The organism is Oceaniglobus trochenteri (assembly GCF_020529025.1).
Lineage (GTDB): Bacteria > Pseudomonadota > Alphaproteobacteria > Rhodobacterales > Rhodobacteraceae > Oceaniglobus > Oceaniglobus trochenteri.
In genome coordinates, this window is sequence record NZ_JACNMM010000010.1 from 112,559 (window position 1) to 161,813 (window position 49,255).

Sequence of the window (49,255 nt, forward strand, 5' to 3'; positions counted from 1 at the left end):
CAGCGCGCGGATCCATGAAATGCCCGAGCTTGCCGCCGATCTCCGGCGCGCGGGTCCATTGCTCATAAAAGTTCGAGTGGTCGGCGTCCGACATGGTCAGCCAGCTCAAATCATCCAGCTTCGCCCAAAGCGCCTCCTTGATCGCGCGCCTGATCTCCTCGGGCATATTCATTGTACGGTCCCCCCGCCATGAGGCTCCGGGAAGTCGAAGCGAGGCAGTTCCAGCATCGCGTCGCCCTCGCGAGAGAAAAGATCAGCCTGATCCTTCATCCATTCCAACATGAAGCTCCCGGCGCTGGCGTCGCGGAACTCCACCACCCCGGGCAGGCGAAGGCGCTCGATGTCGCCCTTCGCGCCTCGCTCCAGTTCGATCACCTCCGAAATCCTGCGGATATCACTCACGAAGTCCAGGACCACCACTTTGTCTTTGGTCGGACTTGTACGCAGGCCTCGCCCCAACTGTTGCACGAAGATTCTGCGACTATGGGTCACTCGCATGAACGCGATGAGGTCGACGTCAGGCACGTCCACGCCCTCGTTGAAGAGATCGCGGGTCGTGACCAGGTCGAGGGCCCCACTCCTGAAACGGGCCATCACCTCGTCACGTTCGCGAGCGGACATCTCACCGGTGATGGCCTCGCAGCGTAGACCGAAGAGCCCCAGCATCGCCGCGAAGCTTTTTGCGTGCAAAACGGTGGAGCAAAACACGATACCGGACCGGCGGGCTTCGGCGTCGAACACCTCCCTGATCCTGCGGGCGGCCTCCTCGTCGCGAGTCGGCAGCAGCAAACGCTTGTTCAACTGCGTGATCGAATATGCGTTGCGGGATTGATCACGCACGAGTTGCCAATCGATGTCGTCGGCGAACATGCGGTAGTCGGCCTCGCACAGAAAGCCGCGCTTCAGCCCTTCCGCGATTCCTACTCGAATAACGGGAGGCCCTAGAAGTGTGTCGATGTCATAGCCGTCCCCTCGCCAGGGTGTCGCGGTGACGCCGCCAATCATGGAATCCACCATGCGATCGGTTACTTGGCGGAAGGTGTCGGAGCCCACATGATGCGCCTCGTCGATCAAGACGAGCCCGAAGTCCGGAAGCTCGTCGAGCCGAGCGACCGCGCTCTGAACGGTCGCGAAGGTTATCCCCTCCCAGAACGCCGGCGTCTCGCCTCCGATCAGGCGATGGGTCGGGATTGATTTCGGTAGCTGATCCCAGAACGCGCGTTGCAACTGGTCCACGAGTTCGCGTGTTCCGGCCAACACAAGGGCTCTGCCATCCGGGATACGCGCGTCCGCGAAGAGACGCGCGGTCGCCTCCGACATCACCACGGTCTTGCCGAGACCTGTGGCGAGCACGACCTGCCCCCTACCCGTCTCCCGAAGCGCGCCCACGAAAAGCTCCACGGCGCTTTCCTGATAGTCCCTCAGATCTCTGCGCGCTGGTGGGAATTCCGGGCTCTTTTGGGCCATTGCGAGGAGTGTCGCAGGTTCAAGAACCCCGATCTTCAGACCAAGTTTGCCCCAGCGTTCAATGGCGGAGCGTGTCGCGGGGCCCGCAGGGCGAGAGGTCGCCACATACATGCGCGATGCGCGGTAGAAGCGCCCCGCCTCGGCGACCTCGTCCACTGCGGCGGCCGCCGCGTAACCATTTGTGGTGAACTTACATTGGATGACCCAGAGTTCGCCATTCTTCCGACCCAAAACATCCGCGCCGCGATCGCCGGACCCACCCACAACCCGAACATCCTGGAAACCATTGCAGATCAACAGCCGAGCGACATCACGCTCGAAGGCCTGCCAAGGCCCTTTCAGTAGTCGTCTGGCATCCAGAAAGGCGTCCGTCATTCCAAATCCACATCCGGCTTCATGAGACGGAGGGAGCAGGTCGCTCGAATGATCTCGTCGCGGTTCGCCGTCTCAAGGTCGCGAGAGGACTGGTTCGCCAACCAGAGCGTATCGCCCAGATAGGCCTCATAGCGTGAGACGAGACGACGCCGAGCCTCCTCATCGATATGGTCAGCGCCAAAACTCAAGGTCTCATAGGGGTCCGACCAATACTTGCCATCGAAGAACAGTTCTGGATGCCGAGTGAAGGTCGCGACGACCGCCTGAGGATCCATATATTCCCAGAAACGGCCTTCGGAAATCACCTTGGGCACATCCACGACCCCGCGCGCCGCCATTCTTCGCGCCACATGCTCCCGATCGGGCTTCGAGAGCTCGGCGTAATATGTTTGGCCTTGACCCTCCGGGATCAGGTTCGCCACCGCCTTCGCGAACTCCTCGAGGCCCGTGTTCGCCATCGATATGACTTCGGACGGCTCCAACCGTGTCGCGCTGGCGTAGCTCGAGCGGTAATCGGCGAGAATATTCGCCAGCGTCACGTCATGCACCTGACCTTTCAGGAAATCCAGGGTCTGCACAGAGAGCTCAGTCAATAGCGCGTCCATAGCGGTCATCGTAGTCGACCGAAACACGTCATGGGTTGGGTTCATCACAAACGCGTAGGTTCGGGTCGCCACGTCGTCGAGTTCAAACGACCAGGGAAGACTACCCGTGAGCGCCTTGTCAGTTGGCTCCGAGGCGAAGGCTTCCACTTGGAACTCAACTCGGTAAGTCGGGTGCACGTATTTGCGCGATAGCTCATGGATTTGATTGCGCTCGGCTGGCGGCTCCGCCGGTTCCGGCTCCGGCAAGACGTCCGCGCCATCGGTATCACCCTGCGAGCCGCCGCTGGTCGACCCGTCCTCCCCATCGTCGAGGAAGCCGTCAGGAAGGTCGGTGTCGCCACTCTCCCCCAAAATTTCCTTGTCCTGCTCCTCGACCAGCTTCCACCACCGCTCGTCGTCAAGATAGTCGGCGTCGTTCTCATAGAACGACTGGGCCATCTGCTCGGATCGATCGTTGTCTTTGACCACGAGTACCCTCGACCAAAGGCCGTTTTTGCCTTGCGGACTGGAGCGTCGGAACGCCTGGAATAACTTGTAGAGAGGGCTGGGGTTTCCGTCGAAGCCACTTTGCTTCGCCGCTTGCGGCCGCAAGGGGCCCTCTCCCCTGACGACTCGGACCATCTCCTCCCAAGACGGGTCGTCCCTCTCGAAGCGATCTTTAGTGTAGCTGACACGGCAATGGTCAAGATGAACCTCTCCCACAAAACGACCGCGGCTCCGCGGATCGTCAATCGGATACTCGATCTCCGCATTGTCCCCGTTGTTCCAAGCGAAAAGGTCTTTCGAGCCGATCTCGATCTTGCGGCCGTTTCGAACGAAGTCGATACCGAAGTCTGATTTGTGCAGATAGCGTTGGAGCCCAACCCATCCCCTCACCCGGCGTTCCGTAGTCACGATCTCGCAATTTGGACCACCGTTGGGGCATTGCTCCTCATCGCCGCTCAAGGCCCGCATGCAATGCGTGCAATACCTCCGCGGCGCGAGCGCGACGTCGAACCGCTCGACCGCGTGGACAACCGTCCCGTCGCTCAGCTCCACCGAACGGTCGGGATCCCAGTGACAATGGCGCCTGGGTTCCAGCTTCGTTCCGTTCACCTTCAGTCTGATCCGGCCCGCCTCGGATTCGCGCAAGATCGCGGAATAGGCGCGCGCGAGATGCTTGCGGATCGTTCCGAGATTGGCCGATCGCGCGAGATAGGCGCGCTGATCGGGCTTCAGCTTCGTGATGATGATTTCGGTTCCGTGCTGGGTGTGGTTCGGCTTCACCCGTGTTTGTCGCGGTGTTTTGTAGCTCTGGCTCGCCCGAAGCCCCTCGAGGTCGATGCGCACACCGACCCATTCCGGCTCGCCTGCGCGCGTGGTCCAAACCTCGGTTACCGTGCCGAGCCGCGCCGTGGCGATGTTGAAACCCATGCCGAACAGCCCGAGATTGGTCAGAGGGTTGTTCCCCGACCAACCAGCTCGCACCGCGCGCTCCAGCACATCGATCGCCATGCCTGGACCGTTATCCCGGATGGAGAGACGCGCGTCGCTCTTGTTCGACGTCGGGATCGTGATCGTGATTTCAGGATGGTCTATCGGCGTGCCCGCTCGAGCCGCCCCGACGAAACCGTCAATGCTGTTGTCGATCAGTTCCGCGACGCAACGCCATTGATGAAGATTGATCTCACCGAGCATCTGCAAGACGCGGGCGTCGGGAGTGAGATCAAATTCTTGAGTCATTTTTTTCCACCAAGCAGTACACGTCGTTCATGAAATAATTGAATTGATAGCGTGAAAAAAGCGCGACATCACAATCGCCTTGAAAAATCACCGATCAGCCTTTCGGGGGAGGAGCGATTTTCAAGAATTTGAGTTCTTGCTAAGATCGGGCGATCAACGTGCCGCTCGGGAAACGCCGATCGTCATTTTTGTAGCAGATGACATGGCTCGGAAGCGCCGTCGCATGCCATCCCGAGGGAAGTGCGGCGATGCAACGCTCAAGTACCTCGCGTGTCGTGATGTCAGGTCGCGGAATATCAACTTCGCTAGTTTCAAAATCTGGCTCGAAGGAATTTCGGGACGTCGCGTTCGGGCGCTGGAAGCGTAGCAGGAAGGGAAGGCCATCCTTGAGCTGCTGCATGACGTCCGCGACCGACTGTTTTCCAACTTTGAACTCAACGAAACAGTGATCCAAACGGATAGGATGCTGGGTGTCGAAATGGTCTGGTTTGTATGTCGTAGTATCTCGTTGTTGCCCGGGATCGTTCGAGCCAAAGCCGGAATGGTTCCAAGGGAGCTTCCCTTCCCCGCCATAGTGCGAGATCAAGGCTGCTTCGAGATCCATGGCAGCAAAGACGAATATTCGTATTGCCTTGAAGTGAATATCGCCCGGGCTGATGTACTGCCTACCATCCAACTTGCGCATGTGGCGGGTCAGCCGGTTCAGCAGGCCTTTCGAGCTTTCTGCTTTGCCAATATAGAGTAGTTCTCCCGTCACGCTGGAGCTAAGAGCATAAACGCCCGGCGCGTCCGAGACGCGCGTCAGGTTCAGGGCGGTAAGTTCAGCAGAATTCATCCCGTCAAGGAGGGCAACAATGTCCCTCAATAGGGCTCTTGGCAGATCAAATTCGAGCTCTGCATAGCCGTCGCTCATACAGTCTCCGCCATGTCCAATTTTTTAGCGACGCTGTCTCCAACCACGCGCGCCAATTCGGCGGGCACGGCGTTCCCGAGTTGACGCATGCTTTCGCTCCACGACCCGTGGAATCGATAGTCATCGGGGAACGTCTGCAGTCGGGCGGACTCCCGAACGGTGAAGTAGCGAACGAAACCATCCGCACGACGAAGCATGTTTTCTCCACCAGGCACTCCGTGCACGCCTGCCTTCAGAGTCTTCGAGGGTTCGTCCAAATGGCTGCCAGTGTGCCCCTTGTAGCTGCGGGCGCCAGGCTGGAAGCGGTGATCATGAAAGGCGGTGGCACGCTGCGTGTGTCGCGGATCGGGCAAATCCCCGATCGCGTCGCGCGTTGTCCGCCAAGGCTTTCCTTCGGGCTTCTCGTCTCGGGACATTCTCGCCGCTATCTGCGCAGCGCGTCCCTCCAGCTCACGATGGGGTTTGGGCACCTCATGGCGATCCCAATAGTCGCCGTAAATTTGGTCCCAAATCAGCGCGCGCTGATTGAACTCACCCTCTCCAAAGCTCCAGCACGCGTCCACATCATCGCGAAATCCAACGAACAATACCCGCTCACGACGTTGCGGCACACCATAGTTGGCGGCGTTTAGTAGCTTCGTGACCACGTTGTAGTGGAGGCCGGGCCGGCGGGTTGAGGTGTGATGTTGCTGCAGACGGGCCAAGTGTCCCTGCCAAGCCTCTTCGTCGCGGGCCAATAGCTCCGGATGCTCAAGCTGTAGCTGCACATAAGAGAAATAGTCCGCGAAGGCGGCACGGGTGAGGCCTTTCACGTTTTCGAAGATGAATGCCTTCGGCCGTGCCTCTCTTACCGCGCGAACAGCTTGCGGAAACATGTCTCTCGCGTCGTCATATGCACGATGCCGCCCCCCCAAGCTGAAGGGTTGGCATGGCGGTCCACCGGAAATCAGATCAAGAGCGCCTTCGTGGGCCGTGAAGTCTACGGAGCGTACATCGCCCTCAATCACATTCCAGGCGCACATGTCCGCAGGATCGGCGCCATCCAGAACGCCATGGTTTTCGCGTAACGTGTCACAACACCACCGATCATACTCGACGACCGCTTTAGGGATGAATCCAGCCTGCGCCAGTCCGATGCCCAAACCGCCCGCTCCGGCGAAGAGTTCGATCGAAGCACGTTGCCTCGTGATATTCGCCAGTTCGATAGACATGTTGACACCTGACTCCGTTTTCTCGTGTTAGACCAGATGGCACGCTGTGGATCAAGGCTGCCAAGTCAAGATATAGAGCAGAACCCTAAGATTTCCTCAATAACTAGCACCCCACACTACGTTACCGCCACATACCTTCTGATCACCCACCAACGGGGTAGACGGAACGGACCCCAACTCCCACCTGCTCCTCGACGACGCATGTCGAAAGACTCCCTTGTCAGAACAGGTCGAACAGTCACGTGTCGGCAGTCGCCTCCGTCCGGAAACCGCCCCCTAAACATGATAGCAGAGAGCGCCAATCGAAAGCACACGAAACCGTCGAACGTTAAGAGCTCGCGCCGCCTTTTCGTCTAAGTTTCGCGAACGCCTTCCAGAGGTTTCTGAAGGAAAATCGCATTCGTTCACTGCCGCAGGCACTGTGTCGATGATCCCGCCATAGAAACGTGCGCAGGCAACACGAAACACCTTGGCTAACTAGGTGAGCACGACGCACTCCAGCGGCGCCTTCCCCCGCCAAACCAACCCACCACTCTTGACACCCCAACCTCACTCTCGCTCTTAAGCGGGAACCTAAAAGCGCGACAGCGACCCTTGAGGCCCTCTTCCGGATGCCCCCAGCCGATAGGAAATAGGAGAAGCAGAAAGCCTCCCCATCCAGTCGCGGTACACGACCTTAAGTTAGAGTCGACAATCAGACCAACATCTTGGAATTTCGAGGTTAATGGCGCACCCATCAGGATTCGAACCTGAGGCCTTCGCCTTCGGAGGGCGACGCTCTATCCAGCTGAGCTATGGGTGCGCAGTAGAACCGTCAGGCCCTGACTGCTTACGCAGTGCTTACGCGACTTCTCCAGCCTTTAAATCGAAAAACGATCTGCTCGGCAAGAGCTTGGTATCACGTATCTTTCTTAGTCCTCTTCATCACGGCATCCCCTTGACATCAGCCTTCGGAGGGCAGCGCTCTATCCAGCTGAGCTATGGGTCCACGAGGGCTCTATACCCGGCTGATCGGCCCCCCGCAACGGCGAATTGCACAATCTGCGCCCCTGTTCTTTCTTGCCGAAAATACTCCCGCCGGAGGCTACGACAGCGCAGCTTCGCGCATCGCTGCGAACCGGCTCGATACCACGGGCAAAAGGCGTGCCCAAAGAATATCGTGGCGCGCATCGCGCGCCTCCGCCGGATCAGGCAAAAAGATCGTGGCAGAGTTCCAGCGCGTCGATCAGGGCGTCGACCTCGGCGCGGGTATTGTAGAGCCCGAAGGACGCGCGGCAGGTGGCGTTGAGGCCCAGGTGCTCCATCAGGGGGCCGACGCAATGCTGGCCGGCGCGCACCGCGATGCCGCGCTTGTCCAGAACGGTCGAAATGTCGTGGGCATGGGCCTGGCCGTCCAGCGTGAAGGAGAATATCGCGCCCTTGTCCGGCGTCGTACCCTGCACCTGCATCCAGTTCAGCCCGGCAAACCGACCCACCGCGTAGTCCCGAAGGTCGGCCTCGTGGGCGGCGATGTTCTCCATCCCGAGGCCCATCATGTAATCCAGCGCGACGCCCAGGCCGATCTGCTGCACGATGCCCGGTGTGCCCGCCTCGAACTTCATCGGCGCGTCGTTATAGTCGATCCCGTCGCGGCGCACCTCGCGGATCATGTCGCCACCGCCCAGGAAGGGCCGCATCTCGGCCATCCGCTCGCGGCGCACGAAGATCGCGCCCGATCCCGAGGGACCATAGAGCTTGTGCCCCGTCACCGGGTAGAAATCGCAACCGATATCCTGCACATCGACCGGCCCGTGCACCGCCGCCTGGGAACCGTCCACAAGGACCGGGACGCCCTTTTGGCGCGCGCCTGCACAGATCGCCTTCACGTCCACGCGGGTGCCCAACACGTTCGACATATGCGTCACCGCGATCAGCCGGGTGCGCGGGGTGATGGCATCCAGCACGGCCTGCGGGTCAAGCGCGCCGTTGGCGTCCACATCCACCCATTTCAGCACCACGCCCTGGCGTTCGCGCAGGAAGTGCCAGGGCACGATATTGGCGTGGTGTTCCATGACCGAGAGGATGATCTCGTCGCCCGCCTCCATACGCGGTGCGGCCCAGCCATAGGCCACCATGTTGATGCCCTCGGTGGTGCCGGTGTTCATGATGATCTCGTCTTCCGAACCGGAGTTCAGGAAGCGCGCGATGGTGCCGCGCACGGCCTCGTACTTGTCGGTGGCCAGGTTCGACAGGTAATGCAGCCCGCGATGGACATTGGCATATTCCATCGAATAGGCCTCGCTCACCGCGTCGATCACTACCTTGGGCTTTTGCGCCGAGGCGCCATTGTCGAGATATACCAGGGGCTTGCCGTTCACCTGTCGCGACAGGATCGGAAAATCGGCGCGGACAGCATTCACGTCGTACATGGCGGATCACTCCATGCCGGGAACGGAGACACCGATCACGGCAAGTATCAGGGACAGACCGAAGGCGAAGCCGAAGCTGGTGCCGATGATCATCAGAAAGGTTTTCGCAAGCGAGGTGAAACCGTGCAGGATGGCGATGAAATGGGTCAGCAGCCACAGAAACAGGATCAGGCCGAACACCCCGACGACCCAGGCCAGCATCGGCATGATCAGAAGCGCGACCGTCTGGATCACCTGCAGGCAGGCCATGATGAACTGAAGCCAGACGACAAGGACCAGCCCATCCTGGAACCGCCCCGTTCCGCCACAGGCCCGTCCCACCCAGAAGATGGCAAAGACCATCATCACCAGAAGCGAAAGCTGGATCAGCCCCATGCGCAGCGGGCTGATGAACAGGCTGGGGGCGCCGCCCCCCGTCCATGTGCCAAGGGCCAGGTTGCTGATCTCGGCCAGCAGGATCGAGATGACCACCACCAGCGCCAGCGCCTGCCACAGCACGGCCCGCCCCAGGTTCAGCGCCATCAGCCTTTCGGCAATCGCGCGGGGGTTCTGCACCGTCTGCACCGCCATGGGCACAAGCGTCGTCAAGTTCATCATCCTGTCGGCTCCGTTCGCCATTCGATCGTCCAGAACCCGACGCCCCAGATCCCCAGAAACGCCAGCAGCGCCACAAGGCCCGTCAGGTCCAGCGCGGCACCCTCGCCGATGAATCCGGCGACAAGGCCCCAAAGCAGCCACAGCGGCGAGGCCGCCAGCAGCGCCCAGAACAGGGCCATGCGCGCGCCAAACCAGCTTCCCTGCCCGCCCAGCATCCGTGCCACGATATGGCTGAGGGCCGCAATGGCATAAAGCGCCAGTGGCATGATGAAGACCCAGCCCAGAAGCGCCCCGCCGAACAGGACATCGAACTCCTGACCGGTGATGAAGGCTTCGCGTGACAGCCGCGGCCACTGGGCCACGAAGATCAGCGCACAGGCCACCATGACTGTGACAAGGGCGCGGTCTTCGCGCACGCCCCCCCCGATGTGGCGCAAAAGCACCGCACCAGGGTTGCGATAGCTGCCCAGTATGTCCGTGGTCAGCGCCATGGCCCTAGCTGCGGCGCCGGGCCAGCCAGGCGGCAAGGCGCGTCGTCAGATCGGCGGCGATCTCCTTGTCGTCGATCTCTTCCAGGGCCTCGGCCAGGAAGGACAGAACCATGAGATCCTGCGCCTCGGCCAGCGGAACGCCGCGCGAGCGCAGATAGAACAGCGCGGTTTCGTCGATCGCGCCGGTAGTGGACCCGTGCGAACAGGCCACGTCGTCGGCATAGATCTCAAGCTCGGGCTTGGCCAGGAACTGGCTGTCGTCATCCAGCAGCAACGCCTGGGAAATCTGGTAGCCGTCGGTCTTCTGGGCGTCGGCCTTGACCAGGATCTTGCCCTGGAACACGCCCGTCGCACCGTTGCGCAGCACCTTCTTGAACACCTGGCGGCTTTCGCAGTTCAGCGCGTCGTGGGTGATGAACACGGTGTCGTCGTGGTGGAAATCACCATCGCCCACCGCCGCGCCGGCCACATGGGCCTGGGCGTCGTCGCCGGTCAGCTCGATCACGCATTCGTTGCGCGTCATCACTCCGTTCACCGTCAGCGTGAAGGATTTGAACACGCTTTCGGTGCCCAGCCGGGCAAAGGCATGGGTGGCGGCGCGGCGTTCATGGTCGCGCCCCTGAATGCGAATGTGGTGGAAGGCGGCGTTGTCGGCAACCTCAACCTCCATCACGGTGTTGAAGCGCGCGGCACCGGGGCCGTTCTCGAGCAGGGTCAGCGCGGCGCCTTCCTCGATGCGCACAACGTGGTGCAGCATCGCATCCGCCGTTTCGTCGCGGTGCTGATAGATCAGCGAAACCGGCCGGTCCGCCTTGCCGGTGGCGCGGATCAGAACGCCATCGGAGGCATAGGCGGTGTTCAGCGTGGCCAGGGGGCGGGCAACCGGGGTCTGCCCTGCGGTTTCCAGGCTGCCGTACAGCCCGCGCGCCCAGTGGATATCGCTTTGCGCGGCGGTTTCCAGACGCTCGATCTCGATGCCTGCAAGCTCCAGGTCGTCCGAGGCTTCGGCGTCGAAAACACCATCCACGAAGACAATCTTTAGCTGCGCCTGTCCGTCGAACAGCGGCGCCTCTTCGGCATCGAAGATCGCGGCCTTCTCGGCCTCGGGCGAGGTCAGGCTCTCGGGGCGGGTATAGCGCCAGTATTCATCCCGGCGATGCGGCAGGCCCGTGGCGCGCAGGCGCGCCAGCGCATCCTTGCGCGCGGGCTCCGACCACCCTGCCACCTCGGGCAGGGCCAGCGCGGCAATCCGCGCCTCGGTCAGATCGGTTTTCTGTTGCGGCAGTGCCATCAGCCTACCTCCGCCATGATGTCGGCATAGCCGTTGTTCTCGACCTCAAGCGCCAGCTCGGGGCCGCCCGTCTTCACGATGCGGCCATCGGCCATGATGTGCACCACGTCGGGTTTGATATGGTCCAGAAGACGCTGGTAGTGGGTGATCACAAGGAACGACCGCCCCTCGCTGCGCAGGGCGTTCACCCCGTCGGCCACCAGTTTCATCGCGTCCACGTCAAGACCTGAATCGGTTTCGTCGAGGATGCACATCTTGGGTTCCAGCATCGCCATCTGCAGGATCTCGTTGCGCTTCTTCTCGCCGCCCGAAAAACCCACGTTGACGGGGCGTTTCAGCATCTCGGCGTCGATCTTCAGGTCTTTCGCCCGGGCGCGGATCACCTTCAGGAACTCGGTCGAGCTCATCTCCTCTTCGCCGCGCGCCTTGCGTTGGGCGTTCACGGCGGTGCGCAGGAAGGTCATGTTGCCCACGCCAGGAATCTCAACCGGATACTGGAAGGCCAGGAACAGGCCGGCGGCGGCGCGCTCTTCCGGCTCCATGTCCAGAACGTCGGCGCCCTGCAATTCGGCCGATCCCTCGGTCACCTCATAGCCATCACGCCCCGACAGGACGTAGGACAGCGTCGATTTGCCCGACCCGTTCGGCCCCATGATGGCATGAACCTCACCCGCGCCGATCTTCAGGTCGACACCCTTGAGGATCTGCTTGTCCTCTTCTTCCAGCTTGACGTGCAGGTTGCTGATTTCGAGCATGATCTTTTCCTTGTCCTTTCAGACGCCCGCAGGCGCCGGTGATTTTGCCTGATCGGGCAGCATCGCGGCATATCGTGCCGCCGCCGCCCCATCGGCCTGTTCGCGTTCAACCAGATGTTCGACACAGCGCAGGGCAATGTCGAAACTTTCAAAAACCGTGTCGGCCAGGATGGCCATGTGTTTCAGCGTTTCATCGCCGATCGCCTCGGGCCGGCGCAGCGACCGCAGGAACACCGCGTCGCCATCCAGAAGCTGGTTGGCGTGGCCCTGCTTGTTCAGGCCCGTGTTCAGCCCCCCACGCAACGAGAAGCTTTTGAGGAACAGGAACTTGTGCAGGTCCAGCCCGCTTTCGCGCAGCCGCGCCATCTGCGAATCCAGCAGCGGCTGATCCTCGTAAAGCGGCACGAAGGCCACCTCGGTTATCACGGCCGCCACCGTGGAAAGCCGCGCGCGCGCACCGTCGTAGACCTGCAATTCGCCCCCCTGCACGTCGATCTTCAACAGATCGAAGGGAGGAATCTCGTCCAGATCGTCCAGCCGCACGGTATCGACCGGAACTTCACGCTCAACCGTCGTGGGCCCGTTCAGCCGCTGGAAAAACGCGGTGGTCCGGGCATCGGGGCGCAGCAGCGACGACAGCGAGATCGACCGGCAGACATGGAATGTGCCACGCGTGCCATCGCCCACCGCAACGGGCAGATAGGTTTCATGGGGCCCGGGTTTCAGGCGGGCAAAGGCGCGTTCCTCGGGCTCGAACCCCCAAACATCGCAGGCGCCCATGGCCAGAAGGTTGCCATAGGGGTTCTCGTTGATCGGGTTGGCGCCGACCTCGACAATACGCGTGCGCCGTGCGGGCGCCAGCAGGTCGATCAGCGCGCGCGCCCGGTCTTGATCGAAATACCGTCCCATGATCACCCTGCCCTCCGCGACCAAGGCGGATTGTCCAAAACCCGTTGCATCAAGTCTAGCCCCGGCGCCGCGCAAGGCCCGACAGAACCCACCGCCCCGCCAGCGTTCCACACAGCCCGCTGACAAAGCCGGCGACAACGATCTGCCACAGCGCGCCGTTCAGCCACCAGCCGGAACTCACCAGCATCAGCATGAAGGTGACCACAGCCACCACCAGCCAATAGAGCCAGCCCTTGCCCTTGGGCTCCTTGATGCGGTCAAGTCCGCTCATGCCGATGCCTTTCCGTGGTCTGGATGTCCTGGCCCGTCAGCCGGAACGCGAAAAACAGGTACAGCGCCTTCAGCATCGCGAAGACCACCGCACAAAGCAGAAGAACCGCCGTTGTCTCCAGCCCGCTGTGGGCCTTGGGCCAAAGCGCCAGCCCGATATACAGCGGAGCGGCAAAGGCCATGGGCAAAAGCGCGCCCACCGCCATCTGCGTCAGCATGCTGGCGGGAAAGACGGCCCGCCAGCTCCATTTTCCGCGAAGCCCGAACCGCATGTCAGCCGACCGACCCTTCCAGTGAGATCGCCACAAGCTGTTGCGCTTCCATGGCAAATTCCATCGGCAGGGCCTGAAGAACCTCCTTGCAGAAGCCGTTTACCACCAGTGCCACCGCCTCTTCCTCGTCCATGCCGCGCGAACGGCAATAGAACAGCTGATCGTCATCCACCTTGGATGTCGTCGCCTCGTGTTCCACGCGCGAGGAATTGTTGCGCACCTCGATGTAGGGCACGGTATGGGCGCCGCACTTGTCCCCGATCAAAAGGCTGTCGCACTGGGTATAGTTGCGGCTGTCCTTGGCCTTGGGGTGCATCGACACAAGCCCGCGATAGGTGTTCTGCGCCCGGCCCGCCGAAATACCCTTGGACACGATTCGCGATTTCGTGCGCTTGCCCAGGTGCACCATCTTTGTGCCGGTATCGGCCTGCTGATAGTTGTTGGCGATGGCGATGGAATAGAATTCGCCCTGGGTATCGTCACCGCGCAGGATGCACGAAGGATACTTCCAAGTTACCGCAGACCCGGTTTCAACCTGGGTCCACATCACCTTTGACCGGTCCCCCCGGCAATCGGCGCGCTTGGTGACGAAGTTGTAGATCCCGCCCTTGCCGTTCTCGTCACCCGGATACCAGTTCTGCACCGTCGAATACTTGATCTCGGCATCGTCCAGCAGCACCAGTTCCACTACGGCAGCGTGTAGTTGCACGGTGTCGCGCATGGGGGCGGTGCAGCCCTCCAGATAGCTGACGTAGGCCTCCTTGTCGGCAATGATCAGGGTGCGTTCAAACTGCCCGGTGTTCTCGGCGTTGATGCGGAAATAGGTGCTCAGCTCCATCGGGCAGCGCACGCCGGGCGGCACATAGACGAACGACCCATCCGAAAACACTGCCGAATTCAGCGTGGCAAAGAAGTTGTCCGAGGCCGGAACGACCGAGCCGAGGTACTTCTTCACCAACTCGGGGTGTTCGCGGATCGCCTCGCTGATCGAACAGAAGATCACGCCGGCCTTCTTCAGCTCGGCCTGAAAGGTCGTGCCAACCGAAACCGAATCGAACACGGCATCCACGGCCACCTTGCGGTTCTCGTCCGCCTCCTCGGCGCCCTCGACACCCGCCAGGATCAGCTGCTCTTTCAGCGGAATGCCAAGTTTCTTGTAGGTTTCCAGAAGCTTGGGGTCCACCTCGTCCAGCGACTTGGGCTTGGTCTCCATGCTCTTGGGGCGGGCGTAATAGAACTGGTCCTGGTAATCCACCTTGGGATAATCGACCATGGCCCACTCGGGCTCTTCCATCTGCTCCCAGCGGCGATAGGCGGCCAGGCGCCATTCCAGCATCCATTCGGGTTCGTCGTTCTTGGCGGAAATCAGCCGCACGATCTCCTCGGACAATCCGCGGGGCGCATAGTCCATTTCGATGTCGGTCGACCAGCCGTGCTTGTATTTGCCCGACAGGGATTTGACGGCATCCACCGTTTCGCGGTCCACGCCCTCTTTCACGTCAACGTCAAGTGCACTCATCTCGATCCCCTTTCAGACCGCCCTCAGGCCGCCTTCGTCCGGTATTTACGTTCCTGCGTCAGCCAGGTTTCGGCAAAACGCTCAATCTCTTCCCGCGTCGTCTGCGGCCCCAGCGATACGCGGATCGCGCTGGCGGCGGCGGTGTCGTCATGGCCCATGGCCTGCAAAACCTTGCTGGCCCGCACCTTGCCACTGGAACAGGCGCTGCCCGCGGAAACGGCGAAACCGGCCAGATCCATCTGCATCACCTGGGTTTCCCCCTTCCAGCCGGGGCTGACGATGCAACTGGTGTTGGGCAGGCGAGCGCCCGCATTCCCGACAAAAATAGTATCTTTTTCGCCGGACGCCAGTGCTGTTTCTAGAATATTTCTAAGTTCGGCAACCCCGTCCCATACACCGTCGGCCAGATCGCGTGCCGCCGCCTCGGCCGCAGCACCCATTCCGGCAATGCCGATGATGTTCTCGGTGCCCGAGCGGCGGCCCATTTCCTGCCCGCCACCCCGGATCATCGCCGGCACCTCCACGCCCCGGCGCAGCAGCACGGCGGCAATGCCCTTGGGCCCGCCGAACTTGTGGGCCGAGATCACGGCGGCCTCGGCGCCCGTCCACTCGAAGGCGAAGGGCAGCTTGCCGAACCCCTGTGTGGCATCGCAAAAGGCCAGGCCCGCGGGCAGATCTTGCACCACGCCGGTTTCCGAATTGGCCAGTTGCACCGCCGCCCGCGCCGGATCACCCGCCCGCACCGCACCCGAGGTATCGACCGAAAGCGACGGATCGCACCAGGCCGTGACCGCCTCGTGCTCGACCGGGGCACAGGACAGGCCCCGCCCCGACAGCATCATGGCGCAACCCTCTGTGGCCGAGGATACAAAGACCACATCCGCCCCTTCGGCCCCGCAAGCAGCGGCCACCTGGGCGCGGGCACGCTCCACCAGGGCCTTGGCCGCCCGCCCCTCGCCATGAACCGACGACGGGTTGCCCGCCACATCCATGGCCGCGATCATCGCCGCCCGCGCCTCGGGGCGCAGCGGAGTCGTTGCGTTCCAATCCAGATAGGTCCGCTGCCTCATGGCCGCCCCCCATCTTTGGTCTGCAAATATCCTCGGGGGCGCGCGCAGCGCGGGGGGCAGACAGCCCCCCTTCCCGGCCTGACGGATACGATACCCCTCATGTCTCATCCACCACGGTGAACAGCGTCGGCACCGCCGGACAGGGGGTCAGCCCGTTGCCCACCACATCCGACAGCCGCGTCTGGTGCAAAAAGACATAGACATGGGCGCTCAGCCCTTCCCACAGGCGGTTGGTCATGGATTGCGCCCGGCTGCCCGAAACGCCCCCCTGGGCGCCCGCGCCGGTGTGCATGGCGCTCACCGTCTCATCCACCGCCACCAGGATGTCGGCCACCCGGATCTCCGAAGCGGGCCGCGCCAGCCGATAGCCGCCCCCCGGCCCGCGCACCGATTCCACCAGCTCGGCCCGGCGCAGCTTGACGAAGAGCTGTTCGAGATAGGGAAGCGAGATATCCTGCCTGCGACTCAGCTCACCCAGCGAGACAAGCTGATCAGGTGCGGCAAGCGCCAGATCGGCCAGCGCCACCATGGCATAACGCCCCTTCGTGCTCAGTTTCACGGCTGCGACCCTTTCTCACATGCCCAAGGGCAGTTGACGCGGCAGGGAAGGACAATTACCTCACCCTTGATGTTGCGGCGTGACCGCAGATTAGAATTGTTCTAAGGTGTCCGAGCGTTTGCGTCAAGTTTGCCGTCGCTCACACCCAACTCGTCAGGGAGACATATGCCCGAGGTTATTTTTCCCGGACCGGAAGGACGGCTTGAGGGTCGTTATCATCCGCAGAAGAAATCCGACGCGCCCATCGCCATCATCCTGCACCCGCACCCCCAGTTCGGCGGCACGATGAACAACCGGGTGGTCTACAACCTGCACTATGCGTTTCACGCCATGGGGTTCACCGTCCTGCGGTTCAACTTCCGCGGCGTCGGGCGCAGCCAGGGTGAATACGATCAGGGGATCGGTGAACTTTCCGATGCCGCCTCGGCGCTGGATTATCTCCAGTCCATGAACCAGAACGCCAAGCATTGCTGGGTCGCCGGCTTCAGCTTCGGCGCCTGGATCGGGATGCAGCTTCTGATGCGCCGCCCCGAGATCACCGGCTTCATCTCGGTTTCGCCGCCCGCCAACATGTATGACTTCAGCTTCCTTGCGCCCTGCCCGGCCTCGGGGCTTGTCATCAACGGCTCGGCCGACCGGGTGGCGCCGCCGCGTGACACGGTTTCGCTGGTGGACAAGCTGCACGAACAGAAGGGCATCACCATCACCCACCGCGAGATCGAAGGCGCCGGCCATTTCTTCGAAGATCCGCACATGGAACAGATGATCGGCGATGTCGAAACCTACGTCAAACGCCGCCTCACCGAATCCACCCGTTAAGGGGGTGCGCGCCGGGTCTTGCCCGGCGCGCCGTTTTCAGGCGATCAGCTTTGCCGTGGTTTCCACCAGGCGGCGCGCCTGGAAGGCGATCGATTTCTTGCCCGTCTCATCCAGCTCGCCCGCCGGCTTGGAATAGCCGTAGGGGTTGCCGCCGTCCTCGAACTTGATGGGGTCGGCATAGCCCGGCGGCACCAGGATCGCGCCCCAGTGCATCGCCGTGGTGTAAAGCGACATCAGCGTCATTTCGTGACCGCCGTGCAGGGTCTGCGCACTCATCATCGCGGTGAAGGTCTTGTTGACCAGAAGGCCCTTCTGCCAAAGCGGGCCCAGTGTGTCGATGAAGGCGCGAAGCTGCGACGCGGCCCCGCCATAGCGCGTCGGGGTCGAGAAGTAATAGCCATCGGCCCAGGTCATGTCGTCGTGGCTGACCTCGGGGATGTCCTGCATCTTCTCAAGCTGGCTGGCCCAGGCTTCCTGTCCCTGCACCACGTCCTTGGGCGCGGTTTCGGCGGCGCGGCGCAGGCGCACCTCGGCGCCAGCCTCTTCGGCGGCGCGAACGGCCTCAAGCGCCATGGCGTGGTTGGTGCCATAGGTGGTGTAGAATATGACGGCAATCTTGGGTCTGGCCATGTCGTATAGCTCCTTTGGATCTGCGATTTTGGGCGTGTCTCGCAAAGACATAATCCTGTCGCTGGCGATGTCGATCTTCGGGCGCGCACAGCATGGGCGCGGTTGCGCACAGGTCTGTATACCTTGGCATACAGACCCCCTTCCCACAGTCGGGTTGTTGCGCTAAACCACCGCCAACCGAATCCGAACCAAGGGGACACCCATGAGCAAGATCAAAGTCGAGAATCCCGTCGTCGAACTGGACGGCGATGAAATGACCCGGATCATCTGGGATTTCATCAAGAAAAAGCTGATCCTGCCCTACCTTGACATCGACCTGAAGTATTACGACCTGGGAATCCAGGCGCGGGACGATACCGACGACCAGATCACCGTGGACGCCGCCGAGGCGATCAAGAAATACGGCGTGGGCGTGAAATGCGCCACCATCACCCCCGACGAAGGCCGGGTCGAGGAATTCGGCCTGAAGAAGATGTGGCGCAGCCCCAATGGCACGATCCGCAACATCCTGGGCGGTGTGGTGTTCCGCGCGCCGATCATCTGTTCCAACGTGCCGCGCCTCGTGCCCGGCTGGACCAAGCCCATTGTCATCGGCCGCCACGCCTATGGCGACCAGTACCGCGCCACAGACATGAAATTCCCCGGGCCCGGCACCCTGTCGATGAAATTCGTCGGCGAAGACGGCACCGTGATGGAAGAGGAAGTGTTCAAGGCCCCCTCGTCCGGCGTCTACATGGCCATGTACAACCTTGATGAATCGATCAAGGATTTCGCCCGCGCCTCGTTCAACTATGGCCTCAAGATGGGTTGGCCGGTCTACCTGTCGACCAAGAACACGATCCTCAAGAACTATGACGGCCAGTTCATGATCCTGTTCCAGAAGGTGTTTGACGAGGAATTCGCCGACCAGTTCAAGAAGGCGGGCATCACCTATGAACACCGCCTGATCGACGACATGGTGGCAAGCGCGATGAAGTGGTCGGGCGGCTATGTCTGGGCCTGCAAGAACTATGACGGCGACGTGCAGTCGGATACCGTCGCGCAGGGCTTCGGTTCGCTTGGCCTGATGACCTCCATCCTGATGACGCCCGATGGCCAGACCGTCGAGGCCGAGGCCGCCCACGGCACCGTCACCCGTCACTATCGCCAGCACCAGAAGGGCGAGGCGACCTCGACCAACTCGATCGCGTCGATCTATGCCTGGACGGGCGGCCTGAAGCATCGCGGCAAGCTGGACGGCAACCAGAAACTGATCGACTTTGCGGAAACGCTGGAAAAGGTCACCGTGGACACCGTGGAAAGCGGCTTCATGACCAAGGATCTGGCGCTTCTGGTCGGCCCCGATCAGAAGTGGCTGACCACCGAAGGTTTCCTCGAGAAGATCGACGAAAACCTGAACAAGGCGATGTGATTACCGGGGCCGGTCGTTTTCGACCGGCCCTTTTTCCATCCGAGGCTGCGAATGACCTATCGGTGCATTTTCGCCTCGGCGCCCGCGTCCCTTCGTGCTGACCAATCCCGGCCCGGTAACGCGGTTCATCCACGATACCTTCACCGACAACCGAGGCGGGCTGACCCTTGCGCTTGAGCGGCTGGGGGACTGATCGGGGTTTTCCCCGCCCGGCGGGTCGGGTATGGCTGCGCCAACCTCGAAAGTTGTCCTGCGCCATGCCCGCCCATTACCTCTACCTATTCTTTGCCATCCTGACCGAAACCATCGGCACCACCGCCCTCCAGGCCAGCGCGCAGTTCACGCGCTTCTGGCCCTCGGTCATTGTCGTGATCGGTTATGGCCTGTCGTTCTGGCTGATGGCGCTGGCGCTGAAAACCATGCCGGTGGGCATCGTCTATGCCATCTGGTCGGGGCTGGGGATCGTGTTCATCGCCGGGATCGGGTTCTTCGTCTTCGGGCAGCGGCTGGATCTTCCGGCCGTTCTGGGCATGGCGCTGATCATTCTGGGCATCCTGGTGATCCACCTGTTTTCCAACAGCGCGACCCACTAGGAACCGAAGGGGCCGTTGCGCGTTGGCGCAGCATGAATGACATTTTTGGCGGCCTCTGGTCGAAATTTCCCGCCCCGCTTCGTGAACAATTGCAAGGTTATGCCTCTGGTTTCTGGGAGGCGCTGCCGCAGATCGTGCTGTCGGTCGTGTTCCTTCTGGTTGCCTGGGGGGTCATTCGGCTGATCCAGTGGATCGTGCCCTCGGCCATGCGGCGCACCGGCGTGCGCCGGTCGCTGGTGGATGTGCTGCTCATGCTGCTGACCGTCGGGCTTTGGCTTTTTGCCGGGCTGATCGCGGTGACCATCGCCTTTCCCACCATCACCCCCGGGCGCGCGCTGACCGCGCTGGGGATTGGCGGCGTGGCCATCGGTTTCGCCTTCAAGGACGTGTTCGAGAATTTTCTGGCGGGCATCCTTCTGCTGATCCGCGAACCCTTTTCGGTCGAGGATTTCATCGAATGCGAAGGCATCGAAGGCCAGGTCGAGAAGATCACCATCCGCGACACCCATGTGCGCCAGACCGACGGGCAGCTTGTCGTCGCGCCCAACGCCATGTTCTTCAAGAACCCGGTCACCATCCGCACCGCCCGCGACGTGCGACGCACCACCATCATCTGCGGCATCGCCTATGACGAGGACGTGGATGCCGCCCGCAAGATCATCGAGGATGCCGTGCGCGCCGTCGATCTGGTGCGTGACGACGTACGCGACGTGCAGATCTTCGCGCAGGAGTTCGCCGACAGTTCGATCAATTTCGAGGTCACATGGTGGACCGGGTCGCGCCCCATCGACATCCGCCAGTCGCGCGATCAGGTGGTCGCCGCGGTCAAGCGGGCGCTGGACGATGCGGGAATCGAGATTCCCTTCCCCTATCGCACCATGACCTTCAAGGAACCGCTCCCCATCCGTCAGATCGACACGGACCAGACCGAAGAGGCGTGAACTAGTTTACCAAATCGCGGAACAAATTCACGTTCCCGCGATTGGTTTGCCAGAGACGGCGAAAACACGCCGAAGCAATAATCACAAAGGAGACCAACCCATGGGTGGTATCATCTATCTTGTCGGACTTGTCGTCATCGTACTGGCGATCCTGTCCCTGCTGGGGCTGGGCTGATATGGCTGATCGTACACAAGCAATGACCGATCGCGCCGCACCCCTTGTCGAACGCAACGGCAGCTATTTCGACTGGCCCGCCATCATCGGCGGTGCGGTCGTGGCCACGGCCATCGGCGTTCTTTTCGCCGGTTTCGGCGGGGCGCTGGGGCTTACCGCAATCTCGCCCTACGAAAACGAAGGTTCGGGCGGTTTTGCCCTGATCATCGTTGGCGCATGGCTGCTGATCACCACGATCGCCGCCTATGGTGCCGGGGGCTATGTGGCCGGGCGCATGCGCCGCCGGGTCGATGACGCCAATGCCGACGAAGTGGCGGCGCGCGACAGCATGCATGGCGCCGTCGTCTGGGGCCTTGGCCTGCTGCTCAGCGCCTGGATGGCGGCTGGCGTGCTGGGTGCCACTGCCACGGCCGTTGGCAACACCGCACAGGTCACCGCAACCGCGGCTGGCGGCATCGCACAGGGTGCAGGCAGTGCGGCGGGTGCGGCAGGCGGATCGATCGAAGGGGTTGACGTGAACCCCCTCCAGATCGTCAACCAGCGTCTGCTGCGCGGCACCGAGGTGCAGATTGACGGCGATCCCACCCTGCCCGACGGCGCCATGGCGGTGCTGGGCGATGTGGCCCGCACCGGCGAAATCGACGAGGGTGATCGCGCCTATCTGGCCGAAACCATCGCCGCGAACTCGAACCTCACCCAGGCCCAGGCCGAAGAGCGTATCGACGAAGCGGTGAACCAGGTCGTCGCCCAGCGCGACGAAGCCGCGGCCGCCCTGGCCGAGGCCGAGCAGACCGCCCGCGATGCCGCCGAAGCCGCGCGCACCGCCTCGATCCTGACCGGGTTCGTCGTGGCAGCGGGTTTCCTGATCGCCGCAGTGGCCGCGATCTGGGCGTCTTCCATCGGTGGTCGCCACCGGGACGAAGGCCGGCTGTTCCGGGGTTTCCAGAGCATCTGACCCAACCGGGCCTGCCAGATCGAAGAAATGACGGCGCGTCCCCCATGGGGGCGCGCCTTGCCTTTTACGCTTTCGGTCTGGTGTTTTCTGCGCTTGCGCGATATGGCCCGCCCAACTCCGCAAAAGGTAAGACATATGGACCTTCGCAATATCGCGATCATCGCCCACGTTGACCACGGCAAAACCACGCTGGTTGACGAGTTGTTGAAACAATCCGGATCCTTCCGCGCCAATCAGGCCGTGGCGGAACGGATGATGGACAGCAATGACCTGGAACGTGAACGCGGCATCACGATTCTGGCCAAGGCAACATCGCTGGAATGGAAAGGCACCCGCATCAACATCGTTGACACCCCCGGTCACGCCGATTTCGGTGGCGAGGTCGAGCGTATCCTGTCGATGGTCGATGGTGTGGTCCTGCTGGTGGATGCGGCCGAAGGCCCGATGCCCCAGACCAAATTCGTGACATCAAAGGCCCTTGCCTTGGGTCTTCGCCCCATCGTGGTGCTGAACAAGGTCGACAAGCCCGACGCCGAGCCCGACCGCGCCCTGAACGAGGTTTTCGATCTTTTCGCCAACCTCGAGGCCGACGACGACCAGTTGGATTTCCCCCATCTTTACGCCTCGGGGCGCAGCGGTTGGTGCGACGCCGAACTTGACGGGCCGCGCAAGGATCTTGACGCGCTGTTCAACCTGGTGGTGCGCCACGTACCGCCCCCCAAGCAGATCAAGAAGCGTGACGAACCCTTCCGCATGCTGGCCACGACCCTTGGTTCGGACCCCTTTGTCGGCCGTATCCTGACGGGCCGGGTGGAATCGGGCACGCTCAAGGTCGGGGCGACGGTGCAGGCCCTGTCGCGCATCGGCCAGAAGATCGAACAGTTCCGCGTCACCAAGATTTCGGCCTTCCGCGGGCCGATCTCGGTCGACATCGAAGAGGCACAGGCCGGCGACATCGTGTCCCTTTCGGGCATGACCAAGGCCACCGTGGCCGATACCATCTGCGCGCTGGCCGTGGACGAACCGATCCAGGCCAAGCCCATCGATCCGCCCACCATCACCGTGACCTTCGGCATCAACGACAGCCCCCTGGCGGGCAAGGACGGCAAGAAGGTGCAATCGCGGGTGATCCGTGAACGCCTGCTGAAAGAGGCCGAATCCAACGTCGCCATCAAGGTCACCGACACCCCCGGCGGCGAAGCCTTCGAAGTGGCCGGGCGCGGCGAACTTCAGATGGGCGTGCTGATCGAGAACATGCGCCGCGAAGGATTTGAACTTTCCATCTCGCGCCCGCAGGTCCTGCTGCGTGAAATCGACGGCGTGGTGCACGAACCGATTGAGGAAGCCACCATCGACGTGGACGACGATTATTCCGGCGCGGTGATCGAGAAGATCACGGGTGCGCGCAAGGGCGAACTGGTCGAGATGAAACCGGCCGGCGCGGGCAAGACCCGTATCGTTGCCCATGTGCCGTCACGCGGGCTGATCGGGTATCACGGCGAATTCCTGACCGACACCCGCGGCACCGGCGTTCTGAACCGCGTGTTCCACGAATGGGCGCCCCACAAGGGCGCGATCCCGGGCCGGCGCGCGGGCGTCCTGATCTCGATGGAATCGGGCGTATCCGTCGCCTATGCCCTGTGGAAGCTGGAAGACCGCGGCAAGTTCTTCATTGGCGCCCAGGTCCCCGTCTATACCGGCATGATCCTGGGCGAGCACAACCGCGAGAACGACCTTGAGATCAATCCGCTGAAGGGCAAGCAGCTGACCAACGTGCGGGCATCGGGCACCGACGAGGCCGTGCGCCTGACCACCCCCGTCACCCTGACGCTGGAACAGGCGATTGCCTACATCGACGATGACGAACTGGTGGAAGTCACCCCCAACGCCATCCGCCTGCGCAAGCGGTTCCTCGACCCCCACGAACGCAAGCGCAACGCCAAGTCGGCGGGCTGACCTGAAGGCGGCCCCTTGCGGGGCCATTTCAAGTTTCATGTCGGCGCGGGTCGTTATGGCCCGCGCCGTTTCCGTCTGAAGGCGCGGGCTGCGGCGTCGGAGCCTCCGGCGGGAGTATTTGCAGCAAGAAAGAAACCAATTTGTCTCTTTCTTGCCCAAATACTCATTTTCCGCGCTCTCAGGGGGCGCCTTCCTCGATGATGTAGAGTTCGCGTGTGGCGGCACCCCGGGCGAATTCCAGCGCTTCCTGGTAGCCATCGGAATGATAGCAGTCATGCGCCGCCTGCAGCGAAGGGAAGCGGGCCACCACGTTGCGCGGCCGGTCGGGGCCTTCGAGGGTTTCGTAGGCCCCGCCGCGCGCCAGGAAGGTTCCGCCGTGGGCGGCGATCACATGGGTCGCGCGTTTGGCGTATTCTCCATAGGCGGCTTCGTCGGTGACGGTGACATGGGCGATCCAGAGGGCGCTCATCGCTTTATCCTTTCAGGAGGGTCTTGGCGGCTTCGATGGCATCCGCGGCCCCGGCGGCATCGCGGGCGCCGCCTTGGGCCATGTCGGGCCGTCCACCGCCGCCCTTGCCCCCCATGGGGGCCACGGCCACGCGTACCAGGTCGACCGCCGAGATTCTGTCGGTGAGGTCATCGGTGACACCGGCCGCGACGGCGACCTTGCCGCCGGCATCGGCGATCAGCAACACCGCCCCCGAGCCAAGCCGCGCCTTGTGGGCGTCGATCAGGCCGGGCAGGTCCTTGCCGGTTACGCCACTCAGGCTTTGGGCGAGGAAGGGAATGCCGTTGATGGTTTCGGCACCCGGCTGTTCGGCCTGCCCCGCGCCCCCCGCCATGGCGAGATCGCGGCGCAGTTGGGCGACTTCGTTCTGGAGGGACTTGCGTTCGTCCAGGAGGGCGCGCAACCGGTCGGGCACATCGCCGGGCGAGGATTTCAGCGCCAGGGCGGTTTCGGCCAGCCGGCGATCCTGGGCCATCAGGTATTCGAGCGCCGCGGCGCCGGTCAGCGCCTCGATCCGGCGCACCCCGGCCGAGGAGGCGCTGTCGCCGAGGGTCACGAACAGGCCGATATCGCCGGTGCGGCTGACGTGGGTTCCGCCGCAGAGTTCCACCGACCAGGTGTCGCCGCTTGTGCCCTTGCCGGTATCCGCCCGCCCCATGGAGACGACACGCACTTCGTCGCCGTATTTTTCGCCGAACAGCGCCTGGGCCCCAAGGGCGCGGGCATCGTCCGGTGTCATGATCCGGGTCGAGACGGCATCGTTCTGGCGGATGAAGGCGTTGACCCGGGTTTCGACCTGGGCCAGTTCCTCAAGCGTCAGCCCCTTGGTATGGCTGAAATCGAAGCGCAGCCGGTCGGGCGCGTTCAGCGATCCGCGCTGTGCCACGTGATCGCCCAGCACCTCGCGCAGGGCCTCGTTCAGAAGGTGCGTGGCCGAGTGGTTGGCCCGGATCAGTGCCCTGCGGTCATGATCGACCGTCAGCGTTGCACCGGCGCCCTTTCGCAGTGTGCCCTCGGTCACCTCGGCGATGTGGATGAAGACATCGGCCGATTTGCGGGTATCGGTGATGCGCGCCGTGCCATCGGCCGTCTTCAGCGTGCCGGTGTCGCCCACCTGGCCGCCGGATTCGGCGTAGAACGGGGTCTGGTTGACGATGATCTGCACCGTCTGCCCGGCCGCGGCGGAGTCGACAACGCACTGGTCCTGCACCAGCGCAAGGATCTGCCCCTCGGCCTGCTCGGTCTCGTACCCGAGGAATTCGGTCACGCCGTGCTTTTCGGCCAGATCGAACCAGATCGAGGCATCGGCGGTTTCACCCGAGCCGGACCAGGCGGCGCGGGCCTTGGCCTTCTGTTCAGCCATGGCGGCGTCGAAGCCTGCCACATCCACGCCCCGGCCCTTTTCGCGCAGGGCGTCCTGGGTCAGGTCAAGCGGGAAGCCGAAGGTATCGTAAAGCTTGAAGGCCGCCGCGCCCGGCAGGCTGGCGTCTTCGGGCAGGTTTCCAAGTTCGTCATCCAGAAGCCGCAAACCACGCTCCAGCGTCTGGCGGAACCGCGTCTCCTCGCTCAGCAGGGTTTCCTGGATCATCGATTGCGCGCGGCCAAGCTCCGGGTAGGGCTGGCCCATCTGCGTCACCAGGGCAGGCACCAGGCGGTGCATCACCGGATCTTTCGCCCCCAGAAGATGGGCATGGCGCATGGCCCGGCGCATGATCCGGCGCAGGACATAGCCGCGCCCTTCGTTGCTGGGCAGAACGCCATCGGCCATGAGGAACGAGGTCGAGCGCAGGTGGTCGGCAATCACCCGGTGATGGACGTTGCCCGGCCCGTCCGGGTCGGTGTTGGTGGCGTTTGCACTGGCCTCGATCAGGGCGCGGAACAGGTCGGTGTCGTAGTTGTCGTGCTTGCCCTGAAGCAGGGCGCCGATCCGCTCGAGCCCCATGCCGGTGTCGATGCTCTTGTTGGGCAGATCGCGGCGGGTGCCGTCCTCCATCTGTTCATACTGCATGAACACGAGGTTCCAAATCTCGATGAAGCGGTCGCCGTCCTCGTCCGGGCTGCCCGGCGGGCCACCGGGGATGTGATCGCCGTGGTCATAGAAGATCTCGGTGCAGGGGCCGCAGGGGCCGGTCGGGCCCGCCGACCAGAAGTTGTCGTCGCTGGCAATGCGGATGATGCGATCGTCCGACAGGCCGGCGTGCTTCTTCCAGATCTCCACCGCCTCGTCGTCGGTGTGATAGACGGTGACCAGAAGGCGGCTGGCGTCGATGCCGAAATCCTTGGTCAGCAAATCCCAGGCAAAGGGAATCGCGTCTTCCTTGAAATAGTCGCCGAAGCTGAAATTTCCCAGCATTTCGAAGAAGGTATGGTGGCGGGCGGTGTAGCCCACATTGTCGAGGTCATTGTGCTTGCCGCCCGCGCGCACGCATTTCTGCGCCGTGGTGGCGCGGGTATAATCGCGGTGTTCGACGCCGGTGAAGAGGTTCTTGAACTGCACCATGCCGGCAGCCGTGAACATCAACGTCGGATCGTTGCGCGGCACAAGCGGCGAACTGGCGACGATCTGGTGCTGATTGCGGCCGAAATAGTCGAGAAACGTCGAGCGGATGTCATTCAGGCTGGGCATGGGGGGCGGTCTGTCCTGGAGTTGCGTAAATAGCCTCTGTGATCTAGCGGGCCGCAACCGTCCTGTCCACAGGTTGCCGCCAAATGCGCCCTGCCCTTTTGGGCGTCACATCTGCCGATGCCATACGGCCAGGCGATCCATGTTCCTTTCCGTGGCCATTGCACGGCAAATCCCTGTCCCTGTCGGAACCCGCGCCCGGATATGGATGCCGAACCTGTCATATGGCAATCACGGCATCCCGCAGAAAAACGCGGGGGTTCACCGCAGGTAGATCACTTCAAGGCAGAAGGGATGGTGGGTGATAAGAGATTTGAACTCCTGACATCTTCGATGTGAACGAAGCGCTCTACCACTGAGCTAATCACCCATTGGCGCGGTTTTTAGCGGCCATCATCGGGGCGTGCAAGGGGTTTTGGCGCAGAAATCCGCGTGCGGGGCGACTTATCCTGGCGGCAAGCCATCCTGCATTATTGACAGGTTCGGATTTGCCCGCTCCTGATGGATGCACTGCTGCTGAAAATGGGGGAAATCATGAAAGCAATGGGAAAGGGCTGTGCCCTGGCGGCCATCATGGCGGTCCTGGGAACGACGGTGCAGGCGGGCGGTGTGGCCGCGCCAGTCATGCCGCCCGAGGTGATCGTCAGCGAAACCACCGCGGCGCCGCATGACTGGGTCGTGCCGCTGCTGCTGATTGCTGTGCTGGTCGCCGCCGTCTCGGGACCGGGGGGTGGCGGTGGAATCGCGATCAGCGATGCCCGCCTGAAGACCGATATCAAGCGCGTCGGCACCGCCGCGGGCGATCTGCCGCTCTACCGGTTCCGCTATGCCGGGCAACCCACAGTCTATGAAGGCGTGATGGCCCAGGATGTCGCGCGCCTGCGGCCAGACGCCCTGGTGTCGCTGGAAAACGGGATCATGGCGGTGAACTATGACCTTCTGGGGCTGAAGCTGCGCCAGATCGACTGAACCGGCTGACCGGGTGCAAAAAAAGGGGCGCGCCGGTCTGGCGCGCCCCTTCGTTGCTGTGCTGTCGAAATCAGTGCGCGGTTGCTCCCGCGCCCTGGTTCTTTGCGTCAAGCGCGGCCTTGGCGGCTGCGGCCTCTTCGGCGGCCTCGTCCCATTCGACGGGTTCGGGTTTACGCACCAGGGCGTGTTCCAGAACCTCGGACACGTGGGTGACCGGGATGATCTTCAACCCCTCTTTCACGTTGTCGGGGATCTCGGCCAGGTCCTTGGCGTTCTCCTGCGGAATCAGAACCGTCTTGATCCCGCCCCGCAATGCGGCCAGCAGTTTCTCTTTCAGCCCGCCGATGGGCATGGCGTTGCCGCGCAACGAAACCTCGCCCGTCATGGCGATGTCCTTGCGCACCGGGATCTGGCTCAGCACCGAGACGATGCTGGTGACCATGGCCAGACCGGCCGAGGGCCCGTCCTTCGGGGTGGCGCCATCGGGCACGTGGACGTGGATGTCCAACGTGTCGAACTTCGGCGGTTTCACCCCGATCTGCGGCGCGATCGAGCGGACATAGGAGGACGCCGCGTCGATGCTTTCCTTCATCACGTCGCCCAGCTTGCCGGTGGTCTTCATCCGGCCCTTGCCCGGCAGGCGCAATGCCTCGATGCTGAGCAGTTCACCCCCGACGCTTGTCCAGGCCAGGCCGGTGACAACGCCCACCTGGTCTTCCTGTTCGGCCAGGCCATAGCGGTATTTCTTGACGCCAAGATAGTCGTCAAGGTTGTCGGGCGTGATCACCACCTTGGTTTCGGCCTTTCGCACGATCCGCGTCACCGCCTTACGGGCCAGCTTGGCGATTTCGCGTTCAAGGTTCCGCACGCCCGCCTCACGGGTGTAGGTGCGGATCATCTCCAGCAGCGCTTCGTCGGTGATCTCGAACTCGCCCTTCTTCAGGCCGTGGTTCTTGACCTGCTTGGCGATCAGGTGGCGCTTGGCGATCTCGGATTTCTCGTCCTCGGTATAGCCCGACAGCGGGATGATCTCCATCCGGTCCAGAAGCGGGCCGGGCATGTTGTAGGAGTTCGCCGTGGTCAGGAACATCACGTCGGACAGATCATACTCCACCTCAAGATAGTGGTCGACGAAGGTGGCGTTCTGTTCCGGGTCCAGCACCTCAAGCATGGCGCTGGCCGGATCGCCCCGGAAATCCTGGCCCATCTTGTCGATCTCATCCAGCAGGATCAGCGGATTGGTGGTTTTCGCCTTCTTCAGCGCCTGAATGATCTTGCCCGGCATCGAGCCGATATAGGTACGCCGGTGGCCGCGGATTTCGGATTCGTCACGCACACCGCCCAGCGAGATGCGGATGAATTCGCGCCCCGTGGCCTTGGCGACCGATTTGCCAAGGCTGGTCTTGCCCACGCCCGGAGGGCCGACAAGGCACATGATCGGGCCTTTCAGCTTCTTCGAACGCTGCTGCACCGCCAGATATTCGACGATCCGCTCTTTCACCTTTTCCAGCGAATAGTGATCGTCATCCAGCACCTTCTGGGCGCGGGTCAGATCCTTCTTCACGCGGCTGCGCACGCCCCACGGAATGGCCAGCATCCAGTCAAGATAGTTGCGCACCACCGTGGCCTCGGCCGACATGGGCGACATGTTCTTGAGCTTCTTGACCTCGGCCTCGGCCTTTTCGCGGGCTTCCTTCGACAGTTTCGTCTCGGAAATCCGCTTCTCCAGCTCGGCCACCTCGTTCTGGCCTTCCTCGCCGTCGCCCAGTTCCTTCTGAATGGCCTTCATCTGCTCATTCAGGTAATATTCGCGCTGGGTACGCTCCATCTGGCTTTTGACACGGGTCTTGATCTTGCGCTCGACCTGAAGGACCGACATCTCGCCCTGCATCAGGCCGAATATCTTCTCAAGCCGGTCGGCAACCGACAGCGTTTCCAGAAGCTCCTGCTTCTGGTTCACTTCCACGCCCAGGTGGCCTGCGACCAGATCGGCCAGCTTTTCGGGTTCGCGCGTGTCCGAGACGGCGGAAAGGGCCTCTTCGGGGATGTTCTTCTTGACCTTGGCGTAGCGTTCGAATTCTTCGCTGACCGAGCGGACAAGGGCGGCGACGGTTTCTTCGTCGCCCATCACCTCTTCCAGGATCTCGGCGTTTGCCTCGAAGAAGCGGTCGTTTTCCACGTAATCGGTGATGCGCACGCGCGACCGGCCCTCGACCAGAACCTTGACGGTGCCGTCGGGCAGTTTCAGCAGTTGCAGCACATTGGCCAGCACACCGTATTCATAGATGCTTTCGGTGGTGGGGTCGTCGATGCTGGGGTCGATCTGGGACGACAGCAGGATCTGCTTGTCATCAGCCATCACCTCTTCCAGGGCGCGCACGGATTTGTCGCGCCCGACAAACAGCGGCACGATCATGTGCGGGAAAACCACGATGTCGCGCAGGGGCAACACGGGATAGGACTGGCTGAGTTGCTCGGTCATGTTTTTTCCTTTGTTGGCAAGAGGGCATCTGTCCCGCTGTGCGGCAACGCGAACCCTCTCCGGTCATGGCACTTCAAGTGGGGTGCCTGCCCCCCGTCGTCAACCACGGCCTGTTATCACGCTCGCTGGATATTGTGCCTGTCCGGCCAACCGGGGGCAAGATGATCTTGGGGGTTATCCCCCATGGCAGGTTCCCATCCGGTTCATTTTCGCCCCGGATGCCCGGAATTTTACCCTAGCGCGGCAGATAACGCGCCGCGATGGCATCCACGGCAAGGGCCAGAAGCGCGAATCCGCCAAAGACCACCAGCAACTCGCGCAGGCCCGCGCCCGTCACCCGGCCCCCGGCAAAGGAAGGCGCGCCCCCTGTTGTCACCGACAGGCCCATGGCATCGGCCAGGGCAAGGGCCAGGGCGACAGGCAGGGCGGTGAAGATCACCGCAAAGACCGGCACCCGCCAGCGCCCGGCCCGGCGCGCGCAGACATGGGCGGTGATCATGGCACCGCTCACGACAAGGCCGCCGATCAGGGTGCCCCGGATGGTGCCGGTCAGGGCCGCGACACAGACGACGACAACCAGCAGGGGCAGGAAGACCCCGTTCTTCACAGCCGCTCGATATCGCCGTCGGCGCGCCCGGCGTGGAAGTCGGCCTCCCATGCGGCGAAGGTGCCACCTGCGATGGCGTCGCGCATGCCCTGCATGATGTCCTGGAAATAGGTCAGGTTGTGCCAGGTCAGAAGCATCCCCGAAATCATCTCCTGCGCCCGGAACACATGGTGCAGATAGGCGCGCGAATAGTTGCGGCAGGCCGGACACCGGCAGTTTTCGTCCAGGGGGCGCGGGTCGTCCTGGTGGCGGGCGTTCTTGATGTTCACCACGCCATGGCGCGTGAACACCTGCCCCGTCCGCCCCGAGCGGGACGGCAACACGCAATCCATCATGTCGATGCCCCGCTTGACCGCCCCGACGATATCGTCGGGCTTGCCCACACCCATCAGGTAACGCGGCTTGTCCTCGGGCAGTTGCCCCGGCGCGTAGTCGAGGCAGTCGAACATCGCCGCCTGCCCCTCGCCCACGGCCAGCCCGCCCACGGCGTAACCGTCAAAGCCGATATCGCATAGCGCGCTGGCACTTTCCTCGCGCAGGTCACGCTCAAGCCCGCCCTGCTGAATCCCGAACAGGGCGTGACCGGGCCTGTCGCCGAAGGCATCGCGCGACCGCTGGGCCCACCGCATCGACATGCGCATCGACTCGGCGATGCGGTCGCGGTCGGCCGGAAGTGCGGGGCATTCGTCGAAGCACATCACGATGTCGCTGCCCAGAAGCCGCTGAATCTCCATACTGCGTTCGGGCGTCAGTTCGTGGCGCGATCCGTCGATATGGGATTTGAAGGTCACGCCCTTCTCGCTCATCTTGCGCAGGCCCGACAGGCTCATCACCTGGAAACCGCCACTGTCGGTCAGGATCGGACGATCCCAGTTCATGAAGCGGTGCAGCCCGCCCAGGGCGGCGATCCGCTCGGCCGTGGGGCGCAGCATCAGGTGATAGGTATTGCCCAGAAGGATGTCGGCGCCCGTCTCGCGCACGCTTTCGGGCATCATCGCCTTGACGGTGGCGGCGGTGCCGACGGGCATGAAGGCCGGCGTGCGGATCTCGCCGCGGGGGGTTGAAATCACCCCTGTGCGCGCCGCGCCATCTGTGCCATTCAACTGAAATGCAATGCGCTCAACCATCTGTCTCACCCTTTTCGCCTGGCCCCTTCTGGCCCGAACCCGGCCCCTGCCGCAAGGAGCTTTGACATGCCCGACGCCGCCGACACCCCCGCCGATCTGCGCCTGGGATGGGAGGAATGGTGCGCCCTGCCCCAGCTTGCCCTGCCGGCGCTGAAGGTCAAGGTCGACACCGGCGCGCGCACTTCGGCGCTGCATGCCTTCGATATCGAACCCTTCGGCCCACCCGATGCCCCCATGGTGCGCTTTGCCGTCCATCCGATTCCCGGGCGCCACGACCTGGTGGTGCGCTGCACCGCCCCCGTCCATGACCGGCGCGAGGTCACGTCGTCCAACGGCGAAACCGAATACCGCTATGTCATCCTTTCGCCCATCGCCATCGGCCCGCGCCAGTGGCCGGTCGAACTGACCCTGACCGACCGTGGCGCCATGGCATACCGGATGTTGCTGGGCCGACAGGCGCTTGAGGGCGGTGCGGTGGTGGCGCCGGGCGAAAGCTTCTGTCAGCCACAGCTGTCCTATGATGTCTATCCCGGCGCGCGCCGCCACGCCCCCGCGCCCGACCGGCCGCTTTCCATCGCCATCCTCAGCCGTGAACCCGACGCCTACACCCCCCGCCACCTTGTGGACGAGGCGCGCGCGCGGGGCCACCGCATCGACGTGATCGACACCGCCCGCTGCTACATGGCGATGAACGCCCTGTCGCCCGAGGTGCATTGCGACGGCGCGCCCCTGCCCCGCTATGACGCGGTGATCCCGCGCATCGGCGCGACGATGTCGGGCTATGGCGCGGCACTGGTGCGGCAGTTCGAAACCATCGGCACCCATTGCCTGAACGGCTCCGAAGGCATCACCTCGTCGCGCGACCGCATTCATGCCCACCAGCTTCTGGCGCGCTATCACATCGGCATGCCCGCCACCGCCTTTGCCGCATCGCCCAAGGATACCGGCAACCTGATCGTCCTGGCGGGTCGGGCGCCGCTGGTTCTGAAACTGCTCGACAATGCGGCGGGGGATGGCACCGTGCGCGCCGACACCAAGGCGGCCGCGGCGTCGGTCATCACCGCCTTTCGCGGGCTGAACGCCAATTTCCTGGTGCAGGATTACCTGCCCGACGCCGCCGGGCGCGACATCCGATGCCTGGTGCTGGGGGGCAAGTTCATCGCGGCGCTGGAACGCCCGCCGGGGGGCGATACCACCGATCTTGACCGGCGCGCCCACACGCAACCCGCCCGAACCACCAAGGCCGAACGCGATACCGCCCAGAAGGCCGCCCGCGCCTTCAAGCTGGGACTGGCCAGCGTCGATTTGCTGCGCACGCCCGAGGGGCCCAAGGTCCTCTCGCTCAGCGCCACGCCGGGGCTGTCGCGCTTTGAAACCGCGACGGGGCGCAATATCGCGGCCCTCGTGCTTGACCTGCTGGAAAAGCGCCTGCGCCCCGCGCCGCGCCCCCCGCGCCGCCGTGCCGCAGGCGCGGGGTGAAGCGGTGCCCTTTACGCGCCCCGCGCCATTCCTTATATGTTTGGTCAACTATTGCCGCGAAACCGCGAGGAAAAGATGACCGCAGACACAAGCCCCCCGCTGGAAGGCGCGCCGCTGATCCGCCCCTCCTCGACCGATCATCCCCTGTATGACCAGGTGGTCGAGGCCTGCCGCAGCGTCTATGACCCGGAAATCCCGGTCAACATCTACGACCTGGGTCTTGTCTATACCGTCGACATCAGCCCCGAAAACGATGTCCTTGTCCTGATGAGCCTGACCGCCCCCGGCTGCCCCGTCGCGGGCGAGATGCCCGGCTGGGTCGCCGATGCCGTCGCCCCACTGCCCGGCGTGAAGACCGTGAACGTCGAACTGGTCTGGGAACCGCCCTGGGGCATGGAGATGATGAGCGATGAAGCAAGGCTTGAACTGGGCTTCATGTAGGTTTCACGCGACCGTCACATCGCCGTTACCCGGCCGCGCGACAAGGGCGCATCGACCCCCAAGCGCCTTTTCATGACGAATACGGGGAGGGTTCGCGCCCTCCCCTTTTTCATGCCAGGCCCTTTCCATCCTTACCGGATTGGAAGAACCGGGTTTGGTTTCCCTGCTGGCCTGCGAAATTCGCGCTCTCGGACGGCCCGGTCCGCCGGATTGTTTCTTTTTGCCCCCAACAGGCACCCCGCGCTGACCGCCCTTGAGCCGGCAGCGCGAAGGCACTACCTTTGTACAAACGCTCGGAAGGATATCACCATGTTCGGCATACCCGGCAAGCAGGCCGTCACCATGACCCCCGCCGCCCAGAGGCAGATCGCCCGCCTGATGGCCCGCGACGGTCACCAGGGGTTGCGCATCGGCGTCAAGAAGGGCGGCTGCGCGGGCATGGAATATACCATGGACTACGTGACCGAGATCGACGATCTTGACGAGGTGGTCGAGGTTGACGGCGCCCGGGTGATGATCGCCCCCATGGCACAGATGTTCCTGTTCGGAACCGAGATCGACTATGAAACCTCGCTTCTGGAATCGGGGTTCAAGTTCCGCAATCCCAATGTCGCCGATGCCTGCGGCTGCGGCGAATCGATCAAGTTCAAGGATGTGTCGGAACTGACGCCTCAGTCCTCGGAGGGTTGAGGCGCGCGCCCCGCCGCGCGGATGCTGAAGGGGATGGTTGCGAGGTAGATCAGCGAACAGACCGCCAGCGTCAGCCAGGTATAGGTCAGCAGCGCGGCGATGAAGAAGACGAAGCCGATCATGAAGTACCGCACCTTGGTGCGGGCGATGGTCACCTTCTTCAGGGCAAAGGTGGGCACCCGGCTGATCATCATCAGCCCGACGAAAACAACCCAGGCGCAGACCGTGACATCGGCAAATTGCGATGTCGGCCGATAGCCCCAGAGAAAATAGAGATACATCGGCAGCATGGCCAGGATCGCCCCGGCGGGCGACGGGATGCCGGTGAAGAAATCGGCCTTCTTCTCCTTGCGGTTCTCGCCCACGTCGGCCCCGGCCCGGGCACCGACGTTGAACCGCGCCAGGCGGATCACGCAGCAGACCGAAAACAGCAGCATGGCGATCCAGGCCTCGTTGCGCATGTCCTGCAGGCCCCAGAGATAGATCAGCAGCATGGGCGCCACGCCGAAGTTCACGAAATCGGCCAGGGAATCCAGTTCGGCCCCGATCAGGCTTTCGCTTTTCAAAAGCCGCGCCACCCGCCCGTCGACGCCGTCGAGAACCCCCGCCAGCAGGATCAGCTTGACCGCGCGTTCAAAATTGCCCTCGATGCCAAACCGGATCGCCGTGAGACCGGCGCAGATGGCCGCCAGCGTCAGGAGGTTGGGCAGAAGCTGAACGATGTGCATCTCCGACTTGGGGGCCTTTGGGGGTTTCATGGGGTTACTCCACCCGCGCCATGCGGGCCGGTTCGCCGCTGGTCAGGTCGGCCAGCACAGTCTCACCGGCAATCGTTCCCTGCCCGACGCTGACCATCGGGGAAACCCCCTCGGGCAGGTAGACATCGACCCGGCTGCCAAATCGGATCAGCCCGAAACGTTCGCCCGTCCGAAGCACCGTGTCCTTCTCGACGAAACAGAGGATGCGTCGCGCCACGAGGCCGGCAATCTGTACCACTGCAATCTGGCGCCCGTCCTGCAGGTTCAGTGCCAGCGACATGCGTTCGTTGTCGGAGCTGGCCTTGTCCAGCGAAGCATTGAAGAACTTGCCCGGCCGATAGGCCACGGCGCCCACGGTTCCGGCGATGGGCGCGCGGTTCACATGGCAGTTGAAGACGTTCATGAAGACACTGACCCGGGTCAGGGGCGTGGCGTCCATGCCCAACTCCGAGGGCGGCACGGCCCGTTCGATCAGCGACACGATCCCGTCTGCGGGACTGACAAGAAGCCCCTCGCGCGTCGGCACGGTGCGATCGGGATCGCGGAAGAAGTAATAGCACCAGACCGTCAGTCCCACGCCGATCCAGCCCAGCGGTTCCCACAGCAGGAACAGCACCAGAGTGATGGCGGCGAAGATCGCCACGAAACGCCGCCCCTCGGGGTGCATCGGTTTGACGAAGGTGGACATCATGTTCATGGCGGGCGCTTTCCCTGATCTCGGTTCGCTGCCGTTTGGCAGAAATGCGGGGTGAAAACAATGTCCCGCTTTGCCACGGCCCTTGGCGCAGGGCCCCGATCCGGGCTAAGCCGGGGCAACCACGTTGGAACAAGGATAATAGGGCAATGACCGCACGACGCAAACTGGCCGCTGGCAACTGGAAGATGAACGGCACCGCCGAGGCGCTGGATCAGGTGCGCGCGCTGCTGGCCGCCCATGGCGCGCCGGGCTGTGACATCCTGCTGTGCCCGCCAGCCACCCTGGTGCATCGCATGGCAGACCTGGCACAGGGAAGCGCCGTGGCCGTGGGGGGGCAGGATTGCCACGCCGCCGCCAGCGGTGCGCATACCGGCGACACCTCGGCGGCGATGCTGGTGGATGCGGGGGCCAGCCATGTGATCACCGGCCATTCCGAGCGGCGCACCGACCATGGCGAAACCGACGCCCAGGTGCGCGCCAAGACCGAGGCGGCCCATGGGGCGGGCCTTGTTGCCGTGGTCTGCATCGGCGAAACGCTGGACCAGCGCGAGGCGGGCGAGACGCTGGCGGTCTGCGGTGCGCAACTTGCCGGATCGCTGCCCGAGGGTGCGACGGCGGCCAATACCGTCGTCGCCTACGAACCGGTCTGGGCCATCGGCACCGGCAAGGTGCCGACGCTGGAGCAGATCGAGGAGGTGCACACCTTCCTGCGCCGCGAGCTTGAAGCGCGCTTCGGTGCTGAAGGCGCGGGGATGCGGCTGCTTTACGGCGGGTCGGTCAAGCCGTCGAACGCCGCCGAGATCTTTGCCGTGCGCGATGTGGACGGCGCCCTCGTGGGCGGCGCGTCACTGAAGGCGGATGATTTCGGCGGCATCATCGCGGCACTGGAAAAGGCCTGAGGCGGCGCTCTTCGCTCCCTCGCGGTCGCTCATCTCGGGGCGGTGACGTCGTGATCGTAAAGCCAGCGGAACCTGTCGGCCATCACGCGCGGAGCGGTGCGATCCAGCAGGCGCAGCGCCGTGTGGGCCGGGCCGGTCTGCCACCAGTGCGACAGGTGGTAGTTGCGGGCATTGGCATTGGCGGCGGCGATGGCGCGGCGCACCCGCCCGTCGCGCCGCTGCTGGTAAAGCGCCAGTGCCTTGTCCACCGGGTGGTGTGACAGGCAGTCGGCCAGCACGAAGGCGTCCTCCAGCGCCAAGTTCGCGCCCTGGGCCAGGAACGGCAGGGTCGGATGGGCGGCATCCCCGATCAGCACGCCCGCCCCGCGGTGCCATCGATCCGCGACCGGATGGCGGAACAGCCCCCAGAGGTTGACCTGGGTGACCGCGTCCAGATCGCGGCGCAGGCGTTCGCAGAACCCCGAAAAGGCGGCGCGGAACGCCTTGGGGTCGCCGGTGCTGTGCCAGCTTTCCTCGGCCCAGGCCTCGCGTTCCTCGACCCCGACAAGGTTGATCAGCCCACGGGCAGGCAGCGGATAGCGCACCAGGTGGCGCCCCGGCCCCACGAAAACCTCGGCCTCGGCCTCGGGCGGGGCCTGGGTGCCGGGGATCAGCGCTCGCCAGGCCACCTGCCCTGTAAAGAATGGCTGACCCGCGCCGTTGACCACCGGGCGCAGGACCGAGCGCACGCCATCCGCCCCGATCACCAGCCCTGTGTCCACCTGCCCGCCATCGGCAAGGGAAAGGGTGGCACCCCTGTCGGTCAGCGCGACGGCACTGACCGCGCGCCCGGTCTGGATGTCCACCCCGGCTTTGATCGCGCCATCGGCCAGAACGTCGATCAGGTCGGCGCGGTGGATGAAGCGGAAGTCATCGGGCGACATGTCCATGGCGATCAGCCGCGCGCCCGTCGCACCGACCCGCAGCTTCACCGCATGGTTGCCGCCCGAGCGTTCGCGGATCGCGCCGCCCATATCCAGCGCGCGCAGCACCGCCATGCCGTTGCCGCTGAGTTGCAGGCCGGCCCCCACCTCGCCCAGTTCGTCGGCCCGTTCGAAGACGCGCACAGCCTGCCCGGCCCGCGCCAGCGCCGTCGCACAGGCCAGACCGGCAATACCCCCGCCCAGAACCGTGATCTGCAATGGTGTCATCCTGCCTACCCCGAAACGAAAAGCGCCGGGGCGTTTCCACCCCGGCGCCTGATGCCATGTCGCGTCACCGGATCAGTCGTCGCGGTGAACCTTCTCGCGCCGCTCGTGCTTCTCCTGCGCCTCAAGGCTGAGGGTGGCGATGGGGCGGGCATCCAGCCGCTTGAGCGAAATCGGCTCGCCTGTCGCTTCGCAATAGCCGTATTCGCCATCCTCGATCCGGCGCAGGGCCGCGTCGATCTTGGCGACCAGCTTGCGCTGGCGGTCGCGGGTGCGCAGTTCCAGGGCGCGATCGGTTTCCTCGGACGCGCGGTCGGCCACGTCGGGGATGTTGCGGGTGCCATCCTGCAAGCCCTGAACCGTGCTTTTGCTGTCGTCCATCAGATCGGCCTTCCAGGCCAGAAGCTTGCGGCGGAAATACTCCACCTGCCTGTCATTCATGAAAGGCTCGTCTTCGGCTGGACTGTAATTGTCGGGCAGAAAGGCATCTACCTTCATCATCTCTCCCTCGTTTTGCCCCATGGCAACATCGCTGGTGTGATCGACCATGGGCAACTCCCTTGGGCGGTCCAATATCGGAACGCCACCCGGTTGTCACTAGGCTTTGAAAGGGCCATGGTGCATTGTGACCGGTGCGCACTCGAAACGTGAGCAACCACAGGTAGAGGTTTGAAAATCCCATGAAATTCACTGGCACCGATGCCTATGTCGCCACGGACGACCTGACCGTGGCGGTAAATGCAGCAATCACGCTGCAACGCCCCCTTCTGGTGAAGGGAGAGCCGGGCACGGGCAAGACCGAACTGGCCCGCCAGGTGGCTTCGGCCCTGGGGCTTGGCATGATCGAATGGCACGTCAAATCCACCACCCGCGCCCAGCAGGGCCTTTATGAATACGACGCCGTCAGCCGGTTGCGCGACAGTCAGCTTGGCGACGAGAGGGTCAACGACGTGGCCAACTACATCCGCAAGGGCAAGCTGTGGCAGGCCTTCGAGGCGGAAGAACGTGTCGTGCTGCTGATCGACGAGGTCGACAAGGCGGATATCGAGTTTCCCAACGACCTGCTGCAAGAGCTGGACCGGATGGAATTCCACGTCTACGAAACCGGCCAGACCGTGCGCGCGCGCCATCGCCCCGTGGTAATCATCACCAGCAACAACGAGAAAGAGCTTCCCGACGCCTTCCTGCGGCGCTGTTTCTTCCACTACATCCGCTTTCCCGACGCCGAGACGCTGAAGAAGATCGTCCATGTGCGTCATCCCGACATCAAGGATGCCCTGCTGACCACGGCGCTGACCCAGTTCTACGAATTGCGCGATACGCCGGGCCTGAAGAAGAAGCCGTCGACATCCGAGGTGCTGGACTGGCTGAAGCTGCTGCTGGCCGAGGATCTGACCCCCGACGACCTGAAGAAGCGGGGCGCCGATGCCCTGCCCCGCCTGCATGGCGCGCTTCTGAAGAACGAACAGGACGTGCACCTGTTCGAGCGGCTGGCCTTCATGGCGCGGGGCCAGCGGTGACGCCCGACGGGCAGGCCGGCAGAAGGCCCTGATGCTTCACGTCCTGACCCACAACATCCTGCCGGTCTTTGCCATGCTGGCGCTGGGTTTTGTCATGGGGCGCAGCGGCAAGGCCAGCCCCGGCGAGGCGCGGGCGATCAACCGCATCGCCTTTCTGGTGCTGCAACCGCCGCTGATCTTCCTGCTGATCACCGGGCTTGACCTTGGCACCTTCGATTTCGGGGCGATTGCACTTTACGGGCTGTGCCAGGCCCTGGGATTCGCGCTGTCCTACTGGGTGGCGCGGGCGGTCTTCGGGCGCGCGCACCTCGAGGCCTGGCTGCTGGCCATGACGGTGATCTTCATCAACACGCTGCTTTACATCTGGCCGATCTCGCTTCTGATCTACGGGCCCGAGGCGGCCTTGCCGGTCACGGCGGTGGTGGCCTGGGATTCGACCTTCACCTTCAGCTTCTTCATCATCTCGATGGAGATCATGGCGGGGAACCGGGCCAGCGGCGGGGCCTTGCGGCGGGTTTCGGGCAACCCGATCATCCTTGCCATCCTGATTGCCCTTGCCATCAACCTGTCCGGCCTTTCCCTGCCCCAGCCGGTGCTGACGGCGGCAGAATTCGCCGGTGCGGGGGCGGCACCGCTGACGTTGTTTGCGCTGGGGGTCATCCTCTCGGGCCATCCGGTGCGCCCGACGCCGGTGATCCTTGCCTTTTCGGCGCTCAAGCTTGTGGCCTTTCCGGCGCTGATCTGGGCCGCGCTTGTCGTGGTGTCGCCGGGCAACACCTGGCAGGATCTGGTGGTTCTGACGGCGGCCGGACCCTCGGGCGCCATGGCTTTCGCATTGGCCATGCTCTACGGTGTCCGGACCGACTCGATTGCACCGGTCATCATCTGGACCAGCCTGCTGTCCCTTTTTTCATTGGCCTATCTTGCATGACCCTGAACATCCGCCCGCCCTGCCCCGACGACCGGCCCGAATGGGGGCGCCTCTGGGCCGGGTACCTGGCCTATTACGAAACCACCCTGCCCGACTCGGTGTTCGACAGCACCTTCGCGCGGCTGCTGGGGAACGATCCGCAGGATTTCAACGGGCTGATCGCGCTGCTTGACGGGCGGCCCGTGGGGCTGGCCCATTACCTGTTTCACCGCCACGCCTGGAAGATCGAGAACACCTGTTATCTTCAGGATCTCTTTGTCGATCCCGCCTGCCGGGGTCAGGGCGTCGCCCGCAGCCTGATCGAAACCATCTATGGCATTGCCGATGCCGCCGGGGCGCCCTCGGTCTATTGGCTGACGCAGGAATTCAACACACCCGCCCGCCAGCTTTACGACCGCATCGGCACCCTGACGCCCTTCATCAAGTACGCCCGCCCATGATCGCCCGCACGATCGCCCTGCTTGGCCTTGCCGCCGTGACCGCCTGCGCGCCCGCCGGCCAGCAGGACCGCGCCCGCAGTGATGTTCTGTCCCTGCCGCCGATGAAGACCTTCGCCAAACCCCATGTGACCCGCCCGACCCGGTCGAACGAGTCGATCGCCGAGGATTTTCTGAACCTGTCCTTCATGCTGGAATCCGGCCGCCCGCTTCCGGTGCTGACCCGGTTCGAGGGGCCGGTCACGATCCGCGTCCTGGGCCAGACGCCGCCGGGGATGATCGGCGATCTTGACCGGCTGGTGTCGCGGTTCCGCGATGAGGCGGGCATCGACATCCGCCGTGTCGGTGCCGACCTTCCCGCGTCGATCACGGTCGAGACGATCCCCCGCTCCGAGCTTCAGCGCGCCGTGCCCCAGGCCGCCTGCTTTGTCGTGCCGCGCGTCACCGGGTGGGACGATTTCAAGCGCAACCGCCGCACCGCCGTCACCGACTGGACCACCCTACGCCTGCGCGAGAAGATGGCGATCTTCATTCCCTCGGACGTGGCCCCGCAAGAGGTGCGCGATTGCCTGCACGAGGAAGTGGCACAGGCCCTCGGCCCACTGAACGACCTCTACAGCCTGACGGATTCCGTCTTCAACGACGACAACTTCCACACCGTGCTGACCGGCTTTGACATGCTGATCCTGCGCGCCACCTACGATGACCAGCTGCATTCGGGCATGGACCGCGCCACCGTGGCCGCCCGCCTGCCCGCCATCCTGTCGCGGCTGAACCCGCGCGGCAACCATCACAAGACCGCGCCGCGCCCGCCCACCAGCCGCGCCTGGATCGCCGAAATCGAATCGGCCCTTGGCCCGCGCAACACCCTGGCGCGGCGGCAAGAGGCGGCCAAACGCGCCGTCACCCTGGCGCGCTCGGCCGATTGGACGGACAACCGCCTGGCCTTCTCGCTTTTCGCGCTGGGGCGCCTGTCGCTGGGGCGCGATCCCGAACTGGCGCTGGCCTCTTTCCTGCAGGCCGGGGCGCTTTATTCCACCAACCCCGAAACCCGAATTCACGAGGCGCATATCGCGATGCAACTGGCGGCCGTCGCGCTGTCGTCGGGGCAGGCGGAAATTGCCATCGACATCATCGACGCCAACCTGCCCGTGGTGGCCGACGCCGAAAATGCCGCATTGCTGGCAACGCTGCTGTTGCTCAAGGTCGAGGCGCTGGATCTTCTCGGGCGTGCGGCTGCGGCCGAAGACCTGCGGCGTGACAGCCTGGGCTGGGCGCGCTATGGCTTCGGCTCGGATGCCGAGGTGCGCAAGCGCGCGTCTGAAATCTCGGCCCTCAACCCGCGCCGCAGACTTGCGGCCCAGATTACGGATGCTTCATGATCATCATTGTCTTCGCTCTGGCCGGTGCAGTTTCCGGCGTTCTGCTGGCCCGCAAGCGCGGTGGCCGGCGGCTTGACATGGCGCAGTATGGCGGCAGCCTGTTCATCGCCGGGGCACTTCTGGGGTTGTTCGTCACCATCCTGCTGGCCCGGGTGCTTTAGGCCCGATGTTCCTGCCCTTCTTCGATCAACTGCGCCGGAACCGGGTTCCGGTGTCGTTGCGCGAATTCCTTGCCTTTCTCGAAGGGCTGCGGGCCGGCCTTGTCACCTATGATGTCGAGGCCTTCTATTTCCTGGCCCGCTGTACCCTGGTCAAGGACGAAGGCCATATCGACCGTTTCGACCGCGCCTTCGCCACCGCCTTTTCGGGGCTTGAAAGCATCACCCCCGAACAGGTTCTGAAGGCCGTCGACCTGCCCGAGGACTGGCTGCGCAAGATGGCCGAAAAGCACCTGAGCTCCGAGGAAAAAGCCGAGATCGAGGCCCTGGGCGGCTTTGACAAGCTGATGGAGACGCTGAAAAAGCGGCTGGACGAACAGAAGGGCCGCCATCAGGGCGGCAACAAGTGGATCGGCACCGCCGGCACCTCGCCCTTCGGCGCCCATGGCTACAACCCCGAGGGCGTGCGCATCGGCCAGGACGAAGGTCGCCACCAGCGCGCCGTCAAGGTCTGGGACCGACGCGAGTTTCGCAACATGGACGACAGCGTCGAGTTGGGCACCCGCAACATCAAGGTCGCGCTCAAGCGCCTGCGCAAATGGGCCCGCGATGGCGCCACCCAGGAACTGGACCTGGACGATACCATCCGCGCCACCGCGCATCAGGGCTGGCTGGATGTGCGCACCCGCCCCGAACGGCGCAACGCGGTGAAGGTTCTGCTGTTTCTCGACGTGGGCGGTTCCATGGACCCCCATGTGAAGGTGGTGGAAGAGCTGTTCTCGGCCGCGCGGTCCGAGTTGAAGCATCTTGAACATTTCTATTTCCACAACTGCCTTTACGAAGGCGTCTGGCGCGACAATGCCCGCCGCTGGAACGCACAGACCCCGACGCAGGACGTGCTGCGCACCTATGGCGCGGACTGGAAATGCATCTTCGTGGGCGATGCGTCGATGTCGCCTTACGAACTTCTCTATCCGGGCGGTGCAAACGAACACATGAACTCCGAGGCCGGGCTGACCTGGCTTGACCGCGCCCGCGACCAGTGGCCCGATCACATGTGGATCAACCCGGTGCCCGAACGGTTCTGGCAATACACCCGGTCGATCGGGATGGTCGCCGAGGCATTCGGAGCCGACCGCATGGTGCCGATGACGCTGGAGGGGCTGAACCGCGGGATGCGCACTCTGGCGCGCAGCGCCTGAGAATTGCCGCCACATGGGCCCAAAAACGCACGCCTGGCAATGATCACACCAGCCCGCCCCTTGCCCGTGGCCCCACAGCCCGCCATGTTGGCAAGGCAGAAACGGGGGAAACAGCCATGACATTTCGCGATGACAGCCCCCCGCGCCCAAGTTCCGCGCGTCTTCGGCGCAAGATGCCGTCGACCGCGCCGTGATGCGTCGGCTCAGATATCTCTGGCGCCGCCACCGCGTCGCGACAGTGCTGTTTGCGCTGGTCCTTGCGGTGACCGTGGCCATGGGCACGCGTTCGGTGATGTTTGCCATCTGGTGGGCCGACCCGGCGCACCGCTTCCAGGAAATCGAATCCTGGATGACGCCGCGCTATATCGCCCATTCGTGGAAGGTGCCGCCCCATGTCGTGCAGGATGCGCTGACGCTCGACCGGCTGCCGGGGCGGCGACTGACGCTGGAAGACCTGGCCGAGGCGCGCGGCCTGCCCGTCGCCATCCTGATCGATCAGGTCGAAGCCGCCATCGCGCAACATCGCCCCGAACGCCCGGCGCGCCGCCCATGACAGACGCCCTTGCCGACCTGGTGATCCACCACGGCGTTCTGCTTGTCCTGGCGGCGACCTTCCTCAGTTGCCTGGCCGTGCCGGTGCCGACCTCGCTCATCATGCTGAGCGCGGGGGCCTTTTCCGCCGGCGACGATCTCAGCCTCACGCTTTGCGCGCTGGCGGCCCTGGCTGGCGCGCTGGCGGGCGATCAGGCCGGCTTTGCCCTGGGGCGCTGGAGCAGCGGCATCGTCACCCGCGCCCGGGGCCGCGCCGCACGCCTGCTGGAGCAGGCCCGCGCCCTGACCGCGCGCCGGGGCGGCATGGCGGTCTATCTCAGCCGCTGGCTGTTCAGCCCCCTTGGCCCCTACGTCAACTATATCGCCGGGGCGACGGGCATGGCCTGGGTGCGGTTCACCTTCTGGGCGGTCCTGGGCGAAGGCGTCTGGGTGGCGATCTATCTTGGCGCGGGCTACATCTTTGCCGACCAGATCGAGGCGGTGGCGACAATCCTGAGCAACGCCAGCGGCGCGGCGGCAGGGTTGGTGGTGACGGCGGGCCTCGGGCTGTGGCTCTGGCGTCAGAGCGTGCCGCGCCAGGACGGCTGAGCGGCGGCATCCCCCCACCCCCTTTTCATTTTCGGGCCGAACCGCCATACCCGGAACAGGAGCAGAAGGACGATATTGCCATGGCCGTGATGGGCCGCCTTGCCGCCAGTTTCGCAATGACCGACCCGGTGTGGGAACGGCATGCAAACCCCCTGTCGGGCTGGACACGGCTGCCGGTGCTGCCGCTGATCGCGCTGGCGATCTATGCGCGCATCTGGATCGGCTGGTGGTGCCTCGTGCCGCTGGCGGCCCTCCTGATCTGGATCTGGGCCAACCCGCGCGTCTTTTCGCCGCCCGCCAGCACGCGCCACTGGATGTCGCGCGCGGTCATGGGCGAAAGGGTCTGGCTGAACGCCGAGACGGTGCCGATCCCGGCCCATCACGCGCGCGCGGCCCTGGTTCTCAGCCTGCTGTCCGGGCTGGGCATCATACCGCTGGCCTATGGGCTGTGGGTGCTGGCCCCCTGGGCCGTGGGCGTGGGATGCACCGTCGTGATCCTTGCGAAGCTGTGGTTTCTCGACAGGATGGTCTGGCTTTATCACGACATGGCCGCGGTCGAGCCAGTCTATGCCGGATGGATGCGCTGAAGCCGCGCTTGCCTTGCGCGCCCGCGCACCCCATATCTGAATGATGCTGAAGTTCACGCCGATCCTTCTTGCACTGCTTTACGGGCTGGCGATGTATCGCTTTTCGGCCTGGCGCACGGCGCGCGAGCTGAACGAGAAATCGACCGAACTGGCCGACGCCACCCTGCGCGCCCTTTGCGACCGGATGGCCGAAGCGCTTGATCTGAAGCGGATCAAGGTTCACATCTACGAAATCGCGCCGGTCAACGGCCTTGCCGCGCCGGACGGGCGGATCTTCATCACCCGCGGATTTTACGACCGCTATCGCGCCGGAGAGGTCAGCGCCGAGGAGATGGCCAGCGTCATCGCCCATGAACTGGGCCATGTCGCCTTGGGCCATTCGCGGCGCCGGATGATCGACTTTTCCGGTCAGAATGCCCTGCGCACCGCCATGGCCATGGTGTTGTCGCGTTTCCTGCCCGGAATCGGCGTCTGGATCGCCGGAACGCTGACCTCGCTTCTGGCGGCGCGCCTGTCGCGCAAGGACGAATACGAGGCCGACGCCTATGCCTCGGCGCTGCTGACCAAGATCGGCCTTGGCACGGGCCCGCAGAAAAGCCTGTTCACCAAGCTTGAGGCCCTGACCGGCGCGCGCGGCGGCACCGCCCCCGCCTGGCTGATGAGCCACCCCAAGACCCACGAGAGGATCGCCGCCATCGAAGCCAACGAGGCGCGCTGGCGCTGAACTGGCCGGGGGCGCTGCCCCCCGGGAATGACCCTGACCAAAGCAGCCCGACCGCGCCACGAACCTCGTGGCTTTGCCTGCATACACCTGCCGCCTTTGAAAACGCTTGCATTCCTGTCGGTTACAGTTTTCCTGGGTGCATGGCCAAACTTGTCCTCCTTCACAAAGCCGGTTCGATCTACGACGACGAACCTGATGTCGTCTATGATTTCCCGCGCGCCTATTTGAAGGCGATCAAAGAGGCAGTCGGCGACTGGGTCATCTATTACGAGCCGGTCAAGGCAGGTCCGCGGGGCTATTTTGCTGTGGCCAAACTTGAAAAGGTGATCCCGAAGCCAGGCGCCGAGGGCCGGTTCTTCGCCATGATCGAGCGCGGGAGCTTTCTTCCCTTCGACCGGACAGTGCCTCGACTTTTGCAGGGTCGGCCTATGGAAACGGCGCTGACCGAACCGGATGGCACACCGAAGAGGGGCGGCGCGGTTCAGCTTGCCGTCAGGCGCCTGCCTGAGGCCGACTTTGCACGCATCGTCAATTTGGGTCTGCCACAGGATCTGGAGCAGATCGAGGCAACACGCTATGATCCACAGCCGGCTCAGATGGATGAGGGGGCCGAACCATTTCAAAGGCCAGTGCTTGAGCGCTTGACCCGCCGACCCTACCGCGAAGTCGCGTTCCGTCGAAAAGTGCGCGAGGCATATGGATACCGCTGCGCCATGTCTGGCCTGATGCTGCGCAACGGCGGTGGGCGGCCAGAGGTGCAGGCCGCACATATCCGCCCGGTCGAAAGCAAAGGCAGCGATTCGGTGCGCAATGGCCTTGCCCTGTCCGGCACACTGCACTGGATGTTTGATCGCGGCCTGATTTCCGTGGCCGACGATTGCGAGACGATTTTGGTGTCCCACAACAAGGTGCCCGGCGATGTCATTGGCCGTCTGCTGGCCCCCGGTGGCAAACTGGCCAAGCCTGCCGATCCGTGGAACATCCCTCACCCAGAGAACCTGCGTAACCATCCGGCGTGGACCGCGGTTTAGGCCGCTCGCCGAAGTTCGGACGCCTTCCAATTCCAGGGCAGCAGATCCGGCACCCGAGAAGCCGTCGTGCCGGGTAGCCTGGCAAGGACATCAGCGAGCCAGGCCTGAGGATCGACATCGTTCATCTTCGCGGTGACGATCAGGGAATACATGAAGGCGGCGCGGTCACCACCACGCTCGGAGCCAGCGAAGAGCCAAGACTTCCGGCCAAGCGCGACACCGCGCAGCGCCCGCTCCGCCGCATTGTTCGTCAGGCAGACCCTGCCATCGTCGAGAAACCGGGTGAAGGCGGGCCAGCGCTCCGCCTTGAACATGTAGTCGATCGCCTTGGCGACCGGGTTGTGCTTTGACAGCCGGTCGCGTTCGGCGCGCAACCAGTCATGAAGCTCCTCGACCAGAGGCCGGGACAGTTGGTGCCTGGCAGCCTGACGGTCCGCAGCCGTCAGGCCATTGATGCCGCGCTCGATGTCGAAGATCGCGTCGATCCGGGCGACGGCCTCCAGCGCGACAGGGGAGATGTCATGGGCGGGTTTGCCCTTCCGGGCGTTCCCCTTGATGTCGGCGAGCTCGAAGAACTTGCGCCGGGCATGGCTCCAGCAGAGCGCAGACTCGACGGGCCCCGGATCGCGGTCGGCGCGATAGAGGTCATTGTAGCCGCCATAGGCATCGGCTTGCAGAATGCCCTGCCATCCGGCGAGATGCCGGTTGGGGTTGGCCATTCCACGGTCACGCGAGAAGTGGAACAGCGCGGCAGGTGGGCTACCGCCGCCGAAGGGGCGGTCGTCCCGGACATAGGTCCAGAGCCGCGCGGTTTGCGTGCCGCCCTTCGCCAGCAGCGGCACCGTCGTGTCGTCGCCGTGCAGCCGTTCGGCCTCAAGAACATGGGTCCTGATCAGCGCATGGATCGGCTCGAGCGCAGCAGCGCAGGCCCCGACCTGATCGGCAAGCGTCGAGAGGCTGATCTCGACACCTTCCTTCGCATAGCGTTCGGCCTGGCGGTTCAAAGGCTGGTGCTGGCCGAACTTCTCGAAGAGGATCATCGCCAGCAGGTTCGGACCGGCCCAGCCCCGGGGCGTGGGGTGGAACGGCGCCGGCGGCTGGCTGATCTTCTCGCAATGGCGGCAGGTGAACTTCTCCCGGACCGTCTGGATTACCTTCCACTGCCGGGGAATGACTTCGAGCGTCTCGGTGACATCCTCACCCATCTTCACGATGCGATCCGAGCCGCAGCAGGAACAGGCCGTGGGCGCCGCGATCACCACGCGCTCGCGCGGCAGATGCTCCGGGAAGGGCTTGCGCGCCGGACGGCGACGTTTGAGCCCGGCGACGGTCATGGTCTTCGCCACCTTCTCGGCGGCGATCTCGTCTTCGGTGGCCGCGGCCTCGAGTTCCTCGAGCTGCAATTCCATCTGGTCGATCAGGCGGGCGCGACGTTCCGAGCTGTGGCCGTATTGCTCGCGCCGGAGCTTGGCGATCTCGAGCCGGAGATGCTTGATCATCGCCTCGGAGGTCGAGACCACCGCCCGGGCCTGCGCCAGCTCGCTCTCGGCGGCCTCCGCACGGGCCTCCGAGGCCGCGAGTGCGGCACGCAATCTTGCGATCTCGGAAGCGGCATCTGACATGGCCAAGACTTACCATTCCGGTATTGGAAAGCCCATGCAAATAAGGCGAATGACGCCGATTTACCCCGCCTTTGCAGGGCGTTGGGTCCAGCGCGGATTGCGCCAGTCGATCCCCTCCAGAAGATACCCGAGCTGGGCCG

Annotated in this window: 49 protein-coding genes and 2 tRNA genes (1 of these 51 only partly in view); 22 read left to right on the forward strand and 29 right to left on the reverse strand. The window is 63.7% G+C overall.

The window, feature by feature from the left end; translation table 11 throughout:
- The 17 genes from H7828_RS17325 to iscR all read right to left on the reverse strand — a co-directional run.
- Positions 1 to 172: the start of a hypothetical protein gene (locus H7828_RS17325; protein ID WP_226782321.1), read on the reverse strand. Its footprint begins 356 nt before the window's first position; 172 of the gene's 528 nt are visible here — the first part of the coding sequence; it begins with the start codon at positions 170 to 172; the stop codon falls past the left edge of the window.
- Positions 169 to 1,842, reverse strand: a complete 1,674-nt coding sequence (locus H7828_RS17330; protein ID WP_226782322.1) for a DEAD/DEAH box helicase family protein — start codon at positions 1,840 to 1,842, stop codon at positions 169 to 171. Before H7828_RS17330 ends, H7828_RS17325 begins: the two co-directional genes overlap by 4 nt.
- Positions 1,839 to 4,169, reverse strand: a complete 2,331-nt coding sequence (locus tag H7828_RS17335) for an ATP-binding protein (protein ID WP_226782323.1) — start codon at positions 4,167 to 4,169, stop codon at positions 1,839 to 1,841. The genes H7828_RS17330 and H7828_RS17335 overlap by 4 nt, the downstream gene beginning before the upstream one ends.
- 139 nt (positions 4,170 to 4,308) lie before the next feature.
- A complete protein-coding gene (locus H7828_RS17340) occupies positions 4,309 to 5,082 on the reverse strand; it encodes a GIY-YIG nuclease family protein (protein ID WP_226782324.1) in 774 nt (257 codons plus the stop codon).
- Positions 5,079 to 6,293, reverse strand: a complete 1,215-nt coding sequence (locus tag H7828_RS17345) for a DNA cytosine methyltransferase (RefSeq protein ID WP_226782325.1) — start codon at positions 6,291 to 6,293, stop codon at positions 5,079 to 5,081. The genes H7828_RS17340 and H7828_RS17345 overlap by 4 nt, the downstream gene beginning before the upstream one ends.
- A 725-nt stretch (positions 6,294 to 7,018) precedes the next feature.
- Positions 7,019 to 7,095, reverse strand: a tRNA-Arg gene (locus H7828_RS17350).
- Between the two features lie 385 nt (positions 7,096 to 7,480).
- The gene (locus H7828_RS17355) at positions 7,481 to 8,701 is read right to left on the reverse strand and encodes a cysteine desulfurase (RefSeq protein ID WP_226782326.1); all 1,221 of its coding nucleotides are present in this window, start codon (positions 8,699 to 8,701) and stop codon (positions 7,481 to 7,483) included.
- Positions 8,702 to 8,707: 6 nt separating this feature from the next.
- A complete protein-coding gene (locus tag H7828_RS17360) occupies positions 8,708 to 9,298 on the reverse strand; it encodes a Yip1 family protein (protein ID WP_226782327.1) in 591 nt (196 codons plus the stop codon).
- On the reverse strand, positions 9,295 to 9,789 hold the full coding sequence (locus H7828_RS17365) for a YIP1 family protein (RefSeq protein ID WP_226782328.1): 495 nt from the start codon (positions 9,787 to 9,789) through the stop codon (positions 9,295 to 9,297). The genes H7828_RS17360 and H7828_RS17365 overlap by 4 nt, the downstream gene beginning before the upstream one ends.
- Positions 9,790 to 9,793: 4 nt before the next feature.
- Entirely contained in the window at positions 9,794 to 11,080 is a 1,287-nt protein-coding gene (gene sufD / locus H7828_RS17370) for a Fe-S cluster assembly protein SufD (protein WP_226782329.1), read from the reverse strand.
- Complete coding sequence (gene sufC, locus H7828_RS17375; RefSeq protein WP_226782330.1) at positions 11,080 to 11,835, reverse strand: Fe-S cluster assembly ATPase SufC; 756 nt, start codon at positions 11,833 to 11,835, stop codon at positions 11,080 to 11,082. Before sufC ends, sufD begins: the two co-directional genes overlap by 1 nt.
- Positions 11,836 to 11,853: 18 nt before the next feature.
- Positions 11,854 to 12,744, reverse strand: coding sequence for an FkbM family methyltransferase (locus tag H7828_RS17380; RefSeq protein WP_226782368.1), 891 nt, complete (start codon positions 12,742 to 12,744; stop codon positions 11,854 to 11,856).
- 55 nt (positions 12,745 to 12,799) lie between these two features.
- The gene (locus H7828_RS17385) at positions 12,800 to 13,015 is read right to left on the reverse strand and encodes a hypothetical protein (protein WP_226782331.1); all 216 of its coding nucleotides are present in this window, start codon (positions 13,013 to 13,015) and stop codon (positions 12,800 to 12,802) included.
- Complete coding sequence (locus tag H7828_RS17390; RefSeq protein WP_226782332.1) at positions 13,002 to 13,286, reverse strand: hypothetical protein; 285 nt, start codon at positions 13,284 to 13,286, stop codon at positions 13,002 to 13,004. The genes H7828_RS17385 and H7828_RS17390 overlap by 14 nt, the downstream gene beginning before the upstream one ends.
- A 1-nt stretch (position 13,287) precedes the next feature.
- The gene (sufB, locus tag H7828_RS17395; protein WP_226782333.1) at positions 13,288 to 14,805 is read right to left on the reverse strand and encodes a Fe-S cluster assembly protein SufB; all 1,518 of its coding nucleotides are present in this window, start codon (positions 14,803 to 14,805) and stop codon (positions 13,288 to 13,290) included.
- Positions 14,806 to 14,828: 23 nt separating this feature from the next.
- Positions 14,829 to 15,875, reverse strand: coding sequence for a cysteine desulfurase family protein (locus H7828_RS17400; protein WP_226782334.1), 1,047 nt, complete (start codon positions 15,873 to 15,875; stop codon positions 14,829 to 14,831).
- 97 nt (positions 15,876 to 15,972) lie between these two features.
- Entirely contained in the window at positions 15,973 to 16,434 is a 462-nt protein-coding gene (iscR, locus tag H7828_RS17405; RefSeq protein ID WP_226782335.1) for a Fe-S cluster assembly transcriptional regulator IscR, read from the reverse strand.
- Positions 16,435 to 16,599: 165 nt separating this feature from the next.
- Here iscR and H7828_RS17410 point away from each other — a divergent pair, with 165 nt between their 5' ends.
- Positions 16,600 to 17,253: an alpha/beta hydrolase gene (locus tag H7828_RS17410; RefSeq protein ID WP_226782336.1), complete on the forward strand. Its 654-nt coding sequence runs from the start codon at positions 16,600 to 16,602 to the stop codon at positions 17,251 to 17,253.
- A gap of 36 nt (positions 17,254 to 17,289) precedes the next feature.
- On the opposite strand, the gene H7828_RS17415 is transcribed toward H7828_RS17410, so the two are convergent.
- Complete coding sequence (locus H7828_RS17415) at positions 17,290 to 17,883, reverse strand: NAD(P)H-dependent oxidoreductase (protein ID WP_226782337.1); 594 nt, start codon at positions 17,881 to 17,883, stop codon at positions 17,290 to 17,292.
- A 202-nt stretch (positions 17,884 to 18,085) separates the two neighbouring features.
- Between H7828_RS17415 and H7828_RS17420 the strand changes: the two genes are divergently transcribed.
- From H7828_RS17420 to typA, 5 genes are all read left to right on the forward strand, one after another.
- Positions 18,086 to 19,294 (forward strand): NADP-dependent isocitrate dehydrogenase, encoded by a 1,209-nt coding sequence (locus H7828_RS17420; protein ID WP_226782338.1) that lies wholly within the window; start codon positions 18,086 to 18,088, stop codon positions 19,292 to 19,294.
- 257 nt (positions 19,295 to 19,551) lie between these two features.
- On the forward strand, positions 19,552 to 19,887 hold the full coding sequence (locus H7828_RS17425; protein WP_226782339.1) for a DMT family transporter: 336 nt from the start codon (positions 19,552 to 19,554) through the stop codon (positions 19,885 to 19,887).
- Positions 19,888 to 19,919: 32 nt separating this feature from the next.
- Entirely contained in the window at positions 19,920 to 20,828 is a 909-nt protein-coding gene (locus tag H7828_RS17430) for a mechanosensitive ion channel family protein (RefSeq protein WP_226782340.1), read from the forward strand.
- Between the two features lie 176 nt (positions 20,829 to 21,004).
- Positions 21,005 to 21,958 (forward strand): hypothetical protein, encoded by a 954-nt coding sequence (locus H7828_RS17435; RefSeq protein WP_226782341.1) that lies wholly within the window; start codon positions 21,005 to 21,007, stop codon positions 21,956 to 21,958.
- Positions 21,959 to 22,093: 135 nt separating this feature from the next.
- Positions 22,094 to 23,914: a translational GTPase TypA gene (gene typA, locus H7828_RS17440; protein ID WP_226782342.1), complete on the forward strand. Its 1,821-nt coding sequence runs from the start codon at positions 22,094 to 22,096 to the stop codon at positions 23,912 to 23,914.
- A gap of 178 nt (positions 23,915 to 24,092) precedes the next feature.
- Here typA and H7828_RS17445 read toward each other — a convergent pair whose 3' ends face one another.
- From H7828_RS17445 to H7828_RS17455, 3 genes are all read right to left on the reverse strand, one after another.
- Positions 24,093 to 24,383 (reverse strand): DUF1330 domain-containing protein, encoded by a 291-nt coding sequence (locus tag H7828_RS17445; RefSeq protein WP_226782343.1) that lies wholly within the window; start codon positions 24,381 to 24,383, stop codon positions 24,093 to 24,095.
- Positions 24,384 to 24,387: 4 nt separating this feature from the next.
- On the reverse strand, positions 24,388 to 27,048 hold the full coding sequence (gene alaS, locus H7828_RS17450; RefSeq protein WP_226782344.1) for an alanine--tRNA ligase: 2,661 nt from the start codon (positions 27,046 to 27,048) through the stop codon (positions 24,388 to 24,390).
- A gap of 292 nt (positions 27,049 to 27,340) precedes the next feature.
- Positions 27,341 to 27,415: transfer RNA gene (locus H7828_RS17455), tRNA-Val, on the reverse strand.
- Between the two features lie 164 nt (positions 27,416 to 27,579).
- Here H7828_RS17455 and H7828_RS17460 point away from each other — a divergent pair.
- Entirely contained in the window at positions 27,580 to 28,014 is a 435-nt protein-coding gene (locus tag H7828_RS17460) for a tail fiber domain-containing protein (protein WP_226782345.1), read from the forward strand.
- Positions 28,015 to 28,084: 70 nt separating this feature from the next.
- Here the strand turns inward: H7828_RS17460 and lon are convergent, their stop codons facing one another.
- The 3 genes from lon to tgt form a co-directional block, all read right to left on the reverse strand.
- Entirely contained in the window at positions 28,085 to 30,496 is a 2,412-nt protein-coding gene (gene lon / locus H7828_RS17465) for an endopeptidase La (protein ID WP_226782346.1), read from the reverse strand.
- A 235-nt stretch (positions 30,497 to 30,731) separates the two neighbouring features.
- Positions 30,732 to 31,103: a hypothetical protein gene (locus H7828_RS17470; protein WP_226782347.1), complete on the reverse strand. Its 372-nt coding sequence runs from the start codon at positions 31,101 to 31,103 to the stop codon at positions 30,732 to 30,734.
- Entirely contained in the window at positions 31,100 to 32,230 is a 1,131-nt protein-coding gene (gene tgt / locus H7828_RS17475) for a tRNA guanosine(34) transglycosylase Tgt (RefSeq protein WP_226782348.1), read from the reverse strand. Before tgt ends, H7828_RS17470 begins: the two co-directional genes overlap by 4 nt.
- 66 nt (positions 32,231 to 32,296) lie before the next feature.
- Here tgt and H7828_RS17480 point away from each other — a divergent pair, with 66 nt between their 5' ends.
- The 3 genes from H7828_RS17480 to H7828_RS17490 all read left to right on the forward strand — a co-directional run bounded on the left by H7828_RS17480 (position 32,297) and on the right by H7828_RS17490 (position 34,840).
- Entirely contained in the window at positions 32,297 to 33,709 is a 1,413-nt protein-coding gene (locus H7828_RS17480; RefSeq protein WP_226782349.1) for a RimK family alpha-L-glutamate ligase, read from the forward strand.
- A gap of 75 nt (positions 33,710 to 33,784) precedes the next feature.
- The gene (locus H7828_RS17485; protein ID WP_226782350.1) at positions 33,785 to 34,150 is read left to right on the forward strand and encodes an SUF system Fe-S cluster assembly protein; all 366 of its coding nucleotides are present in this window, start codon (positions 33,785 to 33,787) and stop codon (positions 34,148 to 34,150) included.
- Positions 34,151 to 34,459: 309 nt separating this feature from the next.
- Positions 34,460 to 34,840: a HesB/IscA family protein gene (locus tag H7828_RS17490; protein WP_226782351.1), complete on the forward strand. Its 381-nt coding sequence runs from the start codon at positions 34,460 to 34,462 to the stop codon at positions 34,838 to 34,840.
- Here H7828_RS17490 and pssA read toward each other — a convergent pair.
- Both pssA and H7828_RS17500 read right to left on the reverse strand, forming a co-directional pair.
- Positions 34,822 to 35,598, reverse strand: a complete 777-nt coding sequence (gene pssA, locus H7828_RS17495) for a CDP-diacylglycerol--serine O-phosphatidyltransferase (protein ID WP_226782352.1) — start codon at positions 35,596 to 35,598, stop codon at positions 34,822 to 34,824. The two genes, H7828_RS17490 and pssA, sit on opposite strands and share 19 nt — an antisense overlap.
- A 4-nt stretch (positions 35,599 to 35,602) precedes the next feature.
- Positions 35,603 to 36,337: a phosphatidylserine decarboxylase gene (locus H7828_RS17500; RefSeq protein WP_281070771.1), complete on the reverse strand. Its 735-nt coding sequence runs from the start codon at positions 36,335 to 36,337 to the stop codon at positions 35,603 to 35,605.
- Positions 36,338 to 36,441: 104 nt separating this feature from the next.
- On the opposite strand from H7828_RS17500, the gene tpiA reads away from it, so the two are divergent.
- Complete coding sequence (gene tpiA / locus H7828_RS17505; protein WP_226782354.1) at positions 36,442 to 37,194, forward strand: triose-phosphate isomerase; 753 nt, start codon at positions 36,442 to 36,444, stop codon at positions 37,192 to 37,194.
- Positions 37,195 to 37,223: 29 nt separating this feature from the next.
- Here the strand turns inward: tpiA and H7828_RS17510 are convergent, their stop codons facing one another.
- Positions 37,224 to 38,384: an FAD-dependent monooxygenase gene (locus H7828_RS17510; RefSeq protein WP_226782355.1), complete on the reverse strand. Its 1,161-nt coding sequence runs from the start codon at positions 38,382 to 38,384 to the stop codon at positions 37,224 to 37,226.
- A gap of 72 nt (positions 38,385 to 38,456) precedes the next feature.
- The gene (gene dksA / locus H7828_RS17515) at positions 38,457 to 38,903 is read right to left on the reverse strand and encodes an RNA polymerase-binding protein DksA (RefSeq protein WP_226782369.1); all 447 of its coding nucleotides are present in this window, start codon (positions 38,901 to 38,903) and stop codon (positions 38,457 to 38,459) included.
- A 158-nt stretch (positions 38,904 to 39,061) separates the two neighbouring features.
- Here dksA and H7828_RS17520 point away from each other — a divergent pair, with 158 nt between their 5' ends.
- The 11 genes from H7828_RS17520 to H7828_RS17570 all read left to right on the forward strand — a co-directional run bounded on the left by H7828_RS17520 (position 39,062) and on the right by H7828_RS17570 (position 47,493).
- Entirely contained in the window at positions 39,062 to 39,901 is an 840-nt protein-coding gene (locus tag H7828_RS17520; RefSeq protein WP_226782356.1) for an AAA family ATPase, read from the forward strand.
- Positions 39,902 to 39,932: 31 nt separating this feature from the next.
- The gene (locus H7828_RS17525) at positions 39,933 to 40,832 is read left to right on the forward strand and encodes an AEC family transporter (RefSeq protein ID WP_226782357.1); all 900 of its coding nucleotides are present in this window, start codon (positions 39,933 to 39,935) and stop codon (positions 40,830 to 40,832) included.
- Positions 40,829 to 41,272, forward strand: coding sequence for a GNAT family N-acetyltransferase (locus tag H7828_RS17530; RefSeq protein WP_226782358.1), 444 nt, complete (start codon positions 40,829 to 40,831; stop codon positions 41,270 to 41,272). Before H7828_RS17525 ends, H7828_RS17530 begins: the two co-directional genes overlap by 4 nt.
- Complete coding sequence (locus H7828_RS17535) at positions 41,269 to 42,651, forward strand: DUF2927 domain-containing protein (RefSeq protein WP_226782359.1); 1,383 nt, start codon at positions 41,269 to 41,271, stop codon at positions 42,649 to 42,651. Before H7828_RS17530 ends, H7828_RS17535 begins: the two co-directional genes overlap by 4 nt.
- Positions 42,648 to 42,812: a hypothetical protein gene (locus tag H7828_RS17540; RefSeq protein WP_226782360.1), complete on the forward strand. Its 165-nt coding sequence runs from the start codon at positions 42,648 to 42,650 to the stop codon at positions 42,810 to 42,812. The genes H7828_RS17535 and H7828_RS17540 overlap by 4 nt, the downstream gene beginning before the upstream one ends.
- Before the next feature lie 5 nt (positions 42,813 to 42,817).
- Positions 42,818 to 44,011, forward strand: a complete 1,194-nt coding sequence (locus H7828_RS17545; protein WP_226782361.1) for a vWA domain-containing protein — start codon at positions 42,818 to 42,820, stop codon at positions 44,009 to 44,011.
- 193 nt (positions 44,012 to 44,204) lie between these two features.
- Positions 44,205 to 44,564, forward strand: coding sequence for a hypothetical protein (locus H7828_RS17550; RefSeq protein ID WP_226782362.1), 360 nt, complete (start codon positions 44,205 to 44,207; stop codon positions 44,562 to 44,564).
- Positions 44,561 to 45,151, forward strand: a complete 591-nt coding sequence (locus H7828_RS17555; RefSeq protein WP_226782363.1) for a DedA family protein — start codon at positions 44,561 to 44,563, stop codon at positions 45,149 to 45,151. Before H7828_RS17550 ends, H7828_RS17555 begins: the two co-directional genes overlap by 4 nt.
- 80 nt (positions 45,152 to 45,231) lie before the next feature.
- The gene (locus H7828_RS17560; RefSeq protein WP_226782364.1) at positions 45,232 to 45,738 is read left to right on the forward strand and encodes a DUF6653 family protein; all 507 of its coding nucleotides are present in this window, start codon (positions 45,232 to 45,234) and stop codon (positions 45,736 to 45,738) included.
- Between the two features lie 43 nt (positions 45,739 to 45,781).
- A complete protein-coding gene (locus H7828_RS17565) occupies positions 45,782 to 46,462 on the forward strand; it encodes a M48 family metallopeptidase (protein ID WP_226782370.1) in 681 nt (226 codons plus the stop codon).
- A gap of 140 nt (positions 46,463 to 46,602) precedes the next feature.
- Positions 46,603 to 47,493 carry an HNH endonuclease gene (locus H7828_RS17570; protein ID WP_226782365.1) on the forward strand — a complete coding sequence of 297 codons (891 nt, stop codon included), beginning with the start codon at positions 46,603 to 46,605 and terminating at the stop codon, positions 47,491 to 47,493.
- Here the strand turns inward: H7828_RS17570 and tnpC are convergent.
- Positions 47,490 to 49,115, reverse strand: a complete 1,626-nt coding sequence (gene tnpC / locus H7828_RS17575) for an IS66 family transposase (RefSeq protein WP_226782366.1) — start codon at positions 49,113 to 49,115, stop codon at positions 47,490 to 47,492. The genes H7828_RS17570 and tnpC overlap by 4 nt on opposite strands.
- Between the last annotated feature and the right edge of the window lie 140 nt (positions 49,116 to 49,255).

Bases quoted from the DNA above. Each gene is read 5' to 3' on its own strand.
- H7828_RS17330 (WP_226782322.1), bottom strand. From the start codon at position 1,842: ATGACGGACGCCTTTCTGGATGCCAGACGACTACTGAAAGGGCCTTGG.
- H7828_RS17335 (WP_226782323.1), bottom strand. From the start codon at position 4,169: ATGACTCAAGAATTTGATCTCACTCCCGACGCCCGCGTCTTGCAGATG.
- H7828_RS17340 (WP_226782324.1), bottom strand. From the start codon at position 5,082: ATGAGCGACGGCTATGCAGAGCTCGAATTTGATCTGCCAAGAGCCCTA.
- H7828_RS17345 (WP_226782325.1), bottom strand. From the start codon at position 6,293: ATGTCTATCGAACTGGCGAATATCACGAGGCAACGTGCTTCGATCGAA.
- H7828_RS17355 (WP_226782326.1), bottom strand. From the start codon at position 8,701: ATGTACGACGTGAATGCTGTCCGCGCCGATTTTCCGATCCTGTCGCGA.
- H7828_RS17360 (WP_226782327.1), bottom strand. From the start codon at position 9,298: ATGATGAACTTGACGACGCTTGTGCCCATGGCGGTGCAGACGGTGCAG.
- H7828_RS17365 (WP_226782328.1), bottom strand. From the start codon at position 9,789: ATGGCGCTGACCACGGACATACTGGGCAGCTATCGCAACCCTGGTGCG.
- sufD (WP_226782329.1), bottom strand. From the start codon at position 11,080: ATGGCACTGCCGCAACAGAAAACCGATCTGACCGAGGCGCGGATTGCC.
- sufC (WP_226782330.1), bottom strand. From the start codon at position 11,835: ATGCTCGAAATCAGCAACCTGCACGTCAAGCTGGAAGAAGAGGACAAG.
- H7828_RS17380 (WP_226782368.1), bottom strand. From the start codon at position 12,744: ATGGGACGGTATTTCGATCAAGACCGGGCGCGCGCGCTGATCGACCTG.
- H7828_RS17385 (WP_226782331.1), bottom strand. From the start codon at position 13,015: ATGAGCGGACTTGACCGCATCAAGGAGCCCAAGGGCAAGGGCTGGCTC.
- H7828_RS17390 (WP_226782332.1), bottom strand. From the start codon at position 13,286: ATGCGGTTCGGGCTTCGCGGAAAATGGAGCTGGCGGGCCGTCTTTCCC.
- sufB (WP_226782333.1), bottom strand. From the start codon at position 14,805: ATGAGTGCACTTGACGTTGACGTGAAAGAGGGCGTGGACCGCGAAACG.
- H7828_RS17400 (WP_226782334.1), bottom strand. From the start codon at position 15,875: ATGAGGCAGCGGACCTATCTGGATTGGAACGCAACGACTCCGCTGCGC.
- H7828_RS17410 (WP_226782336.1), top strand. From the start codon at position 16,600: ATGCCCGAGGTTATTTTTCCCGGACCGGAAGGACGGCTTGAGGGTCGT.
- H7828_RS17415 (WP_226782337.1), bottom strand. From the start codon at position 17,883: ATGGCCAGACCCAAGATTGCCGTCATATTCTACACCACCTATGGCACC.
- H7828_RS17420 (WP_226782338.1), top strand. From the start codon at position 18,086: ATGAGCAAGATCAAAGTCGAGAATCCCGTCGTCGAACTGGACGGCGAT.
- H7828_RS17425 (WP_226782339.1), top strand. From the start codon at position 19,552: ATGCCCGCCCATTACCTCTACCTATTCTTTGCCATCCTGACCGAAACC.
- H7828_RS17430 (WP_226782340.1), top strand. From the start codon at position 19,920: ATGAATGACATTTTTGGCGGCCTCTGGTCGAAATTTCCCGCCCCGCTT.
- H7828_RS17435 (WP_226782341.1), top strand. From the start codon at position 21,005: ATGGCTGATCGTACACAAGCAATGACCGATCGCGCCGCACCCCTTGTC.
- typA (WP_226782342.1), top strand. From the start codon at position 22,094: ATGGACCTTCGCAATATCGCGATCATCGCCCACGTTGACCACGGCAAA.
- H7828_RS17445 (WP_226782343.1), bottom strand. From the start codon at position 24,383: ATGAGCGCCCTCTGGATCGCCCATGTCACCGTCACCGACGAAGCCGCC.
- alaS (WP_226782344.1), bottom strand. From the start codon at position 27,048: ATGCCCAGCCTGAATGACATCCGCTCGACGTTTCTCGACTATTTCGGC.
- H7828_RS17460 (WP_226782345.1), top strand. From the start codon at position 27,580: ATGAAAGCAATGGGAAAGGGCTGTGCCCTGGCGGCCATCATGGCGGTC.
- lon (WP_226782346.1), bottom strand. From the start codon at position 30,496: ATGACCGAGCAACTCAGCCAGTCCTATCCCGTGTTGCCCCTGCGCGAC.
- tgt (WP_226782348.1), bottom strand. From the start codon at position 32,230: ATGGTTGAGCGCATTGCATTTCAGTTGAATGGCACAGATGGCGCGGCG.
- H7828_RS17480 (WP_226782349.1), top strand. From the start codon at position 32,297: ATGCCCGACGCCGCCGACACCCCCGCCGATCTGCGCCTGGGATGGGAG.
- H7828_RS17485 (WP_226782350.1), top strand. From the start codon at position 33,785: ATGACCGCAGACACAAGCCCCCCGCTGGAAGGCGCGCCGCTGATCCGC.
- H7828_RS17490 (WP_226782351.1), top strand. From the start codon at position 34,460: ATGTTCGGCATACCCGGCAAGCAGGCCGTCACCATGACCCCCGCCGCC.
- pssA (WP_226782352.1), bottom strand. From the start codon at position 35,598: ATGAAACCCCCAAAGGCCCCCAAGTCGGAGATGCACATCGTTCAGCTT.
- tpiA (WP_226782354.1), top strand. From the start codon at position 36,442: ATGACCGCACGACGCAAACTGGCCGCTGGCAACTGGAAGATGAACGGC.
- H7828_RS17510 (WP_226782355.1), bottom strand. From the start codon at position 38,384: ATGACACCATTGCAGATCACGGTTCTGGGCGGGGGTATTGCCGGTCTG.
- dksA (WP_226782369.1), bottom strand. From the start codon at position 38,903: ATGGGGCAAAACGAGGGAGAGATGATGAAGGTAGATGCCTTTCTGCCC.
- H7828_RS17520 (WP_226782356.1), top strand. From the start codon at position 39,062: ATGAAATTCACTGGCACCGATGCCTATGTCGCCACGGACGACCTGACC.
- H7828_RS17525 (WP_226782357.1), top strand. From the start codon at position 39,933: ATGCTTCACGTCCTGACCCACAACATCCTGCCGGTCTTTGCCATGCTG.
- H7828_RS17530 (WP_226782358.1), top strand. From the start codon at position 40,829: ATGACCCTGAACATCCGCCCGCCCTGCCCCGACGACCGGCCCGAATGG.
- H7828_RS17535 (WP_226782359.1), top strand. From the start codon at position 41,269: ATGATCGCCCGCACGATCGCCCTGCTTGGCCTTGCCGCCGTGACCGCC.
- H7828_RS17540 (WP_226782360.1), top strand. From the start codon at position 42,648: ATGATCATCATTGTCTTCGCTCTGGCCGGTGCAGTTTCCGGCGTTCTG.
- H7828_RS17545 (WP_226782361.1), top strand. From the start codon at position 42,818: ATGTTCCTGCCCTTCTTCGATCAACTGCGCCGGAACCGGGTTCCGGTG.
- H7828_RS17550 (WP_226782362.1), top strand. From the start codon at position 44,205: ATGCGTCGGCTCAGATATCTCTGGCGCCGCCACCGCGTCGCGACAGTG.
- H7828_RS17555 (WP_226782363.1), top strand. From the start codon at position 44,561: ATGACAGACGCCCTTGCCGACCTGGTGATCCACCACGGCGTTCTGCTT.
- H7828_RS17560 (WP_226782364.1), top strand. From the start codon at position 45,232: ATGGCCGTGATGGGCCGCCTTGCCGCCAGTTTCGCAATGACCGACCCG.
- H7828_RS17565 (WP_226782370.1), top strand. From the start codon at position 45,782: ATGCTGAAGTTCACGCCGATCCTTCTTGCACTGCTTTACGGGCTGGCG.
- H7828_RS17570 (WP_226782365.1), top strand. From the start codon at position 46,603: ATGGCCAAACTTGTCCTCCTTCACAAAGCCGGTTCGATCTACGACGAC.
- tnpC (WP_226782366.1), bottom strand. From the start codon at position 49,115: ATGTCAGATGCCGCTTCCGAGATCGCAAGATTGCGTGCCGCACTCGCG.